We start from the raw sequence: 51,463 nt of genomic DNA on the forward strand, positions 1-51,463 counted from the left end.
CATGGTCTCCTCCTTAACTCGTAGATAGATGCCTCAACACCTATCTTGGCGCATAGCGACGCCGTTATGGAGTGGGGAGGAGACCATCCCATCTCGGACGGACACGGAAAGCGCGCTTCGCGCGCAAAAGCAGCGTTGTAGGCTAGGCTGACGCAGGAAGCCCAACCTCCACGTCCTCTTTAACGGCGCCCGAAGGGCGCTTTCCGTGTCCGTCCGTGTTTTTCCGTGGCTAAAACCATCTTTACTTCCGCGTCCTTCCGCGGTTTCCGCGGCGAATACGTTCAATAATGGGGCGGCGGCTCCTCTTCGCTCTCTTTCCGGATCCAAGACGGCGCCACGTCGTTCAGGTCTTTCTTCAGCTGCCGCTTGGCCTCCCACAGTTCCCGGATGTCCTGCTCCTGGGCTGCGATCTGATCGCTGAGGGTGTTGATCAGGTCGTCCTGAAAGGCGATACGGGTCTCCAGTTCATCGAGGCGTGCCTCCAGGTTTTTCTCGCTCATGTGATGGGCTCCTGATCGCTGAGGGTGGGGTCCGTGAGGGCCGTTCTGGTATGATAGGCCGCTTGCAGACCGGGGCCTTTCTTTTATTCCCGGTTTACCGATGTTTGGGATCAATGGCGGCATTTTACGCCGGACAGAGGCGTTATTCGATGACCAGACCGCGTGATGCCCGATTTGTGAGTGATTGATCAACGGAGATAGTAACAACCCATGCGTAACCCTCAGAAGACTGCTTTGGTGGCACTGCTGATCGCCATTCCGTCACCGTTTGTACTGGGATTCCTGCTCGTGAACCTGACCCCCGAGCTGTTCCAGATCCTGTCCCAGAGCCAGACCAGTAAGCTGGCGAATGAGCCGACGTTCGTGCTTGGTAGCGGGCAGGGCATTGCGGCGTACCTCATTACCACGCTGCTGTTCGGTATTGCCGGATTCCTGACGGTCTTTTTCATCCAGAAGAAGCCTGCTGCCTCACAAGCCGGCAAGAAAAAACCAGCCGCTTCAAAGCCCGCTCCGGAGCCGTCCGATAGCAACGAGAAAGGCCCGAATAACCAGAACGAAGACACCTCTCCCGAGGGTGATGAAGAAGGCACGGTGAAGTGGTTCAACGTCAAGAAAGGGTTTGGCTTCATCGTTCGTGAAAGCGGCGACGAAGTCTTCGTCCACTTCCGCGCCATCCGAGGCCGCGGCCGCCGCATCCTCCGCCAGGGCCAGGACGTCCGGTTCGACGTCGTCGAGGCGCCAAAAGGCCTTCAGGCGAATAATGTGAGTATTATTGAGTAACGCGTTCTAGCCACGGAATCCACGGACGAACACGGAAACGCCCTTCGGGCGCAACAAAATTGGTCTATAAGCGTAGGTTGGGCTGACGAAGGAAGCCCAACACCGACATGGTGCCGATCTATGGATGGTTGGGCTTCCTTCGTCAGCCCAACCTACGCGTCGTTTCCTGCGCCCGAAGGGCGCTTTCCGTGTTTTTCCGTGGCTGAACTCTCTTTTTTCCGCGTCCTTCCGCGGATTCAGCGGCGAACCAACCCCATGACCGACCTCGAAATCTACATCCGCGATCTTGACCCAGCCGCCCTGGAAACCTGGCTGGCGGGCCATCTTGATGCGCTGTCCGTGACCTCAGTAGGTACGAAAGGTGTCCTCAAGGGGCAGGGCGGAATCCAGGGTGAGCGGGTAACGATCAGTGTCTACCCCAACGCCGTTGGCAAACGCTACGCCTGCCTGATACTGGAAGGCGGAAAGCTCCCCTGGGAAACGGACCTCGACTGCGCCCGCTCCGCCTGGGAACACCTCCAGACTGAGATCCGATGCAGCCCCGGCGACTGGAAAGAAGGCGACCCGGTCCAGGACGAGAAGTGGTGGCGCCTGGACGAGCGCGGGGAGCAGCTGGCGATCTGGAACTAATACTGCGGCATTTTGCGCAACTGATTTTTAGCCACGGAAAAACACAGAAAGCACGGAAACGCCCTTCGGGCGGGGCTGAAATGATTGAAAACGTAGGTTGGGCTGACGAAGGAAGCCCAAGAGAGACAAGCCTTACGCCTTGGGTTCGTGTGTCATTGTTGGGCTTCCTGCGTCAGCCCAACCTACGCTACTTGTAACCTTTAACTTGCCACTTTTTCTTTTGCGCCCAAAGGGCGCTTCCGTGCTTTCTGTGTTTTTCCGTGGCTAAATCGTCTTTTTTCCGCGGATTCTGCGGCGAATCACTCCACCAGAAGCCGCTCCAGAATCCCCTCATAAATCACCGAGAGCTGGTCCAGGTCGTCCGCCTTCACGCATTCGTCGATCTTGTGGATTGTGGCGTTCACGGGGCCAAGTTCGAGGACCTGGGCGCCGGTGGGCGCGATGAAGCGGCCGTCGGAGGTGCCGCCGGCGGTGGAGAGGGTTGTTTCCTGTCCTGTCGTGGCCTCGATGGCGCCGGAGGCGGCCTCGACCAGAGCGCCCCGGTCGGTGAGAAATGGCCGGCCGGAAAGGTGCCACTGCAGGTCGTACTTCAGGCCGTGACGATCCAGGATGTCGATGACCCGCGTTTCCAGGCTTTCGGCCGTGTTCTCTGTGCAGTACCGGAAATTGAAGTGCACCAGCATCTCGCCCGGAATCACGTTGCTGCCCATCCCTGACTCCAGTCGGGTGACCTGGAAGGTGGTCGGCGGGAAGAATTCGTTGCCCTCATCCCAGTGTTCGCGAGCCAGGGCGTCCAGCGCAGGCGCCGCTCTATGGACCGGGTTTTCCGCCATGTGTGGGTAGGCGACATGGCCCTGAATGCCGTGGACGGTCAGGTAGCCGTGCAATGAGCCCCGGCGGCCGTTTTTGATCGTATCGCCGACCTGATGGGTGCTGGACGGCTCGCCGATCAGGCACCAGTCGATTTTCTCGCTACGCGCTTCCAGTGTTTCGACCACCTTGACCGTCCCGTTCCTGGCGGGGCCTTCCTCGTCACTGGTGATCAGCAGGGCAATGGAGCCTTTGTGATTGGGGTGGTTGGCGACAAACCGTTCCGCTGCGGTCACGAACGCCGCCAGGCTGCCCTTCATGTCCGCCGCTCCGCGCCCGAACAGATACCCATCGTGAACACCCGCCTCGAAGGGGGGATGCGACCAATGGTTCTCGGGTCCGGTCGGTACCACGTCCGTATGCCCGGCAAAGGCCAGCACCGGCCCGTCCTGGCCTTTTCGGGCCCACAGGTTGTCCACCTCCTCAAAGCGCAGCCGCTCATCCGCAAAACCAAGCGGCGCAAGACGGGCCATCAACAGATCCTGGCAACCGGCATCATCGGGAGTGACGGACGCTTTCTGGATCAGTTGCTGAGTGAGGGAGAGAGTGTCGGACATGGGGAATCTCGGGTTGGTGTTTTGTTTTCGCCGCGGAAACCGCGGAAATGACTGTATTAGCCACTGAAAGACACGGAAAGCACGGAAGGGCAGTGCCGTAGGTTGGGCTGATGCAGGAAGCCCAACAAAGCATCGAACCCAAGAGTGGGCTGCAGGTTGTTGGGCTTCCTGCGTCAGCCCAAACTACCGTGTTTCTCGCGCCCGAAGGGCGCTTCCCGTGTCGTCCGTGTTTTTCCGTGGCCGAATCGTCTTTTCTTCCGCGTCCTTCCGCGGTTTCCGCGGCGAATGGAGATCAGTTATTCGCGTGCAACTGATCGTTCAGTTCAACGGCCGATTTGTTGGTCTTGCACTCCACCGCGCCGTTTTCGCTGTTGCGCCGGAAGAGCAGGTCGGACTTGTTGGCCAGGTCGCGGGCTTTCAGCACTTTGACGACGTTGTTTTCGTCGTCCAGGACGGCGACTTTGGTGCCTGCGGTCAGGTAAAGGCCGGCTTCGACGGTGCAACGGTCACCCAGCGGAACGCCGATACCCGCGTTGGCGCCGATCAGGCAGTTGTCGCCCACGGAAATGATGATGTTGCCGCCGCCGGACAGCGTGCCCATGGTAGAGCAGCCGCCACCCAGGTCGGAGCCGGAGCCGATGACCACGCCAGCGGAGATCCGGCCTTCGATCATCCCCGGGCCTTCGGTGCCGGCGTTGAAGTTGATGAAACCTTCATGCATGACGGTGGTCCCTTCACCCACGTAGGCACCGAGGCGAACCCGTGCCGTGTCCGCAATCCGCACGCCTTTCGGGACCACGTAATCGGTCATCTGGGGGAACTTGTCGACGGATTTGACTTCCAGAAGGCGACCGGCGATGCGCGCGTCCATCTGACGCTCCGGAAGCTCGTCCAGATCGATAGCGCCTTCGTTGGTCCAGGCCAGGTTCGGCAGCAGCCCGAAAATGCCGTCCAGCTTCAGCCCGTGGGGGCGAACCAGACGGTGAGAGATCAGCTGGAGCTTGAGGTAGACTTCCGGCGTGCTGGAGGCGGTGTCGTCGTTTTCCAGAACCGTGACAACCGCCGGACGCTGGCTGCCAACAGCTTTTTCGGCCAGCTTCGCCTGATCCTCAAACCCGGCCCGGCGCAGCCCTTCGGCAAACTGCTTCAGCTGCTCGTCAGAGGCGTCCAGAGCCTTGTTGCCACCCTGATAGCCGAGCGTGTTCCCCGCCAGCTCCGCCAGAGTGGCGTCCGGCAGATACAGCGGCGACTGATAGAACGCCTCCAGCCACTCGCCTTTCTGATTCTGAGTGCCGATGCCGATACCGAATGCAAAGGTCATTGTCCTCGGGCTCCTTGTTGAACATCGAATGTTTGAAAGTTTTAAGGTGCCGTAGGTTGGGCTGACGAAGGAAGTCCAACGCCCCTCTGTAATCGGGAGGGTTTGACTGTTGGGCTTCCTTCGTCAGCCCAACCTACGTAGCGATTTCATGCGCCCGAAGGGCGCTTTCCGTGTCCGTCCGTGGATTCTGTGGCCGAATCCTCTTATTTCCGCGCTCTTCCGCGGTTTCCGCGGCGAATGAAACTACAAAAACCGCGCCGCCCATTCCTCGGCGTTGAATCCAACGCTCACACCGTCACTGGCCTCAACCACAGGCCGTTTGATCAGGGACGGGTTGTCGAGCATGGTCTCGTGGGCAGATCTGGCGTTCATGCTATCACGAACCGACTCCGGCAGGCGCCGCCAGGTCGTGCCCCGCCGGTTCACCAGCGGCTCCCAGCCCAGTTGATCCTGCCAGCCTGAAAGCATGTCCGCCGTCAGGCCGTCCTTTTTGAAATCGTGGAACTGATAGTCGACGCCATTCTCATCCAGCCACTTGCGGGCTTTTTTCACCGTGTCGCAGTTTTTGATGCCGTAGAGTTTCATGGAGGTGCTCCGTTTATTCACTGCGAAAAGAATGTGTTTGCCACGGAAAAACACAGAAAGCACGGACGAAAGGCAACAGAAGGAGCCGTTATCAGTAGCTAGCCGCTTTCCCTTCTTGTCACTTTCAGCTTGTTACTTTTGTTTGCGCCCAAAGGGCGCTTTCCGTGTCCGTCCGTGTTTTCCGTGGCTGATCATGTCTTTTGGTTCAAGGCCGGCGCTTTAGCCATCCCCGAATCCGCTCTGCCGCCTCGACACACTCATCCAGCGGCGCGACGAGCGCCATGCGGACGTGGTTTTCGCCCGGGTTGTGCCCGGCGACCGCACGGGACAGATAGCGCCCTGGGAGTACGTGGACGTTCTCCTCGGCGGCCAGTTCTCTGGCAAACGTGTCGTCGGGCATCGGTGTCCGGGGCCAGAGGTAGAAGCCGGCGTCGGGGTGATCGACGTCCAATACCTCCTGGAGAATCGGCACGACGGCGTTGAACTTCTCGCGGTAGGCCGCGCGGTTTTCACGGACATGCGCCTCGTCCTGCCATGCGGCGATGCTCGCAAGCTGGTGCTGAATCGGCATTGCGCAGCCGTGGTAGGTGCGGTAGCGCAGGAAGCGCTTGAGTACGTCGGCGTCGCCGGCCACGAAGCCGGAGCGCAGTCCCGGCAGATTCGAGCGTTTGGACAGGCTGTGAAAGACGATGCAGCGCCGGTAATCGTCTCGGCCCAGCGCCGCGCATGTCTGGAGCAGGCCCTCGGGCGGCTCTTTTTCATCCGGATAGAGTTCGGAATAGCACTCGTCCGAGGCGATCAGGAAATCGTGCCGGTCAGCCAGCTCGATGACTTTCTGCAGCGTATCGCGTGGGATGACGGCACCACTGGGGTTGCCCGGCGAGCAGAGGAACAGAATCTGGGTATGCCGCCAGACTTCGTCCGGAACCGCCTCAAAGTCGGGGATGAAGCCGTTGCTGGCATCACAGGCGAGGTAGTAGGGCGTCGCCCCCGCGAGAAACGCCGCGCCTTCGTAGATCTGGTAGAACGGGTTGGGGCTGACCACGGTGGCGCCCGGGACCGGGTCGATCACGGACTGGACCAGCGAAAAAATGGCTTCCCGTGTCCCGTTGACTGGCAGGACATGCTGTTCCGCCGTCAGTGATCCCTCGTTCAGTCCAAACCGACGGGTGGCCCAGCCGGCGATGGTCTGACGCAGTTCGTCAGTGCCTTTGGTGGTCGGATAGTTGGCGAGCTTGTCGAGGTTGTCCCGGATGACGTTCTGGACGAATTCCGGCGACGGGTGCTTGGGCTCACCAATCGACAGGGCAATGGGTGACCGGTCTGCAGGCGGCGTAACGTCCGCTTTCAGCTGGGCCAGTTTCTCGAACGGATAGGGATGCAGTCGGTCAAGATCGGGGTTCATGGCCGTCTCTCTGGTTGTCGGCGGAAATCAGTCCTGGCTCTCGTCCAGCTGTTGGCACAGGTCGTCCTGAAGGCGCTGGCAGAATGTCGGGTCACTCAGTGGCTGACCGTTCTCGTCCGTCACGAAGAAGACGTCCTCGACCCGCTCGCCCAGCGTGGCGATCTTGGCGTTCGTCAGGCGCACGCCGTGTGACAGCAGTACCCGGCCCACGCGCGCCAGCAGCCCCGGGCGGTCGGGGGTGATCACTTCCATCGCGGTACGCTGGTTGATGGTGTCGTTGGAGATCGTCACCTGCGTGGGAAACGAGAAGTGCTTGAGCTGGCGCGGCGTGCGGCGGTGGATGATGTCCGGATAGTCCTCGGGGTCGTCCAGCTCTTCCACCAGCCGCTCGCGGACCCGCTCCTTGCGGGCCGGATCGTTGCCCAGTGGCTGCCCCTGTTCATCGAGAACGACATAGGCACTGATGGAGTAGGGGCCCGTGCCACTGGTGATCCGAGCATCGACGATGTTCAGGTTGAGCTGTTCCAGCACCGCTGTGGTGGCAGCGAACAGGGCCGCCCGGTCCTTCATGTAGATAACGATTTGTGAGTAGCCGTCGGTGGGCCCGCCCCGTGTGTCGCGAATCATTACCAGCGGGTCGGGGTCGTCACCGTGACGGATGATGGCAGAGGTCTGCCAGGCGATGTCGACGGTGGAGTCCTGCAGGAAGTAGTCCTCGTCCATCACGTCCCAGACGCTGTTGATCTGCTCATCCGTGATGTCCTGCGCCTGGAGGATTTCACGTGCCTCCGACTGGGTGGCCTGAATCCACTCCTGGCGGTTGACCGGCTTTTCGGTTCCGCGCCGCAGTGCGCGCTTGGCTTCGATGTAGAGCTGGCGGAGCAGGGTGGCGCGCCAAGTGTTCCAGAGCTTCGGGTTGGTGGCGCTGATGTCGCACACCGTCATCGCGTAGAGGTAGTCCAGATGCACCTGGCTGGGCACGGCCCGGGCGAATTCGTGGATGATGTTCGGGTCGGAGATGTCCTTGCGCTGGGCCGTCATGGACATCAACAGATGATTGCGGACCAGCCAGGCCACCAGCTGCGTGTCGCGATCGCTCAGATGATGTCGCTGGCAGAAGTCGATCACCTCGTCCGCACCCAGCTCGGAATGGTCGCCGCCCCGGCCCTTGGCGATATCGTGGTAGAGCCCGGCGATGTAGAGCAGTTCCTGCTTTGGCAGGTGATGAACCAGCCGTGAGGCGAGCGGGAAGTCCTCCCGACCGTCTTCGGAGCGCAGGCGCACCATGTTGCGGATCACCCGGAGGGTATGGGTGTCCACGGTGTAGATGTGGAACAGATCGTACTGCATCTGACCAATGATTTCCCCGAACTCCGGCAGGTAGCGTCCCAGTACGTTGTACTTCTTCATGAACGAGAGCGTCTGCTCGAGCTGGTGAGGCGTGCGCAACAGCTCCATAAACAGCGTGGTCACCGCCAGGTCGGACCGGAAGGCATCGTCGATCAGGTGGCGATGCGCCCGGATCGAGCGGATCGTCGAGGCGCGGATGCCCCGAATGCCGGGGTTTTGCGCCATCAGTACGAAGATTTCCAGCAGCGCGTAGGGCGCGTAGGCAAACACCTGGTTGTTGATGGCCTCGATGGTGTCGTTACGGATCTGGAAGCGGTTGTTGAGCGGCTGGATGACCGCTGCCTCGGGCGGCCCGAGGATGGCTTCGTCGTAGTACTGCAGGATCACGTCCGTGAGCTCGGCCAGCGCCAGCACGGTGCGGTAGTAGTCCTGCATCATCATTTCGACGCCCAATCGGCGCCCTTCGTCCTGATAGCCCAGCATTTCGGCCAGCGCCCGCTGATGGTCAAACAGCAGGCGGTTCTCATTACGCCCGGCAATCAGCTGCAGGCCGTACCGCAGGCGCCACAGGAACGTCTCGCCGTTGAGGAGGATCTGGTATTCCTCCTCAGTCAGGATGCTGAAACGCGTCAGGTCGGCGGTGGATTCCAGCCCGAAATGGCGCTTGGTGATCCAGCCGATGGTCTGGATGTCCCGAAGGCCGCCGGGTGCGCCCTTGATGTTGGGCTCGAGGTTGTACTCCGTGTCGCCGTACTTCTCGTGGCGCTGGCGCTGCTCCTCGCGCTTGGCGATGAAGTAGGTGCGATCTTCGCTGACCCGGTCCGAGTAGACGTTGTCGACCAGCTCCGCGCGCAGCTGCTCATTGCCGGCAATGGTCCGGGTTTCGAGCAGGTTCGTGAGGATGGTGACGTCGTCCCGGGCGGCGGTCTGGCACTCTTCGAGTGACCGCACGCTGTGCCCGATATCGAGTCGGAGGTCCCAGAGTAGGGTGATGAAGGCCATCATCGATTCCTGCCAGTCCTCCGGTAACGTCTCGCGCGTCAGAATCAGCAGGTCGATGTCGGAGTGCGGGTGGAGCTCGCCGCGACCGTAGCCGCCAACGGCCAGCAGCGTCATGTCCTCCGACTCCGAGAAGGGGTAGCGCTGCCAGATCAGCGACAGGATGCGATCCACCGACAACGCCCGCGCCAGCACCAGTTCACGCACATCGGCGCCCTTGCGGAAGGCCTCGGCATGGGCCTCGAACGTTGTCGATAGCGCTTCCCGGGCCGGCTTCAGAGGCGACGTGGCCGTCAGGATCTGATGTTCGAGGCCGGACAGGTCCGGGGTGTTGGCCGCTGCCATGGCGTTGTCTCGTCCCAACCGAATGCTAGAAGGATTCTTCCGGTCGTTTCGTGAATGCCTCAAATCCGTCGGCGGTGACCAGCAGGGTGTGTTCCCACTGGGCGGAAAGCTTGTGATCCTTGGTGACGGCCGTCCAGCCATCCGGCAGCACTTTGCAGTGGCGCTTGCCCTGGTTGATCATCGGCTCGATGGTGAAGGTCATGCCTTCCTCCAGAGCCATGCCGGTACCGGGCTGGCCGTAGTGCATGACCTGGGGCTCTTCATGGAAGCCTTTGCCAATGCCGTGGCCGCAGAACTCGCGAACGACCGAGAAACGGTTCTTCTCGGCGTGCTTCTGTATGGCATGGCCGATGTCCCCGAGCGTTGCGCCGGGCCGGACCATTTCCATGCCCTTGTAGAGACATTCCTGGGTGACTGTGATCAGGCGCTCTGCAGCGATCTTGCGTTTACCAACGAAGAACATCTTGCTGGTGTCACCGTGATAACCATCCTTGATGATCGTGATATCGATATTGAGCGTGTCACCGTCCTTCAGGACTTTCTTGTCACTCGGAATGCCGTGGCAGATCACGTGATTGACCGACGTGCAGATCGATTTCGGGAATCCCTTGTAATTCAGTGGCGCCGGAATCGCATCCAGTTCGTTGACGATGTAGTCATGGCAGATCCGGTCCAGCTCTTCTGTGGTGACGCCCGGGCGGATGTGCTCACCAATCATTTCCAGAACCTGAGCCGCGCCGCGTCCGGCGACCCGCATTTTCTCGATTTCTTCCTGCGTTTTGATCGATACCTGCATGGGATTCCTGTCACGTTGAAACCAAGCGCCTATTTTAGGCGTGGGGCGAACGCCATACAACCGACGGGCGTGCTCAATGATGGGGCATGCCGGCTACTGCGGTGATAGCGTCACGCGCCCAATTATGGTATAAACGCGGCGCCGGAATGGGGTCGACCCCTGTCGGCAAATACGCACACGCGTCGGCACGTTGCTCCAGGGTGCCTGTTTCCGTTTGGTGATGGGTTGGAGTGATCGGGCGCGTGGAGGACTAACCCGAAGTCATTGAAGGTGAAAAACCATGTCTCAGGTAAACATGCGTGACCTGCTGAAAGCAGGCGCACACTTTGGCCACCAGACCCGCCACTGGAACCCGAAGATGTCCAAGTACATTTTCGGTGCCCGCAACAAGATTCATATCATCAACCTGGAACAGACTGTTCCGGCGATTGATGAAGCGCTGGGCTATGTCCGTGAGCTGGCTTCCAACAAGAACAAGATTCTGTTTGTTGGGACCAAGCGCTCCGCCTCCAAGATCATCAAAGAGGAAGCCCTGCGCTCTAACCAGCCGTATGTGAATCACCGCTGGCTGGGCGGCATGCTGACCAACTACAAGACGATCCGTCAGTCCATCCGTCGATATCGCGACCTGGAGACCCAGAGTCAGGACGGCACGTTCGACAAGCTGACCAAGAAGGAAGCGCTGGAGCGTACCCGCGAGATGGAAAAGCTCGAGCGTGGCATTGGCGGCATCAAGGACATGGGCGGCCTGCCGGACGCCATGTTCGTTGTGGATGTGGATCATGAGCGGATTGCCATCAAGGAAGCGAATAAGCTGGGCATTCCCGTGATTGGCGTTGTCGATACCAACAGCGACCCCGATGGCATCGATTACGTGATTCCGGGTAACGATGACGCGATCCGTGCCATTCGCATTTACGTTCAGGCCGTTGCCGACACCTGCATCGACGCCACGCAGGGTGCGAGCACGCCGGATGAGTTTGTGGAAGTGAGCGAGACCGAAACAGAAGCGGCTGAGGGCGACAGCGCCCAGGACGCACCGGCGGAGTAATCCGCCGCTCGCCCCACCCATAAATGATCGATGATGCTGGCGCAGGCGCCCTGGGGCGCCTGCGCTGATAAACAAGTGAGGATAGGAAATGGCTGCGATTACCGCATCAATGGTTAAAGAGCTCCGTGAGCGCACTGGCCTTGGCATGATGGAGTGCAAGAAGGCACTGGTTGAGGCTGATGGCAGTGTCGAAGGCGCCATTGAAGAGCTTCGCAAGAAGTCCGGCCTGAAAGCCGCCAAGAAAGCCGGTCGTACTGCGGCGGAAGGCGTTGCCCTTGTTCGCGTTTCTGACGACAACAAGAAGGGCACGATCCTGGAAGTGAACGCCGAGACCGACTTCGTTGCCCGTGACGACAACTTCCTGACCTTCGCCAACCAGGTTCTGGATGTGGCGGTCGAGAAGGGCGAAACCGACGTTGCGGCGCTGATGACCGACGATCTTGAGAAGCAGCGTGAAGAGCTGGTTCAGAAGATTGGCGAGAACATCAGTGTCCGGCGCCTGGTGGAAATCGAAGGCGATGTGGTGGAAGGCTACGTCCACAGCAACAACAAGATCGCGTCCGTTGTTGCTCTGAAGGGTGGCAACGCCGATACGGCCCGTGACATTGCCATGCACGTGGCGGCAGTGAATCCGCGTGTCGCGAAGCCGGAAGACATGCCGCAGGAAGAAGTGGACAAGGAAAAAGAAGTCATCAAGGCTCAGCCGGACATGGAAGGCAAGCCGGAGGAAATCGTCGAGAAGATGATGACCGGCCGCATCAAGAAATTCCTCAAGGAGAACAGCCTTGTGGAGCAGCCTTTCGTGAAGAACCCGGATCAGAGCGTTGCGGACCTGCTCAAGGAGCAGGGCGCGGACCTGATCGGCTTCATTCGCCTGGAAGTGGGTGAAGGCATTGAGGTGGAAGAAAAGGACTTTGCAACCGAAGTGGCAGAAGCCGCCGGTACTGACAAGGCCTGATTCCGCCCCGGGGAACGCGTCAGCGTTCCCCTCTTCAGCCGCCCCGCATCGGCATCAGACCCGGTGACGGGGCGGGTTTGTGTAAGGCGCCTCTGGTCAGGCTCCGACGCGGTTTCGCTGTCTGACCTGAGGCTCCTGAATTCGTGGCCCGCGCGGTGCGGGCTTCGACCTATCTGTTTCGATGCCGTCAAAGGGGGCCTGCCATGCCAAAGTCGTCACAATCCCAGCCACGCTATAAACGCGTTCTTCTGAAACTGAGCGGAGAAGCCCTTCAGGGCGAGCAGGAATTCGGCATCGATCCGAAAGTACTGGACCGGATGGCGCTGGAGATTGGAGCGCTTGTTGGCATTGGCGTTCAGGTCGGGCTGGTGATCGGCGGTGGTAACCTGTTCCGGGGGTCGGCATTGAACGAAGCCGGCATGGACCGGGTCACTGGCGACCACATGGGCATGCTGGCGACGATGATGAACGGCTTGGCCATGCGTGACGCCCTGGAGCGCTCCAATATCCGCACCCGTGTCCTGTCCGCCATTCCCATGAGTGGCATCGTTGAGCACTATGACCGGCGTCGGGCGGTTCGGGATCTGCGTGAAGGCGACGTCGTGATATTCTGTGCGGGTACGGGGAATCCGTTCTTTACCACCGATTCGGCGGCCTGCCTTCGGGGCATTGAGATTGAGGCGGACATTGTCCTCAAGGCCACCAAGGTGGATGGGGTGTTCACGGCGGACCCCGTGAAGGACCCGAACGCGGAAAAGTATGAGCGTCTGACGTACGACCAAGTGCTCGAAGAACGCCTCGGTGTGATGGACCTGACGGCCATTTGCCTGTGCCGGGATCAGGGCATGCCGGTGCGGGTGTTCAACATGAACAATCCGGGGGCGCTCACCCGACTGGTCGTGGGCGAGTCCGAAGGCACTCTGATTGAGTGAGAACAGATGAGGGAACGGCTGGCGTGTGCCGTCCGTTCCGACATGGACTACCAGAGTTGAGGAAACGAAGGTGATCGACGATATCAAATCCGATGCCGAACAACGGATGAAGAAGTGCATTGAATCGCTTGAGCACTCCTTTCGCAAAATCCGGACGGGCCGGGCCCACCCTGCGATTCTGGATGGTATCACCGTTCCCTATTACGGGATGGATACACCACTCAAGCAGGTCGCATCCATCAATGTTGAGGACGCGCGTACGCTGGTGGTATCGCCCTTTGAGAAAAGTCTGGCGCCGGCCGTTGAGAAAGCCATCATGGCTTCTGATCTGGGGTTGAACCCGGCGAGTAACGGCGATGTCATCCGGGTGCCCATGCCGATGCTGACCGAGGCGAACCGCAAAGAGTTGGTCAAGCAAGCCAAGGCGGATGCCGAAGCGACACGGGTCCAGATCCGCAACGCCCGCCGTGACGCGAACAATGACATCAAGGAGCTGCTGCGCGAGAAAGAGTTGTCCGAGGATGAGGCTAAAGGTGGCGAAAACGCGATCCAGAAACTGACGGATCAGTTCGTGGCTGAGGTGGATGAGCACCTGAAGGCCAAGGAAAACGACCTGATGTCCATTTAATCCGGCGGACATCCACGCGGACAGCCCCAGCCCGGTCACCCGGGCTGGCGGCGCTCAGAGGTATTCAATGACGGACACGTCTTCTGCGGACATTCCGCTCACTGCGGGCAAGCGCCCGGAGCATGTCGCCATCATCATGGACGGGAACAATCGATGGGCGCGGGAGCGCGGCCAGGGAGGCGTTTCCGGACACCGGGCGGGTGTGAACTCGGTTCGTTCGACGGTTGAGACCTGCGCCCGCGAAGGGGTGTCGGTGCTCACCCTGTTTGCGTTCTCCAGCGAGAACTGGCGGCGCCCAAAGGATGAAATCTCTGCGCTCATGCGCTTGCTGCTGATGGCGCTGGAGCGGGAGGTGCGCAAACTTCACCGGAACAACATCCGGCTGAGGATCATCGGCGACCGGACGGCGTTCAGTGAACGGATTCAGGCCCACATGGACCGGGCGGAAGTGCTGACCGCCAACAACACCGGCATGACGCTGGTTGTGGCAGCCAACTACGGCGGCCACTGGGACATCACCTGCGCCACGCGTCGTCTGGCGGAGAAAGTTCAGCGCGGCGAGCTGGCACCAGAGGCCATTACCGACGATCTGGTGCAGCAGCAACTGAGTATTGGTGATCTGCCCATGCCGGATCTGCTGATCCGGACCGCGGGTGAGCAGCGGATCAGTAATTTCCTGCTCTGGCACCTGGCCTATACCGAGTTCTATTTTTCACCGGTGTACTGGCCGGACTTCGGGCCGGAGGAAATGCGGGGTGCGCTGGCCGCATACGGGCAACGCAAACGCCGGTTCGGGCAGACCGATGACCAGGTGGATGCGGACGAAGCGCCGCACGTGACCGGTACCGACGGTCCCTGACTCGGGGATCAACGACAACAACCAGAATAGAAGTGACCCCATTGTGCTTCGGACACGCATCATCACCGCACTGATTCTTGCGCCCATTGCCATTGGGGGTATCTTTTTTCTCCCCCCTCTTGGGTTCGCCCTGTTTACCGGCGCCATCATCACGGTCGGGGCATGGGAGTGGGCCAACATGGCTGGCATCACGCACCCGCTCGGGCGTGTCGGCTACGCGCTGGCACTGGCCGCCATCCTGTTTGCCCTGTTTCTGACGCCTCCGGTTCCGATTCTGGCCGTAGCGCTGCTCTGGTGGGTACTGGCGCTTGTGATGGTTGTGCTCTACCCACGCGGACGTCGGACCTGGCGCCCTGCGGCGTTCAAGGCGTTGTTCGGGGTGTTGGTTCTGGTGCCCGCCTGGGTTGGGCTGAACCATCTGCGCTCCGGCGATTTCCAGCTGGCGGAGACGGGCAACAACCTGCTGCTGATCCTCTACACCTTCTGCATTGTGTGGGTCGCCGATATCGGGGCGTACTTTGCCGGCCGGGCCTTTGGGCGTGCGAAACTGGCTCCGCGTGTCAGCCCCGGTAAGTCCTGGGCGGGTGTCTGGGGCGGCCTTGCCGCCGTCGCGCTACTGGCCCTGTTTGTGGCCTGGGCGGCCGGCTGCTCGCCGGCACAGGCGCTGTGGTTAACGGCGGTCAGTCTTGTCGCCGGCGCCTTCTCGGTGCTCGGTGACCTGATTGAGAGTCTGTTCAAGCGGGTCCGTGGAATCAAGGACAGCAGCGGATTGCTGCCGGGCCATGGCGGTATTATGGATCGGGTCGACAGCCTGACGGCCGCGATTCCGATATTCGCCCTCGGAATCACACTGATGGGCTGGCTGGAGCCTGCCGTGCTGTCGTAACGGGCCGCCTCCCATGATGGTTTGGAATCCCTTTTAACCCACAGGAGCCGCTATGCGCCAGGTCACTTTGCTGGGAGCGACCGGATCCATCGGTCTCAACACCCTGGACGTACTGGCCCGACACCCGGATCGATTTGCCGTCCACGCATTGACTGCCAATCGGCAGGTGGATCCCATGATTCGCCTGTGCTTCGAGCACAAGCCCCGCTATGCTGTCATGGCGGATCCCGACGCCGCCCGTGAACTGGCCGAACGTTTGCCTGCCGGGTTGGGTGTGACCGTGCTTTCCGGGTGCGAAGGGCTCGAACAGGTCGCGTCTGCTGAGACGGTCGACGTGGTTATGGCGGCCATCGTCGGCGGCGCAGGGCTGCGTCCGACACTGGCGGCGGCCCGGGCCGGTAAACGCGTTCTGTTGGCCAATAAGGAAGCGCTGGTGATGTCCGGCGCGCTGTTCATGGATGCGGTCGCCGAGTCCGGAGCGGAATTGCTGCCCATCGACAGCGAACACAACGCCATTTTCCAGTGTCTGCCACCCGATCACATCCGGGACCCGGACGGCGCCGGCGTCCGGCGGATTCTGTTGACCGCCTCCGGCGGCCCGTTCCGCGAAACCCCGGTGGCGTCGCTAGCCTCCGTGACGCCGGAACAGGCCTGTGCGCATCCGAACTGGAGCATGGGGCAGAAGATTTCAGTGGACTCCGCGACCCTCATGAACAAGGGCCTGGAGTTGATTGAGGCCTGTTGGCTTTTCAACACCGGGCCCGGTCGTATTGATGTCCATGTCCACCCCGAAAGCATCATCCATTCCATGGTGGAATATCTTGACGGCTCCATCCTCGCGCAGTTGGGCAGTCCGGACATGCGGACGCCGATTGCCAACGGTCTTGCCTGGCCGGAGCGTATTGATGCAGGGGTGGGGTCGCTGGACCTGTTCGAGCTGGGCCGATTCCGCTTTGAGCGGCCGGATGAAGACCGATTCCCATGTCTGACACTCGCCGCGGACGCGTTCCGCCTCGGGGGGACGGCACCGGTGGTGCTGAATGCGGCGAATGAAGTGGCCGTGCGTGCCTTTCTGAATGGTCATCTGAAATTCACCGATATTCCCGTTATCATTGAGAAGGCGCTGGAGCGACAGGCTCCCGTCGCGGCGGAGAGCTTTGAGGTCATCTTCGAGCAGGATGCCCAGGCCCGTCAGCTTGCCTGGTCCATTGTTGAGGCCCAGGCGTAGCGGTCGACAGATGTAGCGAGCGATAAAGGCAGCCGATGGACATCCTTCAAACCATTCTCGCGTTAATCGTCACACTCGGTATTCTTGTGACGATTCATGAGTACGGTCATTTCTGGGTCGCACGCCGTTGCGGTGTCCGGGTATTGCGGTTCTCGGTCGGTTTCGGCAAGCCCCTCTTCTCCCGGTATGACCGCCACGGGACCGAATTCGCCGTGGCGGCCATCCCGCTTGGCGGTTACGTCAAAATGCTGGACGAGCGTGAAGGGCCGGTGCCTGACGAGCAGCTCCACGAGGCGTTTACCCGTAAGTCACCCGGTCAGCGGATCGCCATCGCTTCGGCGGGTCCCATCGCCAATTTTCTGTTTGCCATCGTCGCCTACTGGTTATTGAGCGTGGTGGGCTTTACGTCCGTGGCACCGGTGGTGGGCCAGGTGACGCCCGACAGCGTGGCAGAACGCATGGGATTGAGTTCCGGGACGGAGATCGTCGCAATCGATGGCCGGTCGGTTTCGGACTGGCGCGATGTCGGCGGGCGCCTGCTTGAGCGCGCCGGTGAGCAGGGTGCGGTAATGGTAACGGTCGAGGAAGGTGGTCAGAGACGAACCCTGACGACCGACCTGAAGGGGTGGCGCCTGGAGGGACGCCAGCCGGACCCGATTGGCCGTTTTGGTATTGAGCCCTACCGGCCGGATATTCCGCCGGTGCTGGGGCGAATCGTCGATGGCAGTCCGGCTCAGGCGTCGGGTTTGCAACAGGGCGACCGGGTGAAAGCCGTGGACGGGGAACCGGTTGGCGACTGGTTTGATCTGGTGGATCGGATTCAGGCCGCCCCGGGCGAGACACTCACCATGACCATTCAGCGAAACGGGCATGAAACCATCCTGTCGGTCACGCCGGAGCCGGTTGAAGGGGAGGCGGGGCAGACCATCGGCCGGGTTGGTGCAGGCGTTGCGCCGATCGAATGGCCTGAGGGGAGCCTGAGGCACAATCAGTTCGGTCCGCTGGAATCGATTCCCCGGGCACTGGGTGAGACCTGGTCCGACACGCGGATGATTCTGGTTGCCGTCAAGAAGATGGTGACCGGGCTGCTGTCCCCGGAAAACCTCAGCGGTCCGATTACCATCGCCCGGGTGGCTGAGGCCACGGTGAGTTCCGGATTCCAGGACTTCATTGGCTTCCTGGCGTATCTGAGCATCAGTCTCGGGATTCTCAACCTGATGCCGGTGCCGGTGCTGGACGGTGGCCACATCCTTTTCTATTCGATTGAGGCCATCCGCCGCAAGCCGGTTTCCGAGCAGGCTCAGGCCATTGGCGTGCGTATCGGGCTGGCCCTGATTCTGACCATCATGGTCTTTGCCCTTTACAACGACCTGATGCGGTTGTGAGAATTGCCGACTTCCCGGGCTTCCCGCCCGGTTCCTTATTGCGCATAAACAGGCGAATGAACTGAATGAGACGTCCTCTACTGAGTGTGTTGGCAGGGCTGTGCCTGATGGTGGTGGCTCTGCCGCAGGCTCTGGCCTTCGAGTTTGTCGTTTCGGATATCGAAGTGGAAGGGTTGCAGCGGGTATCGGCCGGCACCGTTTTCAGTGCCTTCCCCGTCGATATTGGCGAAACCATCAATGACAGCGATGTCAGCGACGCCATCCGGAACCTCTTCCAGACGGGCCTGTTCACCGACATTCGCGCCAGCCGCGATGACAACGTCCTGATCCTCACCGTCCGTGAGCGCCCCTCCATCAGCGACATTTCGATTGAAGGCAACCAGAACATCGAGACGGAGCGCCTGAAAGGGGCTCTGCAAGGGGCCGGGATTGAGGAGGGGCAGGTCTTTAAGCGGGCCACGCTGGAGCGTCTCGAGCTGGAAATCCTGCGCTCCTATGTCTCCCAGGGTCGCTACAGCGCCCGTGTGAACGCCACCGCGGAAGACCAGCCGCGTAACCGAGTGTCCGTGTCGCTGGACATCCAGGAAGGCAGCGTGGCGGCGATTCGCCACATCAACATCATTGGCAACGAAGCGTTCACTGACGAGACACTGACCGAGGAATTCGAGCTGGCGACCTCCTGGTGGTGGACGTCCATCACCAGTGCGGATAAATACGCCCGCGAACGCCTCAGTGGTGATCTGGAAACATTGCGGTCGTGGTATCTCAACCGGGGCTACCTGGACTTCAGCGTCGAGTCCAGTCAGGTATCCATCTCGCCGGACAAGAAAGACGTGTTCATCACCATCGCGGTGAATGAAGGGCCCAAGTACACCGTCTCCGATGTCAAACTGCGGGGCGCCCTGATCGTGCCGGAAGACGAGTTGCGAGAACTGCTGCAGATTCGCGAAGGGGATACCTTCTCACGGGCAGCGCTGACCCAGACCTCCAACAGTCTGTCGAGCCGGCTGGGCCGTGAAGGCTATACGTTCGCCAACGTCAATGCGGTACCGGAGTCTCACGACGACAATACGGCATCCATCACCTTCTTCATTGAGCCGGGCGAGCGGACCTATGTCCGGCGGATTGAGTTCCGCGGCAACGTCTCGACCCGCGACGAAGTGCTTCGCCAGGAGCTGGTCCAGATGGAAGGCGCCGTGGCGTCCACCGATCTGATCGAATTCTCCAAGACCAAGCTGGAACGTCTCGGCTTCTTCAAGACGGTGGATGTGGAAACCCGCCGTGTGCCTGGAAAAGAGGGCAAAGTCGACGTCAACTACACTGTGGAGGAGCAGGCGACCGGGAGTCTGCAGGCCTCCGTTGGCTTCTCGCAGACGTCTGGCGTCATCCTGGGCGCCAATGTGTCTGAGAAGAACTTCCTCGGGACAGGCAAGCGTGTGTCAGTGGGCGCCAACATCAGCGATTCCATCAAGAGCGCCAACTTTTCCTACACCAACCCGTATTACACGGTGGACGGTGTCAGCCGCGGCTTCAGCCTGTTCGCCCGTGAGACGGATTTTGAGGAAGAGGAGATCTCTTCCTATCTGCTGGATGAATACGGCGGTCGCCTGAACTTCGGCTATCCCGTCAACCAGAGCACGCGTCTGAACTTCGGTGTGGGCTACACGCTGACGAAACTGAAAACGGACCGTTTTCCGGCAGAAGAAGTCGAGACCTTCATCGACAACCAGGGGGACACGTTCAACACCTATCTGCTGACCGGCTCCTGGAACCAGAACACTCTCAACCGTGGCGTGTTGGCAACCGATGGTTATAGTCACTCCATTTCCGCCAATGTGGCGGTGCCAGGCAGCGACCTGACCTATGTCAAGGTGAACCACCGTACCAATGCCTACTTCCCGATCAATGAGGCCCAGACCTGGGTGTTCCGGACGCGCACCGACATCGGTTACGCTCACGGCTACGGTGACACGGATGTGATGCCGTTCTTCGAACATTACTTTACAGGCGGGTATGGTTCGGTACGCGGGTACGAGGCCAATTCACTCGGGCCGCTGGCGACCAATAACGACCAGCTCGCGCCCGGTATCGAACAGGATCCGTTTGGTGGCACCATCCTCACCGAGGGCAGCGCCCAGTTGATCGTGCCGACGCCATTTGCCGAGGGCAGCCGCTCCATGCGCACTTCTGTGTTCGTCGATGCCGGGCAGGTGTTCGATCCGGACCGGGGCTTCGACGTGTCGCTGGGTGAAATCCGGATGGCGGCGGGTGTGGGCTTCCAGTGGATAACTGCGATCGGGCCGTTGGCATTCAGTCTGGCGAAACCGCTGAATGACGAACCCGGGGACGATACCCAGGTCTTCCAGTTTTCACTGGGGCAGCAATTCTAGGAATACTCTGAAGAATCCGGGGGCACCCCGTCAGAGCACACACAATCAGGAGAGATGGACATGATCAGAAAAACCTTCCTGGCCGCGCTGATGGCCGTGCTGGCCCTGCCGGTGGCAGCCGAGACCACGATTGGCGTGGTGGACCTGCGTCGTGCGCTGTTTTCGTCAGAGGGCGCGCAGTCGTTCAGCGAAAAGCTGCAGGGCGAGTTCGCGGATGATGAGAAGAAAGTCCGTCAGGCCCAGCAGGAGGCCAAGAAGCTTAAGCAGCGCCTCGAGAAGGATGGCGCCATGATGAATGAATCCGAGCGCGAGGAACTGACGCAGAAATTCCGCGAGAAGGTCCAGGAATTCAATTACCTCAAGCAGCGCCTGGATTCCACCGTGTCCAGTCGTAAGCAGCAGTTCCTGAAGCAGTCGCGTCCAAAGGTGGATGCCGCTATCAAGGAGCTGCAGAAGGAGCACGACCTCGATCTGGTGCTGCCCGCCGAAGCAGTCGTGTATTCCAAGCCGGATATGAATCTCACCCAACAGCTGCTGGAAAAGCTGAACCAGTAAGGCGAACCTTGGGGCTGTGACGACACACCCTCTCCTCCGGGAGAGGGTGTTTTTTGCTTTGGCCTCGCCAGCGCTTTTCCACGCACGCGTGGCGTTCGCTACAATGGTTGCCTATCGAATCCAGAATCGGATTATCCAGCATGAGCCAGCAACACTACACCCTCCGTGACATTGCCGAGGCGCTTGGGGCAGAGCTTCGGGGCGACGACACGGTCCGGATTGGGGGCGTGGCGACGCTGCAGTCCGCCCAGCCTGGCCAGATCAGCTTTCTGGCCAATCCCCGCTACGCCGGATACCTCCAGGAGACACGCGCATCGGCGGTGATCCTGTCTTCGGATGTGGCGGAGGCGAGTCCGACCAATGTCCTGTTACTCGACAACCCCTACCTCGGGTACGCTCAGCTAAGCCACTGGTTCGACCCTCTGCCGGTTGCCGAGCCGGGGATTCATCCGTCTGCCGTGGTGGATGAAGGGGCTGAGGTTGCCGACTCCGCGTCGATCGGTCCCCAGGCGGTGATTGCGGCAGGTGCTGTGGTTGGTGATCAGGCCATTGTTGGCCCCGGTTCGGTCGTGGGCGAACGGTCCGTGGTCGGGCAGGGCACGCGTCTCCAAGCGCGGGTCACGCTCTATCATGACGTTGTGATTGGCCGGCGCTGCCTGCTTGAAAGCGGAGCGGTGATCGGCTCCAACGGGTTCGGCTTTGCCAACGAGAAAGGCGTCTGGCATCGGATCGCACAGATTGCCGGTGTTGTGATCGGTGATGATGTGGAAGTCGGGGCGAATACCACCATTGACCGGGGGGCCCTCGAGCCGACGCGGATTGGTGACGGGGTCAAGCTCGACAACCTGGTTCAGATCGGTCACAACGTGCAGGTCGGCGATCACACCGCCATGGCGGCCATGGTGGGAATTGCCGGCAGTACCGTCATTGGTCGCCATTGTGTCTTTGGGGGCGCGACGGGCGTGAGCGGGCACCTGACCATCGCCGATGGCGTGCAACTGACCGGTATGACGATGGTGACCCACAGTATTCGCAAGCCCGGGGTGTATTCCTCCGGGCTGGCGGCAGACGAGAACCGTAAGTGGCAGAAAAACGCCGTGCGCTTCCGCCAACTGGACAAACTGGCCAGACGGCTGCGCGATCTTGAAAAGAAACTGTTGGATTAAGGAACCTCCGGCACCGTCCACGCGTCTCCGGGAGCACTGGAGCAGGCAAGAAGACGGAACCGGGGGTATCCCAGAGGCCGTTGCTGATGATGCATATTGAAGAGATTCTGGAGTACCTGCCCCATCGTTATCCGTTCCTGCTGCTGGATCGTGTGACCGAAGTCACCGCTGGTGAATCGATTTACGGGTACAAGAACATTTCGTTCAACGAACCCTATTTCACCGGTCATTTTCCCCAGAAGCCGATCATGCCCGGGGTATTGATTATTGAAGCCATGGCACAGCTGTCCGGGGTTCTTGGCTTTGTGACCGTTGATCGAAAGCCGGAAGATGGTGTTATCCACTATCTGGCCGGGTCGTCCAAAGTGCGTTTCAAGCGCCCCGTGGTCCCGGGTGACAGACTGGATCTGGAGTCACGGTTCCTGTCGGACAAACACGGTATCTGGAAATTCGACTGCCGGGCCCTTGTCGACGGCAAAGTGGCCTGTGTGGCAGAGATCATGACAGCGGAGCGAGAAGTTTAATGACCTCACAGGTTTGGTCAGGCATCCATCCACAGGCGATCGTGGACCCCTCGGCAACCATCGGGGAGAACGTCACGATTGGCCCGTGGACGTGGGTCGGACCTGATGTCGAGATTGCCGACGGCACGGAAGTCCTGTCCCACGTGGTGATCAAGGGGCCGACAACGATCGGCCGTAACAACCGGATATTCCAGTTCTCCAGTATCGGCGAGGAATGTCAGGATAAGAAGTACGATGGCGAACCCACGACACTGGTGATTGGTGATAACAACATCATCCGGGAGAACACGACCATTCATCGTGGCACGGCCCAGGATCGTGGTGAAACCCGCATCGGCAGCAACAACCTGTTGATGGCATATGTCCATGTGGCCCACGACTGCGTCGTGGGCGACGACACCATCCTGGCCAATTGCGCGACGCTGGCCGGCCACGTCACTGTCGGCGACTGGGCGATTCTGGGCGGTGGCAGCATGGTTCACCAGTTCTGCCATATCGGCCCGCACAGCATGAGCGCGGGGGGAAGCATCATTCTCAAGGACATTCCGGCCTACATCATGGCGAGCGGACAGTCGGCCGGCGCCCATGGCCTGAACGCAGAGGGGCTTAAACGACGCGGCTTCTCGCGCGAGGTCATCCGCGACCTGCGCCGGGCGTACAAAGTGATCTATCGTCAGGGGCTGACGCTGGCACAGGCCACGGAAACCCTGGAGACGGAGTTCACGGACACGCCGGAAATGCGCCTGCTGATCGACTCGCTCAAGCAGGCGGGCCGGGGGATTGTCCGGTAACTGCCCGTGTTGAGTGACCCAGCCATTGTTCCCGCCTCCACGGATGACGGTGCCACAGCGCCCGAATCCGTACCAGTCGTCAGTGATCGCCCGGTTGCCATTGGAATCGTCGCCGGGGAAGCGTCCGGGGATATTCTGGGTGCCGGCCTGATCCGGGCGCTGCGCAAACGCTACCCGAATGCCCGTTTTGCCGGTATCGGCGGTCCGGAAATGGAGGCCGCCGGATTCCACTCGCTGGTGCCCATGGAGCGTCTGTCGGTTATGGGCCTGGTGGAAGTGCTCGGTCGCCTGCGTGAACTGTTCGAGATTCGTCACCGCGTCCGGGATTATTTCCTGACCACGCCGCCAGACGTCGTGATCGGCATCGATTCGCCCGATTTCACCATTGGTCTGGAACGTCAGCTTCGAAAGGCCGGCATCCGAACGGCCCACTACGTCAGTCCGTCGGTATGGGCCTGGCGACAGAACCGCATTCACAAGATTGCCCGGGCTGTGGACCGGATGCTGACCCTGTTTCCGTTCGAGGCGCGCTTTTATGAGGAGCACCATGTGCCGGTGTCTTTTGTGGGGCACCCCCTGGCGGATGATATTCCCATGCGCGTCGACACGGCCCACGCCCGTCGGTCTCTGGCACTCGACCCGGATCAGCCCGTGCTGGCAATTCTGCCTGGCAGCCGGGGTGGCGAGATTGAACGACTCGGTTCCCTGTTCCTGAGTGCGGCCCGGTGGCTTCAGGAGCGCCGGACAGATCTGCAGCTGGTCATACCCTGTGTCAATCGCGCGCGGGAGAAGCAGGTGGAAGCCCTGCTGGCATCACTGGATGTGCAGCTGCCCGTGCGGCTCGTCAGAGGGCGTTCCCGGGCGGTGATGGCGGCGGCCGACGTGGTCCTGCTGGCGTCCGGGACAGCGACGCTGGAGGCCATGCTGCTGAAGAAGCCCATGGTAGTGGGCTACCGCGTTGCGCCCGTCACGTTTTTTCTGGCCTCCCGCCTGGTTCACATCGCTCACGTGGCGTTGCCAAATCTGCTGGCTCAGCGTGAATTGGTGCCCGAGTTGCTACAGAATGACGCCACACCGGAGGCGCTTGGTCAGGCAGTGCTGCACCAGCTGGAACACCCGGAGACGGTGTCCGCGCTTGAGAGCGCTTTTGATGAGTTCCATCGCCAGCTGCGCCGCAATGCCAGCGAGCGTGCGGCGGATGCCGTCAAGAGCCTGATCGGGGAGGGGGAATGAGTCGGGCACTGGAGGGTCAGCCATTTGTTGCCCGCTATGATGGCCGGCGGTTGGCCGGCGTGGATGAAGTGGGGCGAGGGCCGCTGGCCGGCCCGGTAGTGGCCGCGGCGGTCATTCTCGATCCGGAGAAGCCGGTTGAGGGGCTGACTGATTCCAAGAAGCTGACCGAACGCCGTCGGGAACGATTCTTCGATCAGATAAAAGAACACGCGGCGGCGTGGGCCATTGGTGAGTGCTCACCGGCGGAGATCGACGAGCACAACATCTATCAGGCCACGTTCATTGCCATGGAGCGTGCGGTGCGGCAACTGATGCCCGAACCGGAACATGTCCTCGTCGATGGCAACCGCTGCCCCAGCTGGCGCTGGCCCAGTGAGCCGGTCATCAAAGGCGACAGCCGTGTCGATGCCATCAGTGCCGCGTCGATCCTTGCCAAAGTGACCCGCGACCGGACCATGGTCGAGATGGATGCGCGCTACCCTGGCTACGGCCTGGCCGGCCACAAGGGCTACCCCAGCCCTGCCCACCTGGAAGCCCTCAAACGCCTGGGGCCCAGCCCGATCCACAGACACTCCTTCCGACCCGTCCGGGAATCGGTGATACAGCAGTCGTTTGATTGGTAAGTCCGCGTCGACGGCTGCCAGAAAGGCTCGACGACCGCAGGGAGTCGATGCCTCCGACTCATTGAGTTCGCCGCGGAATCCGTGGAAGGGCGCGGAAAATAAAGGTTTGCCACGGAAGAACACAGAAAGCACGGAAACCGCCGCGCGGGCGGAAAGAGTGAGTCGACATCACTAGTGTCCCGTCGGGCTAATTCCTTAATCTACTGCTTGCCTCTGAGGACTCAGAGGCAAGCCCTTCGGGAGCTTCTGAAAAACCGAATAGCGTCGTTGTGCCGTCTCGATTTGGAACCACCAAACCTTCACCAGCACGCCTAGCTCTTCGGTTTTTCAGAAGCTCAGTAGGTTAAGGAATTAGCCCGACGGGACACTAGGCTGCGAAGCGGCAAAGAAGGGCTGACTCATAACGCCCCCGCGGAAACGAAAAAAGCCGGCAATCAGCCGGCTTTTCTCATTATGTGGTAGCGGGGGCTGGATTCGAACCAACGACCTTCGGGTTATGAGCCCGACGAGCTACCAGACTGCTCCACCCCGCATCAAAACTGGTTTTCGGCCCTTCCGGACCGTCGCCGGCGGCCCCTGTTGTTGGCGCCCCCTGACGATGTGGTGCGAATCATACGGGCGGTTCGGGATGCTGTCAACGGGGTGGCCAGAAAAAAGTGCATCGGATGTAACGGGGTGGATTTCCGCCGCGGTGTCCGCTCTGCTAGGATTCATTGGACTCCTGAGGTTTCTGACACTGTCTATGTCCCACATGCCTGATTACTCAGCCGCGACACCCACCGATGACGCATCCGGCCCGCTGTCGGAGACCGCTCTGACGCTTGAAGAGCTGGTTTACCAGGCACGTCGCAATGAGGCGATTGCCAGGAAGCTTTTTGATATCGAAATCGACATGTTGCGTGCCACCAGCCTCTCCGGGTTTGTGGATCGGCTGACTGAGCGGGTCCGTGATCGATTTGACCTGACCGAGGTCTGGCTCGTGCTGACCGACATTGAGGACAACCAGCGTATCGAGGCCATGCTGGCTGAGCAGGGGGCTTTGTCCGAGCGTCTGCTGTTCAGCACGGTCGACTTTCTGCGCCTGACCGACAATCCTGATCAGCCACGCCTGGTCAATAACATGGATGAGATGCAACCGCTGGTGCCGGTTCACCTGCGGCGACGGGTGGGCTCCCTGGCCCTGCTGCCACTGGAGTTGGACGGACGGCTCTCCGGTGCGCTGGTTCTTGGCTCGGGGCAAGCCGATCGGTACTGCCCGGGGATGGAGGCGTTTTTCCTGGCACAACTGGGCATCAAGACGTCGGCCGGTCTCACCAGTATATGGGCCCGTGAACAGCTGCGTCACCTGGCCACGCGGGATCCCCTGACCGGATTGCCAAACCGGCGGGAGCTGGAGACGACGCTGGATCAGGAGCTGGGTCGTGTGAACCGTTACGGGCAGCCGATGGCCCTGCTGTTTATCGATCTGGACGACTTCAAGGCCGTGAATGATCGGTGGGGGCATGATGCCGGCGATGCCTGTCTTCGCCACGTGGCCATCTGCCTGCGGGAGCTGCTCCGTCGCGACGACCGCCTGTTCCGCTTTGCCGGCGATGAGTTCATCGTGTTGCTCCCAGGTCAGCGTCATGACGATGGGGATCGGATTGCCAGGCGGATGCAGGATGCGCTTGCCCGTCAGCCTTTGAGGTTGCCGGAAGACGACGTCGTCGTTCGGTTCAGTTTTGGTGTCTCAACCATCGAACCCGGTACCGCGTTGACCCCCGATGAGCTGATCCGGAAAGCTGATCGGCGCCTCTACCAGATGAAGACCTCCTCCTGACCGATCGCTCTGTCGATATTCCGTCGTCGTTCACGCCTGGCCACTCTGTTTTCACCGCTTCCCGCTTTTTCCACCCCGACTGTCACGCCTGTTTCAAACAGACATGCTTAGGTCGCTGTCTTGTCAGCGTTTTTTTCTGGCCCTCGATACGCCAATAAATTGACAAAAAAGTAAAAGAAAAATGACGTAAAACAAACCTCCTTTCCAAGTTCTGGGTAAAATTTCGTCAAATCGTCAAAGCATTGGTGGGTAAACATGTCTATTCGCGTCATTAACAAGTCACTGGCAGGGGTTGCCGCGATTTCCTTCGCTCTTCTCCTTGCCGGTTGTGGCGGGGGTGAGGCAACGGCCGATGAGGCGGTCACGGCATCAGCAGACAAGAGTGAGGTGTCGGACGGCAACGGGCCGGACCGCGGCAATGGGAATGATCTGTCCAGTAACGACGGTCAACGGGATGGTGCAAACAGCACAACGGACGACACTGCCAGCAACGGGGACGACAATGCCAGCGCTGGCGACGACTCGACGACCGGCAGCGGCGCCGGTGGCACGACGGACGACACCGCGTCGAACGATGACACGACAGGCGACACCGCGTCGAACGATGACACGACGGGTGACAGCGGTCGCGAACCGTCTGATGACACGGCCGACAATAATGATCAGGACGTCGACCGGACGGCAACGCTGAGCTGGACGGCGCCGGGCACCCGGGTCAACGGGGAAAAAATCCAACTGGCCGAGCTGCAGGAATACGAGATTGTCTACGGTCAGGATCCGGACGCGCTGGAACAGTCTGTGACGGTAGTGGCCGATGGCTCAATGAGCCACACCATTGAGGATCTCACGGACGGCGACTGGTACTTCGCCGTCCGCGTGATCGACCAGAACGGTCTGAGCAGTGATCTGTCCTCGGTGGTGAGCAAAACGATCTAAAGAGAGTGTGTGCCACGGAAAACACGGAGAGACACGGAAAAATGAGCGAGAGTGAATCCGCTGCCGTGTTCTTCCGTGTTTTCCGTGGCGAATTTACTGGTCCTGGAAGCCGTTTCTTTAGCCACGGAAGTACACGGAAAAACTGAAAAAAAGCAATCAAAGAACGGCCTCTCTCTTTTCAGCCCGCTCATTCTGTTCATTTTCTTTCTTCTTCCGCGCCCGAAGGGCGCTTTCCGTGCTTTCCGTGGCAAAAAAGCGTTCTTTCTCAAAGCACAGAAGGAAAGGGCGGTGCCGGAAGGCGGATGGTGAATGAGGAGCCTTCGCCCGGCGTTGATCGGACATCGATTTCCCCGTGGTGTTTATCGATGACGACCTTCACGAACGACAGCCCAAGACCGGCCCCATGGTTGCCGGCCAGTTCCGTGGTCTGCTGGCGGTGGAAGCGCTCGAACAGGAAAGGGAGTTCCTTGCGGTCGATGCCGGCGCCTTCGTCGGTGATGGTCAGGCTGGCCTGGTGGCCGGCACGGAAAGCCTGCAACGTGATGGTGCCGCCATCGGGGCTGTACTGAACGGCGTTGGTCAGCAGATTGATGATGGCCCGCTCCAGTAGCTCGGCATTCCCCTCCAGCCAGAGATCTTCCGAGTCGTTCAGCACCAGGCGGATGTTGCGGCTGGCTGCCTGTTCACTGACGCTGTCCCGAGCATTTTCAACCACCGACAGGAAGTCGAAGTCGTAGAAGCGGTCATCGGTCAACTGCTCAGCCCGCGCGAGTTGAACGAATTCTTCCGCCAGTTGGTAACTGCGGCGTGCCAAACGTCCGAGTTGATCCAGTTGTTCGGTGCCGATGGTCTCTGGGCGTCGTTTCATCTGCTCGATCAGGGCGAGCTGAGAGACCAGTGGCGACCGGACGTCATGGGAAATGAAGTCGATGGCCTGGCGATGCTGACGCTGCTGCTCCCGCATTTCAGAGATGTCGGCCACGCTGGCGATAATGCCGTGCTGGTGGGTCTGGGCCAGCGGAAACGGCGCCAGATGGATCAGCAGATCCCGTTCATACACCTGCAGGCCCAGCGTTCGGGTCTCCCGCAGGGTCAACACGTCGGCAATGGTTTCTTTCCAGTCCTCCTGGGCTTCCTCGTCGTGCAGGCCCAGGAGTCGCGCCAGAGGAAACCCTTCCAGCTCCGCGTGGCTTTGACCAAACCAGTGAACGACGTGGCCGTTAACGAGTTGGACGTTGCCGAGATCGTCTGTGACGATGATGCCATCCGGCATCCGCTCGAACCCCCTGGCAATCAGTTCACGCATGCCGGTCAGTGCCTGAAGGGCCTGGCGGACCTGATCGATGCGGGCCGAGATGGACTCCGTTGGCAGTGGCGCATCGGAGCGTGCCGGTTTCTGGAAAGGAGGCGCCACACCGACGCGTTGCAGGTAGCGCCGGCTGGCCTCTGAGTGGAACCCTTCCGGCAGACGCAGCCCCAGTTCGTACACGCGCCCGCCCTGTCGCCAGCGAATCCAGCTTTCGGGGCCGATGTGTGTCCAGTGGCCGTCGCTGAGCGCGCGGGGACGCGTGGTGCCGGCCATTCCGCGGGATTGGATGACTCGTCCGCCATGCGAAAGCCACCAGCCTTCGGCTCGCACGATTCGGATGAGGTCCTCCAGAAGTCGCTCCGGTGTCCGATGGGGCGCCTGGTTGAGTCTCAGTCCCGGATCCTGTCCAAGAAGGTCGAGTTGACGTTTCAGAAAGCGGTTCAGCATTTCCAGCCGGCGAGCGCTCCAGATCGGGAACGCCAGCCAGGCGACAGCGATTGGGCCGGCAGATGGTAGCCAGAGGTCCAGAAAGCGAAGGGCGATCACGGTCGTTAACAGGATGAGGGCCCCCGTCATCATAGCGAACCAGAAGCTCGTGACGGGTCGGAGTGCCGGCAGCAGGAGGCTCATCAGCGCGATAACGAGTAGGGCAAGTGTTGTTTCCAGGTAGTTGGGCGCAGGGCGGATCAACGCATCCTGCACGAGGGCTGACCAGGCATTGGCGTGGAAGGCGACGCCGGACATGGGGCTGGCGTGGCCGGACAGTGGTGTTGGTAGGACGTCGCCAAATCCCGGCGCGGTGGCGCCGATAAACACGACCTTGCCCCGGAACCGATTAGCGTCGATGTGACCTTCCAGTACATCGTGGTAGGAGGTTGTGGGCAGCCGTTCGGGCGACCCGGCGAACGGGACCCGAACGTAGTTCCGGCGGACATTGATGATCGGAGCGGTCCCCGGCTCTGCGACCGTGTCAGGCCATGCCTTGCCGTTACCAGACGCCCGGGCGGTGGCCAGTGACAGGGCGGGCCAGTAGGCCTGACCCATGCCACTGTACAGGTAGAGGCCGCGTGCGATGCCGTCGCCATCCAGCGTGACGTGGGCATGGCCCAGGGCGCTGGCCGCTCCGGTCAGTGCGGTCGTCGGAAGTTGTTCGGCCAGAGGGCGCCCGGCGGCGGGTGGATAAAGGTGAATGGGGAGCACAACGCGACCATGATCGCGCATTGCCTTCGCCAGGGCGTCATCACCGTTGGCCGGTTCGGAGAACAGAACGTCGAGGACAATGGTTCGTGCGCCGGCCTCATCAAGGCGTCTGATCAGTTCGGCATGTCGTTGGCGGGGCCAGGGCCAGCGTCCAAGGGCACTCAGGCTTGCCTCGTCAATCGTCACCAGCGCCAGATCCGCCGCGGGAGGTTGGGGGGCACTGAGTATCAGCGTGTCGTAGATCCAGTGGTTCAGTCGCTCCTGCCCGCCCGTCACATGCAACAGTAACAGGGCCAGAACGAGGGGAAGGGCCAGCTGGGTGCCGGTTTTTGCGCGTCGGAACCAGTCCTGGTTCATGGATCTCGCTTACGGGGCGGGATCATGCCGACTCCCGGTTCAGTTGACGAAAAGCTCTCGGGGCGATCCCCAGCGACCATTCTTATCGGCTGTGTCCGAGAGTGCCTGAAGCCGCACAAAATACCGCCTTCCCGGAATCAGGCGCAAGGCGGCCGTTGTATTGTCAATCTCGGCTTCACGGACAATATTATCGAAGCCGGGATCCTCGGCAAGCTGCATTCGATAGCCATCCGCCCCGTCGATTGCTTCCCAGAAAATCCGGACCTGACTATCGATATAATTGACGTTAATGATAGCGGTTGGAGGCAGTGTCCCTTCAATCGTGAATGTCCGCGATTCGGAGGTCGCCTCGGAGTCGCCGCCAGCACGGGTTACGACGCGCCAGTAATACTGATCCGGTGCCAGGGGTTTGCTGGGAATAGCTCGCGCATCTGGTGCCCATTCGCTGGTTGCGATGCTTCCGGTGAAGTCACTGTTTCGTGCGATCTCTATGCGACCGATCTCATTGGTGCCCTGGTAAGCCCATTGAAAGGATGGCATGTCGTCTTTCAGCGAGGCGCCATCTGCGGGCGACGACAGTCGAGCCGATAGGGCCTTCTGTTCGACGGTCACTGTCTCCTGCCACGGCTCTCCGGCGATCCCGTTGTCCGTTAATGCGGCCACGCGAATGCGATAACGGCCATTGTCGAGGTTTTTCAGAGCGGTCTGAGGCTCTTCGACGGTCCTGCGGTCGATCCAGGCTTGGCTTTGCTCATTGAAAATATCGACCTGAAAACGGTCGTCGGGAGCCGATCCCTGCCACTTCACTGTGGCGGGCAGCGACTCGATGACGTTTGGTATCGGGCTTCCTTCCGGTTGAGGAGGCAGCGGCCGGATATCCACTGGGTCGCGAGTCTGGCCGCCGCTGATCGCGCCATAGCCGGCAGGCACCATTTCGGCTTCACCTGGTGGTCCGAAAGCAACAGAGCCCGCCGTCACCTGGAGTCGGGTATGTCCGTTCAGCGCCTGAAGGCGGAAATCAGTGCCGCGTACTGCCGCGACAGCGGAGGGCGTGTGGACCTCAAAACGGGACCCTTCAGTCTCCATTGGCTGCACTTCGGTCTCAAGGGATCCCTGACGGAGGCGCAACCGGGTATCGACCATCGCCGTTTTGCGGTACCGCGTCAGGCGGTTGAACGTCATTTGGCTGTGTGGGCCGAGGCGAACCACAGAGCCATCGGCCAGCTGAATCACCACGAACCCTGTCAGTGTCCGTATTTCGTCTCCACTGTACAGTTGTTGCTGAGGTTTCAGGGGCCGTTGGCGATCGTGGCGAGGACTGACATGGTGTGCCGTGCCATTGACGGCGACGGCGACGGCCGGTTCCGGTCGTTCCTCAAGCCAGCTCAGAGGAATGTTGAGCGTATCGCCAGCCTGCAGTTTGTTGGCTTTGGTCAGCCCGTTCACGCGCATCAGGTCACGGACCGAGTGCTGAGAAGACAGCACCCGACGCGCCACGGCCTGCACCGTGTCATCCGGTCGCAGGGTGTAAGTCCACTCCGGTTGGGGCGAGGATGATTGCGATCCGCTCTCAGCCGCGACCGCAGAGCCCTGCGTGACAGACAGTTCCGCCATCGCCGTCAGACTGATGAACAGCGCCATGACCGCCAAGGCTGGTTGAATAGCGGACCAGCGGGGTCTTTGGGATGTGAGGCGCACAGTGCGGCGTTGGGCGTTCATCATAGCCGTTATGGGTCGTGGTCAGCCTGCTGAGGGAATGGAATCGGCGTCGGTGTGCGTGTTTTCAGGGGCGTTCTGCATGGCCTCCAGCCGGTACCCCCGCTGATAGATGGTCTTGATCCGGAAGCCGTTCTCGGGCTTGATACCCAGCCGGCGGCGCAGACGGCTCATGTGCGTGTCGACGGTCCGGGTGTTGATGTCGTTGGTCATGCCCCAGACGCGCTCGAGAAGCATTTCCCGCGTCAGCAGACGGCCCTGATTCTGGAACAGGAACAGGGTCAGGTCGAAATCCTTATCGGTCAGAACCAGTTCTTCCTCGTGAAGGTGAATGGTCCGGCTGCGGATATCGATCTGGAACGGGCCATACTGCAGTGTGGCTTTCTGGCTGTCCGGCTGACTCCGGCGTGCCAGTGCCCCGATGCGCGCCAGCAGTTCGGCCGGCCGGGCCGGCTTGGCCAGGTAATCATCGGCGCCGGCGTCCAGTGCCTTGACCACGTCTTCCTCACTGTCGCGTTGCGTCAGGAACACCACGGGAATCGGCCAGTCCATCTGGGTGCGGACATTCCGCAGCACGTCGATCCCGGACATGTCGGGAATCTGCCAGTCGAGAATCAGAAGGTCGTAGCTGCGATGGGTAACCGCACTGAGAAAGGCCTGCCCGGTTTCAAAGCTGTCGCATTGATACGACCGTTCAGCAAGCAGGTTCTGGATGTTCTGTGCCTGTTCCAGTTCATCTTCCAGCAGCGCGATGCGCATGGCGATCCCTCATGGTTGATAGCTTCCAAGGCGTACCAGCCCTCAATCCTATTCTGACAAATTCGCGCGGGCCGGTCAGTGTGTTTGTGTTACCGGCAATGATCAGGTGTTCCCCGACGGCAGCGCGGAGGTGGCCGGTTTCCCGTCCCGGTCCTCTACCGTTTGTCGGCAGCCCGGGAACTGACTACAGCCCCAGAACCACCCTTTTTTGCCCTGACGCCGGACTAAGGGGGAGTAACAGGCCGGGCAGGGGACCGGCGCCTGGTCCGTGCCGTCTGTGGCCGCCACGTCCGATGCCTCGATCGGTCGGGTGCCGCGACAGTCCGGGTAGCGTGTACAGGCCCAGAAGCGGCCGTAACGGCTCTCCCGTTCGCACATCGGGGCCCGGCAGCGCGGGCAGTGAATCCCGCTGCCGGGATCGGCGGTGGGAGCAGGACCACCCCCCTGCTGCAATGGTGCGATCAGCGCCCGGATATGGGTCTCCAGCTCGCCGAGGAACTGGCGTGGGTCACCGTTGCCCTGCCGGATCTGCTCCAGGGTGGCTTCCCACTGGGCGGTCATATCCGGTTTTGCCATGGTGTCCGGCAACGCGTCGATGAGGTTCATTCCCTTGTCGGTTGCCCGGATGGCGCGCCCATCGCGGTAGAGGTAATCGCGCTGGAAAAGGGTCTCAATGATCGCCGCGCGGGTGGCTTCGGTGCCAAGGCCGTCGGTTTCTCTCAGCGTCCTGCGCTGTTCGGCATCCTCCACGAACCGGGCGATATGGGTCATGGCCGAGAGCAGTGTGGCATCGGTGAAGTGACGCGGTGGTGTGGTCTCGCGGTCGCGGATGCCGGTGTCGGTGATCTGTACGGCATCGCCTGTCTCCAGCCGGGGCAGCGGCGGGCGACGGGAACCAGGCGACTCACTCTCGCGGCTCCGCGGTTCCAGCTGCTTCCAGCCCGGTGCCACCACGCCGGTCTCGGTGGCGCGAAAATCGTGGCCCTCGACGGCCAGATCCAGCCTTCCTTCCCGATGGGTCGCGGGCGGGAAGAACTGCATCAGGTAATAGCGGGCGACGAGCTGGTAGACCTGTTGTTCCCGGCGGGACAGGGGACCGGCTGGCCGCTGTCGGGTCGTCGGGATAATGGCGTGGTGGGCGTCGACCTGCTGATCGTCCCAGGCCCGCGAGCGGCGGCTGGTGTCCATGGACTCGGTGTCGCTGGATAACTCCGGGGCCACAGCGGTGATGGCGTCGGTCACCCGAAGCCGTTCCATGAAATGCCCCTCTGGCAGGTATCGGCAGTCCGAACGCGGGTAGGTAATCAGTTGGTGTTTTTCGTACAGGGACTGGGCCGTGTCCAGCGTGTCGCGGGCGCTCAGGCCAAACAGGCGCCCGGCTTCGATCTGCAGGACGGACAGAGAGAGGGGCAGGGGCGGCGCCTCCTCCCGCTCGCGGAACCGCGCATTGGTAATGGTGCCCGTCTGTCCCTGGACCTCGCCGGCAATGGTTTCAGCGATCGAGCGGTCCAGCAATCGCCCTTCCTCGTCCAGACTCGTCTCGTGGCGTTCGCCGGCCTGCCACCGTGCTATGAAGTGGCTGTTGTCGGAGGTATCTGGCCGGGCCTGAACGGTCAGTGAGTAGAAGGGCCGGGGGGTAAAGTGGGCAATGGTCCGGTCCCGCTGCACGACGAGTCCCAGAACCGGCGTCTGTACGCGCCCCACGGAGTAAACACCCTGTTCCCCCTGTTGTTGATAGCGCAGTGTGTAGGCCCGGGTCAGATTGATGCCATAAAGCCAGTCGGCTCTCTGCCGGGCGAGGGCGGAGTGGGAGAGGCGCCGGAACTGGCGGTTGTCCCGGGTGTCGGCAAGCGCGCGTTGCACAGCGTCCGGTGTCAGGTCGTTGATCAGGACACGATCGACCGGAATCCGTACCTGGCAGTAGCGGAGCACCTCATCGACCAGCAACTGCCCCTCACGATCCGGGTCGCCGGCGTGGACCAGCGAGTCGGCCTTGGCAATCAGCGACTGTAGGATCGCGAGCTGGTCACGAACCGATTCTCTGGGGCTGGCTTTCCAGCTTTCAGGGATTATCGGCAGTGTCTGAAGGCGCCAGCGCTGCCACTCGGGGTGGTACTCGCCCGGTTCCGCCGGTGAGAGCAGATGGCCAACGCACCACGAGACACACACGCCATCGTCGCACTCCAGCCAGCCCTGGCGACGTTTTGGCCGCCCCGGCAGTGCCGCGGCGATCGCTCGGGCCAGACTGGGTTTTTCCGCAATATAGAGGCGCATGTACAATCGACTGGAAAGGGTTCACGAATTGGAGACCGATCATTATGCCTGAAGTCACGATGCCGGTTCAGCAGTCCATCGAATCGCGTCTCGCCAACGCCTTCCCCGGGGATCATCTCGTCGTGGAGAATGAGAGCCATCGCCACAATGTGCCGCCCAACTCCGAAACGCATTTCAAGGTGACGCTGGTCTCGCCAGCTTTTGAAGGGCGCAACCGGGTCAAGCGTCACCAGGCCATCTATAGTGAGTTGAGTGCCGAACTTCAGGGCGGCGTCCACGCTCTGGCGTTGCATCTGTATACGCCGGACGAGTGGCAGGCCCGTCAGCAACAGTCGCCGGACTCCCCGAACTGCCTGGGCGGTAACGGCAAATAATCACGCACACCGGCTCAAGCAGGAGGCGTCCCTATGAGTCAATTCTTCCAGATTCACCCGGTCACGCCCCAGCCCCGGTTGATCAAACAGGCGGTGGACATTCTCCGCAGGGGCGGTGTGGTGGTGTATCCCACCGACTCGGCCTATGCCATCGGCTGTCAGCTTGAGGATAAGAAGGCGGCCGAACGGATCAAGTGGATCCGGGAACTGGATGACAAGCACAACTTCACGCTGGTCTGCCGGGATCTGTCCGACATTGGCACCTATGCGAAAGTGGACAATACCCAGTACCGGTTGCTGAAGAACTTCACGCCCGGCCCCTACACCTTCATCCTGCATGCGACCAACGAAGTGCCACGTCGGCTGCTGCATCCCAAGCGCCGCACCATTGGACTGCGGGTGCCGGAAAATCCCATCGTCGACGCGCTGCTGGCGGAACTGGGCGAGCCGATCATGAGCTCCACGCTGATCATGCCCGACGATGAGGACCCCATGGTGGAGCCCGAAGACATCCGCGAGCGGCTTGAGCATCATGTGGATCTGATCATTGACGGCGGCAACTGCGGCCTGGAGGCGACGACCGTGGTGAACTTCTGCGGGGATGTTCCCGAGGTGACCCGGGTCGGCAAGGGCGATCCGGGTCCGTTTCAGTTGGAGTGACGATGACGACGAACGAGTCGATACAGGCCGCTCTGTCGGTGGAGCCAGCGATCAAGCTGGCGATTGTGTTTGGTTCCGTTGCCGAATCCCGTGAGCGGCCGGACAGTGATCTTGATATTGCCGTGGAAGCCAGTCGCCCTCTTTCGGCGGAGCAGAAAAGCGCGCTGCTCGGAGCGCTGGCGGATTGTTGCGGTCGCCCCGTTGATCTGATTGATCTGAGGACGGTGGGCGAACCGCTGCTGAACCGTATTCTGACGACGGGCGAACAAATCATGGGAACACGCTCGGACTTTGCCCGGCTCGTTCACCGCAACCTGATGGAGCAGGCGGATTTCGTGCCGATCCAACAACGAATGATACGCGAAAGGCTGGATCAATGGATGAACAGTTAGTGGGGCAAAAGCTGGATTCGCTCCGGCGCTGCCTCAGGAGAATCGAAAGCTGGCTTCCTGAGACGGCAAACGAGTTGGCGGAGAACGTTGATGCTCAGGACATCATTTCACTCAATCTGACCCGGGCCATTCAGTTGTGTGTCGATCTGGCGGCCCACTACCTCGTTGACGACGCGCGTCGCCCGGTTCCCCAGACGATGGGGCAAACCTTCCAGTTGCTGGCGGAAGAGGGTCTGATCAAGCAGTCGCTTGCAGACAACCTGACCCGGGCTGTCGGATTCCGCAATATCATGATCCACGACTACGAGCGCGTGAACTGGGCCATTGTCCATGCGCTCTGCACTGAGAGGTTGCCGGACTTCAAGGACTACGCGAAGGTGCTTTTCAGGCATTCAGACTGAACGCGTAATCCGAGCGGTTGCCGGCCGCTTCAAACTGCTCCGACCCCACGGCCCGCCGGACGTTGTCGTACCGGTGGGCCAGATCCTGCAATCCATTGAACTGGTCGTTTTCGCTGACAATCTGGTCCAGCACCGGATTGCTGACCCCGTAGGCTTCGTTGAGCTTCATGGCTGTGTCGACAAACGACAGTGTCGGCTCGTTGACGCTGAGCCGCCCGAACGCCTCCCGGAATGGCCGATTGTTGTTCAGGTCTCTCTCGATCTGCTGGCGGGTGTTCTCCGGCATCAGGGCCTTCAGGGACAGACTCCCGCCGTCCTGCTTTTCCACATTCAGCCGCGTTGCCGGGTTGAGGTCATACTCGGCAAGTTTGTGCCGCAACGTATCCCGCACGAAGGCGTGATCCTGCCCAACGCTGGACTTGTACTGTTCGACTGAAAGCTGCGGTCCACGCCGCGATGGGGCACCGCCGCCGATGGTGACGCTGTCGTCCCCGGCATCAATCCGCCGGGGCTCTGGCGTGGTCTCAGCCGCTTCCGGGCGAGCCTCGCGGGCCTGGGCCTGTCGTCCCGTGGTCTGTTGAAACGCCGTTCCGGCGCCGATCAAAGAGGTCAGGAGAGACATGGCAATTGGTTTCCTTCCGGCAACGAAAATTCGTCGTTCAGGAAAAGGAAAGCAAGGTTTGGGCCCGTTTCGTGAATCCGATTAAGGCATTAACCAGACTTGTCGGCCCCCTTTGCGACACCCTGGCGTTATTGATGGAGATGCAGCCAGCGGGCAAGCCGCGAATCCGGATGCCGGCTGAACGACCAGGGCAACCACACCATAACGGCCAGCACAGCCAGTGCCGCCACGACCGTCAAAACCGGGCTCAGTCTGAAAGTGTTCCCCAGTCCTGCAAACACCAGGGTCATTGGCAGCATGCCGATGGTGGTGGCAACGATAAAGCGCCAGGTATGGAGCGCCGTAACGCCCGCGGCATAACTGATGAGGGCGAAGGAAAAAACAGGGATCAGACGAGTCAAAAGGATGGCAATGGTGAGAAAGCGCTGTGAGCCATCCCTCGCAAGAACTGGGTTGTCCGGGAAGCGCCCGCAGATCGCTTCCCGGCCAAGGAATCGGGCAATCCAGAAGGCCACCAGAGCGCCACCAGCGGCACCCGTCGCAGCAATGGCGGTTCCCGGGACAATGCCAAAGGCCAGTCCGGCGGTGGCACTGACAGGGAGTGTGGGGATGGGGCCGACAACCACCGCGATCAGCATCAGCAGCATCAGCAGTAACGGACCGGCAGCCCCCTGACTTTGCAGCCAGGCCGCGAGCGAATCCGGAGACAGGTTTGCGGGCATCCCCAATACGCGTAACAGCCACCAGGACACGGCGATCGCACCCAGCACCACAAGAACAACCGCAATTCTCGAAGCCATCACATTGCCCTATCGGTTGGCATTAACCCGATACAGTCTGTCACGAACGTCAATGATTTGAGAGGTGCTGTGCATCAGCCGCTTCTCCTTCCGATGATTCGCCAAACCGCTCGAACTGTCCTGTAACAGTTCCGCATCTCTCGTGTCAGTGACTATGACAGAAGGTGGAACAGTGGCCTTTCGAGAAGACCTGACGGGTAAGCGGAAACGGAGAGCGTGAACGATGACTCGATACTACTGGACGGGCGGCAACCGATCCCATGAGCAGGATCGGTTCTTTGAGGAATCCCTTGATCCATCCCTCTGGCAAAAGGCCGAGGGCCCGGAACAATGGGATGCCTGCTGGTACACCGGAATGCCCGATCCGGAGTATTTCAGTGGGGTTGGTCCGGGTCGGACGATCAATCACATACCTGGGAACAACGCCCTGACGGTGAAAAGCCGCCTTTACCAGAGCCTTATGAGCTTGCGTGATCGGGTCCAGCGTCAGGAGAAGGGCAGTCACCACCTGAGTGATCGTCTGACGTTTGTACCGCAGGTTTTCGCCATGCCCGCGGATTATAATGCATTCCAGGAGGCCGCGCTCGCCAATCCAGAGAAACGCTGGATACTCAAGCCCAAGAATGCGGCTCGCGGTAAGGGCATTCAGTTGGTCGATGATCCGGCCGATGTGCCTGTGGATTCATCCTGGATGGTTCAGGAGTATCTGGAAAATCCGCATACCATGCATGGCAGGAAGTATGTCCTGCGGCTCTATGTGCTCGTTTCCTCCGTCTCCCCGTTCCGGGTTTACCTGTATCGCCAGGGTTTCGCCAAGCTGGCGTCCATGCCTTATGACGAAGAAAACGCGAACAATCCCTATAGCTATCTCACGAACCCCGATGTCAACGCGCTGAATCTGGATGCCGAAGTGCCCGTGGAATTCGTGGACTTCGAGCGTTACCGGGCCTGGCTCCGTGAGCAGGGCCACGATGATGACGCCCTGTTTGCCCGCATCGAGGACATGGTTGCCCTGACGTGTCTGTCCGCCCTTGAGCCCATGCGCGAGCGTTCCAGGGTCGTCGGAGCCGATACCCGGGGCTGTTATGAGCTCATGGGAATCGACTGCCTCATTGATCAGGATCTCAAGCCCTGGGTGCTGGAATGCAATCTCAGCCCGTCACTTGAAGTCTGCGCCGGGCCGGAGAGCGGTGGTGATGTTGAGGAAGGTATAAAAGGCTCGATCGTTGCGGACATGGTGGAAATGTTGGGGCTGAATCGCCCTCCGGCAGGCGACACCAATGCGTCAGGCGCGGAGCAGGTTGTCCGCGAAACCCAGGATGAAATCGCCAACAGCGGTGGCTTCAGAAACCTGATTCCGGGAAGCGACCCATTCTCCTACCTGCCATTTATGGCCTTACCCCGTCTGTCCGACTGGGTGGTGGCACAAGCGCTCTGCGATAAGCCTCTCAAACAGCCATGCCTGGAGCGCTGGTGTGCAGAGGAAACATTCAGCGAAGACCAGGTTTACCTTTACGACACTGGCCTGGGCCATCTGAGCAGCCTGAACGAGACGGCGTCGCTGATCTGGCTGATGGCCACCGAGGGCGCCGGCCCCGATGACATTGCTTCAGCGCTGGTGGATTCCGCGGCCAAAAGCATGCCGACCGCCCCGGATGCATGGGCCATTCGCAACGACGTCTGGAACACCCTGGCGGACTGGGTCAACAACCGCTTTCTGATTCAGTCGGATGGGCAACCGACCGATCAGGGGCCATCGGAATCCGGGCAGTCTTCGCTCCCTAACGCCGCCACGGTGATGTCGATGGTGGTCTCCTGTGGCCGTTTCCGAGCCCGTTTTCTGGCTGACAGTGCACCGTTGGTCCACCGGATTGGCAAGTTGCTCGAACCGATGACACGGCCCGATGAGGCACCGAACGACTCACTGCCAAGACTGGAGGTGGTTCGTGACACACCGGGTTTCACACTGATTCTGGAGGGGCAGGTGATTCGCTCCCGCTTGCCGTTGGCTGAGGTTGTTCCGGCCATTGTCCGCTGTTTTGCAACGCAAGCCGCCACTCACGGCGACATTGCCATGGATGCCGGTCTTATCGGTGATTCCGGTGATGAAGCGGTTCTGGTCAGCCATTCAGACTCGTCGTTGCGCGATTCTCTGACCCTGGGGCTGCATGAGCAATGGGGAGTTCCGTGCGGGCGCGGCGCACTCCTGAAAGCCACTTCAGGAGGTGTTGTGGAAGGCCTTGGCCTTCCTTTGCAGGGCAGTGATCGGACCGAGTCGTTCCGCCCAGCGCACTCCGGCATAACGGGGGCGGCCGGTCGGACAACGGCTGTGCTCGTGCCGAGTGAAGCCGCTCTTGGAGACGGCGGCATCCAGGCTCTGACGGTGAATGAGAGCCTTAAACACCTTTTACCGGTCTGCTGTGCCGAAAACGGTCGACCACTGGACACCGACGAGTTCGCCAGGCTCGCGGATTGGCTTGAGGAAAGACAGTGCTTCCTCGTGAACATGAATCATCTTGAGGCCGCTGCGGCGACATTATCAGGCAAGTGTTTTGAACAGACACTGCAGAAGGCATCCGGGGGCCGCTGAGCATCGCGTTCTGCGACCCGGAGCGTAGAAGTGCCTGGCCTGTGGGGCCTGGCAGTCATTTGACCACCAAGGAGGACATGTGATGTCCAGACGAACACAGAAGCAGAAGTTACTCGGCAAGCTCGCACGGGGTATGGCCTATACCGGCCCAATGGTCGCCGCTGTGATGGGTGCCTCGGCGTTCAGCGCGTCTGCGTCTGTCGCTGACGCCGACTCGGATTATCTGATGCTCGCGGCCGGTGAGGCGGAAGCCGAAGCTGAAGCCGGACATAGTGGCTACGGCGAAGCAGAAGGAGAGGCTGAAGGAGAAGCTGAAGGAGAAGCTGAAGGAGAAGGAGAAGCTGAAGGAGAAGGCGAGGCCGAAGCCGAAGGCTGAGCCAGTGCCTGTTGGGCACCAGTGAGTCTGGTGCCTAGTGTCTCGTCTGGTTAATTCGCTGACTTACTGCGTGCCTCTGACGGTTCTGGGCAAGGCGTCAGTCCGCAGGCGGGGTCACTCCCCGTCAAGGGCTGACAACGCCGCTTCAGAGCCGTCAGCGGCGCGCCCTTCGGGAGCCCTTGAAAGGTCTGATAGCCGCGTTGCGCTGACTCGATTTGGAACCACCAAACCGTCGCCATCGCGCCTTGCTCTCAGACCTTTCAATGGCTCAGTAAGTCAGCGAATTAACCAGACGAGACACTAGCGGCCATTTTTAACGATTTCGTGAGTGATGGACCAGCGAGACTTGGGTGGATGCCATGAATCAAACGCGCCCTGGGAAAAACGATATGTTGAATGACATTGTTGAAGAGAATGCCCATGCCATTGGGCAGCTTATCGAGCTGCTGACGCATTTGCCCAATAATCTGTACCGGCAGAGTTTCGGGCAGCGCGGGCGGCATGCGATTGGTAAGCATGTCCGGCACATTATCGATCACTACAGCGCCCTTCTTTCCGCCACAGCGTCCCCGAAGGGGCTGCTTGACTATGAAAATCGAGACCGGGATCAGTCATTGGAAACCGATTGTCGCGCTGGGGCCAATCAGCTGTCAGCAATCCTTCACTCGCTGCGCCGCCGGTTCGTGGAACACGACTCAGCAGAGCTTGCCATGTTGCACACGAGCGACGAACAGGGGCAGGTCATTGCGACCAGTGTGGACCGTGAGTTGGTGTTTCTGGCCAGTCATACCATTCATCACATGGCGATCATCGGCATGTTGGCGGAACAGGCCGGGGTGGAAATCAGCGACGAGTTTGGTGTTCACCCCTCTACGTTACGCCACTTGCAAAGGCAGCAACGTCCGATGGCTCGAAGTGCCTGAGATATGTGCACTCTGAGCTGGCAGTACTCAACAACCGGGCTGGACCTGGTTTTTAACAGGGACGAGTCACTTTGCCGCCCGGAGGCCTTGCCACCGGTCATGGAGTGTCGCGGCGGTATTAACACAGTGATGCCAAAAGATCCGGTCGGTGGCGGCACCTGGATTGCTGCGAACGATCACGGTGTCATTTTCGCGCTGCGGAACAACGATCAAACAAGGGTGACCCGGCAGTGTCGCTATTGCCATGAAACGCAAAGGTCGGGCCACGGTCAGCCTGACTCATATCCGCCTAACGCAGGCGAAGCTGACTGTCAGGTACTGGCCGGGTCACCCGGAAACACATCAATGCGCGGCAGGGGTGTCCGTGCTTGGAAGGTCTGCGTGACAGACCCGAACCCCAGAAAATGACAATACAACCGGAGGTTGCACAAATGTCGACAAATGACAAACGGAAACGGCTGTTAAGCAAACTTTCCAGAAACCTGATGGTGTCCGTTCCGGTCATGTCGGTGGTCGCCGTTACCGGGTTTAATACCGGTCTCGGTCCGGCATCTGGATGGATTCCCGAGGCGGCTGCCGCACAGGGTGAGGCGGAAGCGTCCGGGGAAGGAGAGGCCGAGGGTTATCCGGAGGGCGAAGCTGAGGGTAAAGCCGAGGGAGAAGCAGAGGCCGAAGCAGAAGGCGAGGCCGAAGGTGAAGCAGAAGGTGAAGCAGAAGGGGAGGCTGAAGGCGAAGCCGAGGGCGGCGGCTCAAAGGCAAAGCGCCGGGAATTGGTGAGCCGACCTGATAATTATCAGCCGTATCAGGGTAATGTCGCGGATCTGAGAGAGAAAGGGAAGCAGCTCTTCAACGATAAAAACCTGTCGTCGAACGGGCTGGCCTGTGCCACGTGCCACGTCAATGGTGCCGGTTACAACGCGACGTTCACAGAAGAATACCCGCATGAAGTGGCCATGGGTAAGCGAGACTTCGGCATGGACATGGTCTATCTGGATGAAATGGTCCAGATCTGCATGGTCGCGCCGATGGCGACAGAACCCCTTGAATGGAGTTCGGAGGAATTGGCTGCACTGACGGAGTACGCCCGGATGCAACAGCAGGAGTACATCGACGACCGCTGACCGGATTTGCCCCAAACGGTGCGTCCTCGGAAAAGGGTGGGGCTTCGCCCCACCTTTTTTTGTAATGTTGTTGTCTGCCGGGTGTCCCCCGGTATACAAGCAAAAAGTGGCGGGACGGTATGAAATCGATCGGAGGACTTAAAGCGGATGCGCCGGTTGAGGGAATAACCGGAAACGGTCAACCGTTTGCTAAGCGATCATTTTTTGACTGGGCCAGGCAGCTGGCAGGCTGCCGGTTGTGTCGCAATCTGACGGCCGCGGCCTTTCTGGCCATTCTGGTCATTGAGATCGCCATTCTCATTCCGTCGTACCGTAATTACGAAGAGGATTTGCTACGTCATCAGGTCGATGTGGCCCGTCAGGCGGTCACGACCTTTGTGCAGAGTGCCGAGGGCCAGGAGATCACGAAATCTGATCTTGAATCACTCGTCGCCAGTAGTCCGCTGACCGGTATCTCGCTGTGGCGGGACGGCATAAGCTATGAGGCGGGTGAGGTCGTTGATGTTCCCCATCCGGCTGCAGGCCTGCTTCGGTTAGCGCCCAGAACAGCCGAGGGAATGATCGACCTGTCCTGGAGTGACGACCCGACACTTGGCGCGTATCAGGCCGTCGCCCGGGTGGATGTCGGTCATGTGGATTCCGAGCTGGTGGCGTTTGTGTTCCGAATTCTCGGGCTGTCCCTCCTGATCGCTGTCTTTGTGACGGTAGTGACCATGTTCGTCGTGGACCGGATGATGCTCTCGCCGCTTCTCAAACTGCGTGACCGCATCGCGCGCGCCGGCGACGATGCCGAGAACCCTCTAAGGTATCTGACGCCCGCCGGGCGCTGTGATGAGTTTGGTGAAGTGGAGAGCGCGTTCAATAGTACCCTGAAACAGAATGCCTCCTACCTGTCCCGTTTGCAGACTCTCAACAAGGAACTGGACCGGCTGCTTGATGATCGCACCCGGACCCTCCGAGAAACCGAACAGGAGCTGGAAACACGGACCCTTTATGACCAGCTGACGGGACTGGCGAACCGGAATCTTTTTGAAGAACAACTGGATCGTTATTTTTGGGAAGTGTCTCGGGAAGAGGGGCGAAAGGAGGCACTTCTGGTTCTCGGTCTGAACGACTTTCAGGCGCTCAATGGTCTGGCGGGGCACGAGATCGGCGACCATGTGTTACAGGAAATCGCCCGCCGGGTTGCCCGTTTCAGTCCGGATCATGGTCACGTGGCCCGGCTGGGCGGCGATGTCTTCGGATTGCTGGTGAAGCCTCAGGGGCGAATTGCTTCCGAGAGTATGGACGCCTGGATCTCGGTGATTATTGAAGCCTGTGAAGAGCCTGTACAGGTCGGGCAGGCCCAGTACGAGTGTGAGGTCTGCGCCGGTGTCGCCGTGCCCGTCCTGGACGCTAACGATGCTCGGACATTGCTCAGTGACGCGGAAATCGCCATGCACCGGGCGAAAAAATCCCCGAACCGAAAGGTGGAATTCTTCACCCCGGAGTTCGGCGACCAGATCCATCACAGACATGAGCTGATACGACGCCTGAAATCGGCGATCGAGAATCGGCATCTGCAGCTGCATTATCAGGGGCAGTTCGATCGTCTGAGGCGCTGCGCCGGCTACGAAGCGCTTCTGCGCTGGCATGATCCGGTGCTTGGACCGGTGTCACCCGCCGAGTTCATCCCACTGGCGGAGGAAACCGGGCTGATTGTCGGTATTGGCGACTGGGTTCTTGAGGAATCGGTGGCCACATTAAGGCAATGGGTTGACCAGGGTTTTACGGGGCGGATGGCGATCAATGTGTCCGCATTGCAGTTGCACGACGAGGGGTTCGCCGACCGCATCGCCCATCAGTTGGCGTACTTCGGCGTGAGTGCCGACCAGCTTGAACTGGAAATCACTGAAACGGCGTTGATGGCGGATGTTGAGCGGGCCATGGCCACCCTGAACCGTTTCCGGGAGCTGGGTCTTGCGCTGGCCGTGGACGATTTCGGTACGGGCTATTCGTCGCTGGCCTATCTCAAGGCACTCCCGGTTTCGCGGATCAAGATTGACCGAACGTTCGTGACGGGGCTGCCTGAGAACGCACAGGATGCGGCCTTGTGCAGAACCATCATCTCCATGGCCCATAGCATGGGGTGCGATGTGATTGCCGAGGGTGTTGAGACAGAGGATCAGGCGAGCTGGTTGGCCCTTGCCGGCAGTGACGAAATGCAGGGGTTCCTGCTGGACCGCCCGGAGCCGGGAGGATTCTTGGCTGGTCAGAATGATGGTGGTTGATGAACCAACCGCTTAATCCACCCAACGGAGTTGCCGGAAGTCGAATCCCTGCGCCAGCGTGGGTTTGATCACCTCGAAGTAGGGGGACGCATCGAAGTCCCGGGGAGTGAACAGGGAATGGTGCCGAACCTGAAACGACGCCCGTTGCCAGGTCCCGGCGATCGCGCTATCACTCGGTTCGTCCAGCTGGACGGGCAGAATCGGATACCGAATGCTCTGAAAGCCCTGCGCTATAAAGGTGGAGCAGATGGCCCGCGAGGGGTCGCCACTGCCCAGAGCCAGCATGGATCGTCGGTAACGGGTCGGCACCGGCGGTGTCGGACAGAGGTAGCGGGCCAGGTCCCACACGTTTTTCAGGTCGTACTGATGCCCGAGTCGGCTTTTGGAGTAAGTGGTCAGCGTTGCGATATCTTCCTCACTGAGCCCGAGAGGCCGACAGATACGGGTATGATTGTTTCGGTAGAACGATAATGGCAGTGAACGGATGCCGGCCTCCAGATCCGCTTCGACCAGTACATGGGACTCGCCGCTTTCGCCGGTTTCCAGCCCCGCATCGGGACCGAGGTAAAGTGCCGCATGCGACCAGGTGGATTGGGTCAGATATTTGATCGCGGTACTGATTCTCGTATCGCCTTCCACCAGTAGGACGTCGCCGGGCTTGATGGTGGCCTGTATGGCCTCCCAGGTCGAGGTACGGACGGAATGGCACTGGATCTGTTTGGAGAGGTAGGCGACCAGGCGCCTCGAAAGCCATCTCAGGAACATCACGGACTCCGGTCGTGTGTCTGGTGTCATTGAAAGTACCGACACACGACTGGGAGCTGTGTTACAGATCGATCAGACGCTTGCCGACACCGGTTTACGGGACAGGATCAGGGTATCGTAGTCCCGGAGCAGAAACAGGGCGGCACAGGCGGCAAGCATCGGCCAGGCGGCGAAAAACAGAAGGTTGTCGAAGGGCTGGAGATATTTTCCGAAGGCCGACAGTGTGGATACGGCATGGAAGATCAGGATTGCGCCATAGGTCCAGGTTTTCAGAACCCCTGCCACAAACGCCAGAACGAGGAGTAGTTGGGCAGCACCGATGAGATAAAAAACGGTTTCACCGAGGTTCCCAAGGCCGTAGAAGGCGCTGAAGACCTTCGCAGCATGTTCCGGCTGAATCAGCTTGTCCAGAGTCCAGACCAGGAAGACGACAAAGATACCGAGACGAAGCAGCAATAGAGCGAGCGGTAATTGTTTGGGCATTCAGTTCTCCTTGAGGTCGTTTTTGAGTGATCGCTCTACGGACAAGCCGCCCCGATCATAGTTCCTGGTTCGGAAGGTCGTGGTGGTTTCCATTAGTGTGACGTCAGAGGCAGGGAGCTTCGGTGAGGTGTTGAAACTGGTCAAAAAGGAAATGGCCTGGCGCCCCTCTGGTGGTGGCGACTTTGTTAACGCCTGAAATGGCGCTTAAATCGTTGGGAAAAGAGCTGGACGCTGTTTTCCCGGGCCAGCGAATTGGTTTCCCTGGTGGCGGGCAAGCCGTTGACATCCTTCTTGTTCGCCCCGACGATCTTAAAACAGCTGAGACGGAACGCGCCTTTCAGTGGTTCCTTCAGTAACGACATTCTGGTTTCGAGGCTCTGATGGCATTGTCGAGGAGATTGTTGGCGCCGATCCGCCGCTGTGGAGAAGCCTGCCAGCTTGCGGTCGGTCACGGCACGCCCTGGCGAGCGGTAAAGCTCGCGGCGGTCGTGGGCACGCTTCTGACGGTGATTAATCAATGGGAAGCGATCACCACTGATACGCCGATAAACTGGCTCAAAGTCGTGCTGACGTATTGCGTACCATACCTCGTGTCGACCTATACCAGTGTGAGCAAGGACTTGCACTTGCGCCGGGAGGCGCAGGCGGTCGAACTGGTGGTATACGAGGAGAACCGGGACGCCGGAGTGCGGCAGGGGTGGGAATGACGATGTCCCGTCTCACAGCAGAACAGGCAGCCGTACTTTTTTCCGGTAAGTCGACACGCAGGCTGGCCTTCGTCCCAGTCCTCATGGCTTTGCTGGGGATGCTGGCCAGCAGTCCGCAGGCTGTCGAAGCCAATGATCAGAGCAGCAACGCGAAATCATCGCGTGTCGTTCTGTTCTCCCAGCCGTTCTGCCCCGGTTGCATGGCTGCCAAGACGTATTTCCGCGACCACCATATTGCCTACCTTGAGTTCGACATCACAGCCTCCCAGCGGGCGCGGAGGACGTTTGAGCGGCTCGGCGGTAAGGGGACACCATTTCTCGTTATTGGTGGTCAACGGATAAACGGCTTCTCCCGCCCGATCGTTAGGCAGCGGCTGAAAGCACTTGGGATTGCCGTGAATAAAATGGAATAAACCGTCCTCTGTGACGGCGGCTGTTGCCAGCGGATCGGGTGGTCTGAGCGTCAGAACAACCAGAGTGGAGAGTTCAGGAGGTGGTACCCCCGGCAGGACTTGAACCTGCGACCTATCGCTTAGGAGGCGATTGCTCTATCCAGCTGAGCTACGGGGGCATCACGGCGAAGGCGCATGATACCGGCCCCGGATAAGCGGCTCAACCGGAACGGCGGTGCTTTGCGAATCGGACGCATCCTGATACCGTTTCGTCTGACCCCAAGCCCTGATCGTTTCCTGGAGAAGCAGCCTGTGGCCCTCCCGCTCCACGCGTCCATCATTATACCGGTTCTCAATGAATCGGCCGGGATTGAGGCCGCTCTGCGTGCGTTATCGTCCTGGCGCGACAGCGGTCATGAGGTCATTGTCGTGGATGGCGGCAGTACGGACGATACGGTTGAGAAGGCCAGGCCGCTGAGTGACCGCGTGCTGGTGGAGTCTCCGGGAAGATCGCATCAGATGAACGCCGGGGCATCCATTGCCGGCGGCGAAGTGCTGATCTTTCTCCATGCCGATACCCGCCTGCCTGATGATGCGTTGGCACAGTTGGAGCGATTTGTTGGCAGCCTGGCGGTCTGGGGGCGGTTTGATGTGCGCCTTAGCGGCCGCCGACCGCTGTACCGGGTCATCGCGGCCTTCATGAACGGGCGGTCCCGGCTGACGGGGATTGCCACCGGCGATCAGGCTCTGTTTGTCCGCCGTGCGGTCTTCGACGAAGTCGGCGGCTTTGAGTCCATCCCGCTGATGGAGGATGTGTCGTTCAGTCAGCGGCTCCTGCCATACTCCCGCCCTTATTGCATCGGCTCCCCCGTCGTGACGGACAGTCGTCGATGGGAAAAGCACGGCGCCTGGCGGACCATCCTGACCATGTGGCGCTTACGATGGCGATACTGGCGCGGTGACGATCCCGCGAAGCTGGTGGCGCAATACTACCCAGGCCAGGCCGTATCCCCGAAACCGGAACCGACCACCGTCTCTCATGCCAAAACCAATCCCGATCTCTGATCCGGCGAACCTCCTGCTGGTGCAATTCGCCAAGTGGCCTGAAAAAGGGCGTGTCAAAACACGACTGGCCGCTCAGCTTGGCGAAAAAGGGGCACTCAATGCCCATATTCAGCTCACCATGGCCGTGCTGCGAGAGCTGGTGCGTAGTGGCTGCCCGGTCCGCTTTCTGTGGGACCGCCCGCTGACGACACCGCCGGCCTCAGCGGCACCCATCGAAGTGGCCATCGCCCGGGAGAGCGTCCAGCAGGGTATCCAACAGGGCAGGGACCTGGGGGCACGCATGGCGAATGCGCTCCGTGATGGGCTGGCGGAGGGGTATGGGAAAGCCATCATCGTCGGCAGTGACTGCCCCTCGGTGGACGCCAGCTACCTGGCGCAGGCGGAATCCGCACTGACGCAGTCCGACGTCGTACTTGGGCCCTCGGATGACGGTGGCTTCGTGCTCATCGGCGCAACGCGAACCGCCACCGGCATGCTCGATGGCATCGAGTGGGGGACGGACCGGGCCCTGGCACAGACCGTCGAACAGCTGAAAATCGTCGGGCTCTCTGTCGTCACCCTTGAACCGCGATGGGATGTGGACGAGCTGGCGGACTGGGAGCGGTTCCGGCAGGAACGAACGCTCTGAGAGAACGGCAACCGCCCTTCGGGCGGAAAAAGAAGGTTTGAAGGTTTTAAAGTTTGAAGGTCTGAAAGAGGGCATTTGTAGCCGATGTCTCCGACTTCGGAGTCGTCCGAAGGACGACCACTGATCTCCCGACAACATGGCCCGCTAATGTAGGAGCGAGCTTGCTCGCGACCCGATACACCGACGCGTCCCTGGATCGCACCTGAATCCGTCGCTTGCAGGCAAGCTCCTACAACTGCTGCCCCGGGCCGTTCCCGGGAATCCGGCAGCCTTTCAGGCTGCTCCGAAGTCGGAGACATCGGCTACGGTTGAATACCTTCCGACTTTAAAACCTTCAGACCTTAAAACATTAAAACCGTCATTTCCGCCCTTCCGCGTTCTTCCGCGGCGAACTCATCCTGTTTAGTTGTCTTGATACCTGTCCATTTACCTGTACATGTGGGAGGTGGTCGGGATACACTACCCTGGCACGATCAACACGCCGGAGGCGCTATGAAAATCATCTCCTTCACTGAAGCCCGCAACGGCTTGAAGGCCGTGCTCGATGGTGTCGTGAATGACGCAGACAGCACGGTGATCACCCGCCGCGACGCGGAAGACGCTGTGGTCATGTCGTTGGATCAGTACAACAGCCTCATGGAAACCGTCCATCTGCTGCGGTCCCCGGCCAACGCCGATCACCTGTCCCGCTCGATTGCCCAGTACCGGGCGGGTCATGTCAGCGAGCACAAGGTAGCGGATGAGTGAACGATTGATCTGCTGGACGGATGAATCCTGGCAGGACTACCTCTACTGGCAGGGCCAGGACAAAAAAACGCTGAAACGTATCAATCGTCTGATTGAAGACACCAAACGATCGCCTTTCGAAGGGATCGGAAAGCCCGAACCACTGAAGGAAAACCTGGCGGGTTTCTGGTCGCGGCGCATCGACGACACGAACCGACTGGTTTACGCCGCCGACGACCATGCCATCACCGTGATTTCCTGCCGGTATCATTACTGACGGTAATGGGGCCGCTGAATCCGCGGAAGGACGCGGAAATGACAACAGAAGAGACATTTGCCACGGAGTCCACGGAAGGACATATATGGTCTCCTCCCCGTTTGCCAAGGCACAGAGGTTGATGAGGGACAGGTTGCTGCCATATATCCGGCCTGTTGATGAGGCGGCCTTGCC

Annotated in this window: 50 protein-coding genes and 2 tRNA genes; 35 read left to right on the forward strand and 17 right to left on the reverse strand. The window is 60.3% G+C overall.

The window, feature by feature from the left end:
* Positions 1-281 precede the first annotated feature (281 nt).
* Positions 282-500 carry a SlyX family protein gene (locus C8D92_RS14780; RefSeq protein ID WP_095611935.1) on the reverse strand — a complete coding sequence of 73 codons (219 nt, stop codon included), beginning with the start codon at positions 498-500 and terminating at the stop codon, positions 282-284.
* A 210-nt stretch (positions 501-710) separates the two neighbouring features.
* On the opposite strand from C8D92_RS14780, the gene C8D92_RS15965 reads away from it, so the two are divergent.
* Both C8D92_RS15965 and C8D92_RS14790 read left to right on the forward strand, forming a co-directional pair.
* Positions 711-1,280 (forward strand): cold shock domain-containing protein, encoded by a 570-nt coding sequence (locus C8D92_RS15965; RefSeq protein WP_116919844.1) that lies wholly within the window; start codon positions 711-713, stop codon positions 1,278-1,280.
* Between the two features lie 255 nt (positions 1,281-1,535).
* Positions 1,536-1,910 (forward strand): hypothetical protein, encoded by a 375-nt coding sequence (locus C8D92_RS14790; RefSeq protein ID WP_116919865.1) that lies wholly within the window; start codon positions 1,536-1,538, stop codon positions 1,908-1,910.
* Between the two features lie 299 nt (positions 1,911-2,209).
* Here the strand turns inward: C8D92_RS14790 and dapE are convergent, their stop codons facing one another.
* The 6 genes from dapE to map form a co-directional block, all read right to left on the reverse strand.
* On the reverse strand, positions 2,210-3,337 hold the full coding sequence (dapE, locus tag C8D92_RS14795) for a succinyl-diaminopimelate desuccinylase (RefSeq protein ID WP_116919845.1): 1,128 nt from the start codon (positions 3,335-3,337) through the stop codon (positions 2,210-2,212).
* A gap of 292 nt (positions 3,338-3,629) precedes the next feature.
* Positions 3,630-4,658 carry a 2,3,4,5-tetrahydropyridine-2,6-dicarboxylate N-succinyltransferase gene (gene dapD / locus C8D92_RS14800; RefSeq protein WP_116919846.1) on the reverse strand — a complete coding sequence of 343 codons (1,029 nt, stop codon included), beginning with the start codon at positions 4,656-4,658 and terminating at the stop codon, positions 3,630-3,632.
* 243 nt (positions 4,659-4,901) lie between these two features.
* On the reverse strand, positions 4,902-5,243 hold the full coding sequence (locus tag C8D92_RS14805) for an ArsC family reductase (RefSeq protein WP_116919847.1): 342 nt from the start codon (positions 5,241-5,243) through the stop codon (positions 4,902-4,904).
* Positions 5,244-5,448: 205 nt separating this feature from the next.
* A complete protein-coding gene (dapC, locus tag C8D92_RS14810; RefSeq protein WP_116919848.1) occupies positions 5,449-6,648 on the reverse strand; it encodes a succinyldiaminopimelate transaminase in 1,200 nt (399 codons plus the stop codon).
* Positions 6,649-6,675: 27 nt separating this feature from the next.
* Positions 6,676-9,342, reverse strand: coding sequence for a [protein-PII] uridylyltransferase (locus tag C8D92_RS14815; protein ID WP_095612090.1), 2,667 nt, complete (start codon positions 9,340-9,342; stop codon positions 6,676-6,678).
* A 25-nt stretch (positions 9,343-9,367) separates the two neighbouring features.
* Entirely contained in the window at positions 9,368-10,138 is a 771-nt protein-coding gene (map, locus tag C8D92_RS14820) for a type I methionyl aminopeptidase (RefSeq protein WP_095612089.1), read from the reverse strand.
* A 280-nt stretch (positions 10,139-10,418) separates the two neighbouring features.
* Here map and rpsB point away from each other — a divergent pair, with 280 nt between their 5' ends.
* The 15 genes from rpsB to rnhB all read left to right on the forward strand — a co-directional run bounded on the left by rpsB (position 10,419) and on the right by rnhB (position 25,347).
* Positions 10,419-11,189 (forward strand): 30S ribosomal protein S2, encoded by a 771-nt coding sequence (rpsB, locus tag C8D92_RS14825; RefSeq protein ID WP_095612088.1) that lies wholly within the window; start codon positions 10,419-10,421, stop codon positions 11,187-11,189.
* Between the two features lie 88 nt (positions 11,190-11,277).
* A complete protein-coding gene (gene tsf / locus C8D92_RS14830; RefSeq protein ID WP_116919849.1) occupies positions 11,278-12,147 on the forward strand; it encodes a translation elongation factor Ts in 870 nt (289 codons plus the stop codon).
* A 203-nt stretch (positions 12,148-12,350) separates the two neighbouring features.
* Entirely contained in the window at positions 12,351-13,079 is a 729-nt protein-coding gene (gene pyrH / locus C8D92_RS14835) for a UMP kinase (RefSeq protein WP_095612086.1), read from the forward strand.
* Positions 13,080-13,149: 70 nt separating this feature from the next.
* Positions 13,150-13,707 (forward strand): ribosome recycling factor, encoded by a 558-nt coding sequence (gene frr / locus C8D92_RS14840; protein WP_095612085.1) that lies wholly within the window; start codon positions 13,150-13,152, stop codon positions 13,705-13,707.
* Positions 13,708-13,774: 67 nt separating this feature from the next.
* The gene (uppS, locus tag C8D92_RS14845; protein ID WP_116919850.1) at positions 13,775-14,566 is read left to right on the forward strand and encodes a polyprenyl diphosphate synthase; all 792 of its coding nucleotides are present in this window, start codon (positions 13,775-13,777) and stop codon (positions 14,564-14,566) included.
* Positions 14,567-14,609: 43 nt separating this feature from the next.
* A complete protein-coding gene (locus tag C8D92_RS14850; RefSeq protein WP_116919851.1) occupies positions 14,610-15,452 on the forward strand; it encodes a phosphatidate cytidylyltransferase in 843 nt (280 codons plus the stop codon).
* A 52-nt stretch (positions 15,453-15,504) separates the two neighbouring features.
* Entirely contained in the window at positions 15,505-16,680 is a 1,176-nt protein-coding gene (ispC, locus tag C8D92_RS14855; RefSeq protein ID WP_116919852.1) for a 1-deoxy-D-xylulose-5-phosphate reductoisomerase, read from the forward strand.
* A gap of 35 nt (positions 16,681-16,715) precedes the next feature.
* The gene (gene rseP, locus C8D92_RS14860) at positions 16,716-18,065 is read left to right on the forward strand and encodes an RIP metalloprotease RseP (RefSeq protein ID WP_095612082.1); all 1,350 of its coding nucleotides are present in this window, start codon (positions 16,716-16,718) and stop codon (positions 18,063-18,065) included.
* A gap of 65 nt (positions 18,066-18,130) precedes the next feature.
* Positions 18,131-20,455, forward strand: a complete 2,325-nt coding sequence (gene bamA, locus C8D92_RS14865) for an outer membrane protein assembly factor BamA (protein WP_095612081.1) — start codon at positions 18,131-18,133, stop codon at positions 20,453-20,455.
* 60 nt (positions 20,456-20,515) lie between these two features.
* Positions 20,516-21,010: an OmpH/Skp family outer membrane protein gene (locus tag C8D92_RS14870; protein ID WP_095612080.1), complete on the forward strand. Its 495-nt coding sequence runs from the start codon at positions 20,516-20,518 to the stop codon at positions 21,008-21,010.
* 140 nt (positions 21,011-21,150) lie between these two features.
* Positions 21,151-22,176, forward strand: a complete 1,026-nt coding sequence (lpxD, locus tag C8D92_RS14875; RefSeq protein WP_095612079.1) for a UDP-3-O-(3-hydroxymyristoyl)glucosamine N-acyltransferase — start codon at positions 21,151-21,153, stop codon at positions 22,174-22,176.
* 86 nt (positions 22,177-22,262) lie between these two features.
* Entirely contained in the window at positions 22,263-22,700 is a 438-nt protein-coding gene (gene fabZ, locus C8D92_RS14880) for a 3-hydroxyacyl-ACP dehydratase FabZ (protein WP_095612078.1), read from the forward strand.
* The gene (gene lpxA / locus C8D92_RS14885) at positions 22,700-23,491 is read left to right on the forward strand and encodes an acyl-ACP--UDP-N-acetylglucosamine O-acyltransferase (protein WP_095612077.1); all 792 of its coding nucleotides are present in this window, start codon (positions 22,700-22,702) and stop codon (positions 23,489-23,491) included. Before fabZ ends, lpxA begins: the two co-directional genes overlap by 1 nt.
* Positions 23,492-23,590: 99 nt before the next feature.
* Positions 23,591-24,724, forward strand: coding sequence for a lipid-A-disaccharide synthase (gene lpxB / locus C8D92_RS14890; RefSeq protein WP_228151287.1), 1,134 nt, complete (start codon positions 23,591-23,593; stop codon positions 24,722-24,724).
* A complete protein-coding gene (gene rnhB, locus C8D92_RS14895; RefSeq protein ID WP_095612076.1) occupies positions 24,721-25,347 on the forward strand; it encodes a ribonuclease HII in 627 nt (208 codons plus the stop codon). The genes lpxB and rnhB overlap by 4 nt, the downstream gene beginning before the upstream one ends.
* Positions 25,348-25,803: 456 nt before the next feature.
* On the opposite strand, the gene C8D92_RS14900 is transcribed toward rnhB, so the two are convergent.
* Positions 25,804-25,880: transfer RNA gene (locus tag C8D92_RS14900), tRNA-Met, on the reverse strand.
* A 209-nt stretch (positions 25,881-26,089) separates the two neighbouring features.
* Here C8D92_RS14900 and C8D92_RS14905 point away from each other — a divergent pair.
* From C8D92_RS14905 to C8D92_RS15605, 3 genes are all read left to right on the forward strand, one after another.
* Positions 26,090-27,166, forward strand: coding sequence for a GGDEF domain-containing protein (locus C8D92_RS14905; RefSeq protein WP_158222353.1), 1,077 nt, complete (start codon positions 26,090-26,092; stop codon positions 27,164-27,166).
* A gap of 255 nt (positions 27,167-27,421) precedes the next feature.
* Complete coding sequence (locus C8D92_RS14910; protein ID WP_095611104.1) at positions 27,422-28,102, forward strand: fibronectin type III domain-containing protein; 681 nt, start codon at positions 27,422-27,424, stop codon at positions 28,100-28,102.
* 51 nt (positions 28,103-28,153) lie between these two features.
* Entirely contained in the window at positions 28,154-28,411 is a 258-nt protein-coding gene (locus tag C8D92_RS15605) for a hypothetical protein (RefSeq protein ID WP_133243139.1), read from the forward strand.
* On the opposite strand, the gene C8D92_RS14915 is transcribed toward C8D92_RS15605, so the two are convergent.
* From C8D92_RS14915 to C8D92_RS14930, 4 genes are all read right to left on the reverse strand, one after another.
* Positions 28,368-30,968, reverse strand: coding sequence for a CHASE2 domain-containing protein (locus C8D92_RS14915; protein ID WP_116919853.1), 2,601 nt, complete (start codon positions 30,966-30,968; stop codon positions 28,368-28,370). The genes C8D92_RS15605 and C8D92_RS14915 overlap by 44 nt on opposite strands.
* A 39-nt stretch (positions 30,969-31,007) precedes the next feature.
* Positions 31,008-32,609: a FecR domain-containing protein gene (locus C8D92_RS14920; protein WP_243402470.1), complete on the reverse strand. Its 1,602-nt coding sequence runs from the start codon at positions 32,607-32,609 to the stop codon at positions 31,008-31,010.
* A 99-nt stretch (positions 32,610-32,708) separates the two neighbouring features.
* Positions 32,709-33,443 (reverse strand): response regulator transcription factor, encoded by a 735-nt coding sequence (locus C8D92_RS14925; protein WP_095611106.1) that lies wholly within the window; start codon positions 33,441-33,443, stop codon positions 32,709-32,711.
* A 102-nt stretch (positions 33,444-33,545) separates the two neighbouring features.
* On the reverse strand, positions 33,546-35,717 hold the full coding sequence (locus tag C8D92_RS14930) for a DNA topoisomerase III (RefSeq protein WP_116919854.1): 2,172 nt from the start codon (positions 35,715-35,717) through the stop codon (positions 33,546-33,548).
* 44 nt (positions 35,718-35,761) lie between these two features.
* Between C8D92_RS14930 and C8D92_RS14935 the strand changes: the two genes are divergently transcribed.
* The 4 genes from C8D92_RS14935 to hepT are packed head-to-tail and all read left to right on the forward strand — an operon-like array spanning position 35,762 to position 37,544.
* Complete coding sequence (locus C8D92_RS14935) at positions 35,762-36,091, forward strand: BolA family protein (RefSeq protein WP_458132257.1); 330 nt, start codon at positions 35,762-35,764, stop codon at positions 36,089-36,091.
* A gap of 33 nt (positions 36,092-36,124) precedes the next feature.
* The gene (locus tag C8D92_RS14940; protein WP_116919855.1) at positions 36,125-36,751 is read left to right on the forward strand and encodes an L-threonylcarbamoyladenylate synthase; all 627 of its coding nucleotides are present in this window, start codon (positions 36,125-36,127) and stop codon (positions 36,749-36,751) included.
* A 2-nt stretch (positions 36,752-36,753) separates the two neighbouring features.
* Positions 36,754-37,143 (forward strand): type VII toxin-antitoxin system MntA family adenylyltransferase antitoxin, encoded by a 390-nt coding sequence (mntA, locus tag C8D92_RS14945; RefSeq protein WP_116919856.1) that lies wholly within the window; start codon positions 36,754-36,756, stop codon positions 37,141-37,143.
* Positions 37,128-37,544 (forward strand): type VII toxin-antitoxin system HepT family RNase toxin, encoded by a 417-nt coding sequence (gene hepT / locus C8D92_RS14950; protein ID WP_116919857.1) that lies wholly within the window; start codon positions 37,128-37,130, stop codon positions 37,542-37,544. The genes mntA and hepT overlap by 16 nt, the downstream gene beginning before the upstream one ends.
* Here the strand turns inward: hepT and C8D92_RS14955 are convergent.
* Both C8D92_RS14955 and C8D92_RS14960 read right to left on the reverse strand, forming a co-directional pair.
* Positions 37,528-38,166, reverse strand: a complete 639-nt coding sequence (locus C8D92_RS14955) for a hypothetical protein (RefSeq protein ID WP_116919858.1) — start codon at positions 38,164-38,166, stop codon at positions 37,528-37,530. The genes hepT and C8D92_RS14955 overlap by 17 nt on opposite strands.
* A gap of 128 nt (positions 38,167-38,294) precedes the next feature.
* Complete coding sequence (locus C8D92_RS14960) at positions 38,295-38,966, reverse strand: TVP38/TMEM64 family protein (protein ID WP_116919859.1); 672 nt, start codon at positions 38,964-38,966, stop codon at positions 38,295-38,297.
* A 223-nt stretch (positions 38,967-39,189) separates the two neighbouring features.
* On the opposite strand from C8D92_RS14960, the gene C8D92_RS14965 reads away from it, so the two are divergent.
* The 5 genes from C8D92_RS14965 to C8D92_RS14990 all read left to right on the forward strand — a co-directional run bounded on the left by C8D92_RS14965 (position 39,190) and on the right by C8D92_RS14990 (position 46,246).
* Entirely contained in the window at positions 39,190-41,556 is a 2,367-nt protein-coding gene (locus tag C8D92_RS14965; protein WP_116919860.1) for a PqqD family peptide modification chaperone, read from the forward strand.
* Between the two features lie 82 nt (positions 41,557-41,638).
* Entirely contained in the window at positions 41,639-41,932 is a 294-nt protein-coding gene (locus C8D92_RS14970) for a hypothetical protein (RefSeq protein ID WP_116919861.1), read from the forward strand.
* 389 nt (positions 41,933-42,321) lie between these two features.
* Complete coding sequence (locus C8D92_RS14975; protein WP_243402471.1) at positions 42,322-42,855, forward strand: DinB family protein; 534 nt, start codon at positions 42,322-42,324, stop codon at positions 42,853-42,855.
* 431 nt (positions 42,856-43,286) lie between these two features.
* Positions 43,287-43,976 carry a cytochrome c peroxidase gene (locus tag C8D92_RS14985; protein ID WP_116919867.1) on the forward strand — a complete coding sequence of 230 codons (690 nt, stop codon included), beginning with the start codon at positions 43,287-43,289 and terminating at the stop codon, positions 43,974-43,976.
* A 236-nt stretch (positions 43,977-44,212) separates the two neighbouring features.
* Entirely contained in the window at positions 44,213-46,246 is a 2,034-nt protein-coding gene (locus C8D92_RS14990) for a putative bifunctional diguanylate cyclase/phosphodiesterase (RefSeq protein WP_228151248.1), read from the forward strand.
* A 12-nt stretch (positions 46,247-46,258) separates the two neighbouring features.
* Here the strand turns inward: C8D92_RS14990 and C8D92_RS14995 are convergent, their stop codons facing one another.
* Both C8D92_RS14995 and C8D92_RS15000 read right to left on the reverse strand, forming a co-directional pair.
* On the reverse strand, positions 46,259-47,011 hold the full coding sequence (locus C8D92_RS14995) for a YiiX/YebB-like N1pC/P60 family cysteine hydrolase (RefSeq protein WP_095611731.1): 753 nt from the start codon (positions 47,009-47,011) through the stop codon (positions 46,259-46,261).
* 72 nt (positions 47,012-47,083) lie between these two features.
* Positions 47,084-47,494 (reverse strand): hypothetical protein, encoded by a 411-nt coding sequence (locus C8D92_RS15000; protein WP_095611732.1) that lies wholly within the window; start codon positions 47,492-47,494, stop codon positions 47,084-47,086.
* A 401-nt stretch (positions 47,495-47,895) separates the two neighbouring features.
* On the opposite strand from C8D92_RS15000, the gene nrtS reads away from it, so the two are divergent.
* Positions 47,896-48,201 carry a nitrate/nitrite transporter NrtS gene (nrtS, locus tag C8D92_RS15010; protein WP_243402472.1) on the forward strand — a complete coding sequence of 102 codons (306 nt, stop codon included), beginning with the start codon at positions 47,896-47,898 and terminating at the stop codon, positions 48,199-48,201.
* The gene (locus C8D92_RS15015; RefSeq protein WP_243402473.1) at positions 48,198-48,614 is read left to right on the forward strand and encodes a glutaredoxin family protein; all 417 of its coding nucleotides are present in this window, start codon (positions 48,198-48,200) and stop codon (positions 48,612-48,614) included. Before nrtS ends, C8D92_RS15015 begins: the two co-directional genes overlap by 4 nt.
* Positions 48,615-48,695: 81 nt before the next feature.
* Here C8D92_RS15015 and C8D92_RS15020 read toward each other — a convergent pair.
* A tRNA-Arg gene (locus C8D92_RS15020) sits at positions 48,696-48,772 on the reverse strand.
* Positions 48,773-48,788: 16 nt separating this feature from the next.
* On the opposite strand from C8D92_RS15020, the gene C8D92_RS15025 reads away from it, so the two are divergent.
* The 4 genes from C8D92_RS15025 (at position 48,789) to C8D92_RS15040 (ending at position 51,289) form a co-directional block, all read left to right on the forward strand.
* Positions 48,789-49,658 carry a TIGR04283 family arsenosugar biosynthesis glycosyltransferase gene (locus C8D92_RS15025; protein ID WP_207775197.1) on the forward strand — a complete coding sequence of 290 codons (870 nt, stop codon included), beginning with the start codon at positions 48,789-48,791 and terminating at the stop codon, positions 49,656-49,658.
* Positions 49,633-50,286, forward strand: a complete 654-nt coding sequence (locus tag C8D92_RS15030; RefSeq protein WP_243402474.1) for a TIGR04282 family arsenosugar biosynthesis glycosyltransferase — start codon at positions 49,633-49,635, stop codon at positions 50,284-50,286. The genes C8D92_RS15025 and C8D92_RS15030 overlap by 26 nt, the downstream gene beginning before the upstream one ends.
* Positions 50,287-50,778: 492 nt before the next feature.
* Positions 50,779-51,033, forward strand: coding sequence for a type II toxin-antitoxin system Phd/YefM family antitoxin (locus C8D92_RS15035; protein ID WP_095609582.1), 255 nt, complete (start codon positions 50,779-50,781; stop codon positions 51,031-51,033).
* Complete coding sequence (locus C8D92_RS15040; RefSeq protein ID WP_116919864.1) at positions 51,026-51,289, forward strand: Txe/YoeB family addiction module toxin; 264 nt, start codon at positions 51,026-51,028, stop codon at positions 51,287-51,289. Before C8D92_RS15035 ends, C8D92_RS15040 begins: the two co-directional genes overlap by 8 nt.
* Positions 51,290-51,463 lie beyond the last annotated feature (174 nt).

This window comes from Tamilnaduibacter salinus, assembly GCF_003096655.1.
Classification (GTDB): domain Bacteria; phylum Pseudomonadota; class Gammaproteobacteria; order Pseudomonadales; family Oleiphilaceae; genus Tamilnaduibacter; species Tamilnaduibacter salinus.

Excerpts from the sequence above, each read along its gene's own strand:
- C8D92_RS14780 (WP_095611935.1), bottom strand. The coding sequence starts at position 500 with ATGAGCGAGAAAAACCTGGAGGCACGCCTCGATGAACTGGAGACCCGT.
- C8D92_RS15965 (WP_116919844.1), top strand. The coding sequence starts at position 711 with ATGCGTAACCCTCAGAAGACTGCTTTGGTGGCACTGCTGATCGCCATT.
- C8D92_RS14790 (WP_116919865.1), top strand. The coding sequence starts at position 1,536 with ATGACCGACCTCGAAATCTACATCCGCGATCTTGACCCAGCCGCCCTG.
- dapE (WP_116919845.1), bottom strand. The coding sequence starts at position 3,337 with ATGTCCGACACTCTCTCCCTCACTCAGCAACTGATCCAGAAAGCGTCC.
- dapD (WP_116919846.1), bottom strand. The coding sequence starts at position 4,658 with ATGACCTTTGCATTCGGTATCGGCATCGGCACTCAGAATCAGAAAGGC.
- C8D92_RS14805 (WP_116919847.1), bottom strand. The coding sequence starts at position 5,243 with ATGAAACTCTACGGCATCAAAAACTGCGACACGGTGAAAAAAGCCCGC.
- dapC (WP_116919848.1), bottom strand. The coding sequence starts at position 6,648 with ATGAACCCCGATCTTGACCGACTGCATCCCTATCCGTTCGAGAAACTG.
- C8D92_RS14815 (WP_095612090.1), bottom strand. The coding sequence starts at position 9,342 with ATGGCAGCGGCCAACACCCCGGACCTGTCCGGCCTCGAACATCAGATC.
- map (WP_095612089.1), bottom strand. The coding sequence starts at position 10,138 with ATGCAGGTATCGATCAAAACGCAGGAAGAAATCGAGAAAATGCGGGTC.
- rpsB (WP_095612088.1), top strand. The coding sequence starts at position 10,419 with ATGTCTCAGGTAAACATGCGTGACCTGCTGAAAGCAGGCGCACACTTT.
- tsf (WP_116919849.1), top strand. The coding sequence starts at position 11,278 with ATGGCTGCGATTACCGCATCAATGGTTAAAGAGCTCCGTGAGCGCACT.
- pyrH (WP_095612086.1), top strand. The coding sequence starts at position 12,351 with ATGCCAAAGTCGTCACAATCCCAGCCACGCTATAAACGCGTTCTTCTG.
- uppS (WP_116919850.1), top strand. The coding sequence starts at position 13,775 with ATGACGGACACGTCTTCTGCGGACATTCCGCTCACTGCGGGCAAGCGC.
- ispC (WP_116919852.1), top strand. The coding sequence starts at position 15,505 with ATGCGCCAGGTCACTTTGCTGGGAGCGACCGGATCCATCGGTCTCAAC.
- rseP (WP_095612082.1), top strand. The coding sequence starts at position 16,716 with ATGGACATCCTTCAAACCATTCTCGCGTTAATCGTCACACTCGGTATT.
- bamA (WP_095612081.1), top strand. The coding sequence starts at position 18,131 with ATGAGACGTCCTCTACTGAGTGTGTTGGCAGGGCTGTGCCTGATGGTG.
- C8D92_RS14870 (WP_095612080.1), top strand. The coding sequence starts at position 20,516 with ATGATCAGAAAAACCTTCCTGGCCGCGCTGATGGCCGTGCTGGCCCTG.
- lpxD (WP_095612079.1), top strand. The coding sequence starts at position 21,151 with ATGAGCCAGCAACACTACACCCTCCGTGACATTGCCGAGGCGCTTGGG.
- fabZ (WP_095612078.1), top strand. The coding sequence starts at position 22,263 with ATGATGCATATTGAAGAGATTCTGGAGTACCTGCCCCATCGTTATCCG.
- lpxA (WP_095612077.1), top strand. The coding sequence starts at position 22,700 with ATGACCTCACAGGTTTGGTCAGGCATCCATCCACAGGCGATCGTGGAC.
- rnhB (WP_095612076.1), top strand. The coding sequence starts at position 24,721 with ATGAGTCGGGCACTGGAGGGTCAGCCATTTGTTGCCCGCTATGATGGC.
- C8D92_RS14905 (WP_158222353.1), top strand. The coding sequence starts at position 26,090 with ATGTCCCACATGCCTGATTACTCAGCCGCGACACCCACCGATGACGCA.
- C8D92_RS14910 (WP_095611104.1), top strand. The coding sequence starts at position 27,422 with ATGTCTATTCGCGTCATTAACAAGTCACTGGCAGGGGTTGCCGCGATT.
- C8D92_RS14915 (WP_116919853.1), bottom strand. The coding sequence starts at position 30,968 with ATGAACCAGGACTGGTTCCGACGCGCAAAAACCGGCACCCAGCTGGCC.
- C8D92_RS14920 (WP_243402470.1), bottom strand. The coding sequence starts at position 32,609 with ATGGCGCTGTTCATCAGTCTGACGGCGATGGCGGAACTGTCTGTCACG.
- C8D92_RS14925 (WP_095611106.1), bottom strand. The coding sequence starts at position 33,443 with ATGCGCATCGCGCTGCTGGAAGATGAACTGGAACAGGCACAGAACATC.
- C8D92_RS14930 (WP_116919854.1), bottom strand. The coding sequence starts at position 35,717 with ATGCGCCTCTATATTGCGGAAAAACCCAGTCTGGCCCGAGCGATCGCC.
- C8D92_RS14935 (WP_458132257.1), top strand. The coding sequence starts at position 35,762 with ATGCCTGAAGTCACGATGCCGGTTCAGCAGTCCATCGAATCGCGTCTC.
- C8D92_RS14940 (WP_116919855.1), top strand. The coding sequence starts at position 36,125 with ATGAGTCAATTCTTCCAGATTCACCCGGTCACGCCCCAGCCCCGGTTG.
- mntA (WP_116919856.1), top strand. The coding sequence starts at position 36,754 with ATGACGACGAACGAGTCGATACAGGCCGCTCTGTCGGTGGAGCCAGCG.
- hepT (WP_116919857.1), top strand. The coding sequence starts at position 37,128 with ATGGATGAACAGTTAGTGGGGCAAAAGCTGGATTCGCTCCGGCGCTGC.
- C8D92_RS14955 (WP_116919858.1), bottom strand. The coding sequence starts at position 38,166 with ATGTCTCTCCTGACCTCTTTGATCGGCGCCGGAACGGCGTTTCAACAG.
- C8D92_RS14960 (WP_116919859.1), bottom strand. The coding sequence starts at position 38,966 with ATGGCTTCGAGAATTGCGGTTGTTCTTGTGGTGCTGGGTGCGATCGCC.
- C8D92_RS14965 (WP_116919860.1), top strand. The coding sequence starts at position 39,190 with ATGACTCGATACTACTGGACGGGCGGCAACCGATCCCATGAGCAGGAT.
- C8D92_RS14970 (WP_116919861.1), top strand. The coding sequence starts at position 41,639 with ATGTCCAGACGAACACAGAAGCAGAAGTTACTCGGCAAGCTCGCACGG.
- C8D92_RS14975 (WP_243402471.1), top strand. The coding sequence starts at position 42,322 with ATGTTGAATGACATTGTTGAAGAGAATGCCCATGCCATTGGGCAGCTT.
- C8D92_RS14985 (WP_116919867.1), top strand. The coding sequence starts at position 43,287 with ATGTCGACAAATGACAAACGGAAACGGCTGTTAAGCAAACTTTCCAGA.
- C8D92_RS14995 (WP_095611731.1), bottom strand. The coding sequence starts at position 47,011 with ATGTTCCTGAGATGGCTTTCGAGGCGCCTGGTCGCCTACCTCTCCAAA.
- C8D92_RS15000 (WP_095611732.1), bottom strand. The coding sequence starts at position 47,494 with ATGCCCAAACAATTACCGCTCGCTCTATTGCTGCTTCGTCTCGGTATC.
- C8D92_RS15015 (WP_243402473.1), top strand. The coding sequence starts at position 48,198 with ATGACGATGTCCCGTCTCACAGCAGAACAGGCAGCCGTACTTTTTTCC.
- C8D92_RS15025 (WP_207775197.1), top strand. The coding sequence starts at position 48,789 with ATGATACCGGCCCCGGATAAGCGGCTCAACCGGAACGGCGGTGCTTTG.
- C8D92_RS15030 (WP_243402474.1), top strand. The coding sequence starts at position 49,633 with ATGCCAAAACCAATCCCGATCTCTGATCCGGCGAACCTCCTGCTGGTG.
- C8D92_RS15035 (WP_095609582.1), top strand. The coding sequence starts at position 50,779 with ATGAAAATCATCTCCTTCACTGAAGCCCGCAACGGCTTGAAGGCCGTG.
- C8D92_RS15040 (WP_116919864.1), top strand. The coding sequence starts at position 51,026 with ATGAGTGAACGATTGATCTGCTGGACGGATGAATCCTGGCAGGACTAC.